Source organism: Micromonospora sp. NPDC023633, assembly GCF_040640035.1.
Taxonomy (GTDB): Bacteria; Actinomycetota; Actinomycetes; order Mycobacteriales; family Micromonosporaceae; genus Micromonospora.
This window is the reverse complement of the sequence record NZ_JBFABB010000006.1, coordinates 1-54,149: the sequence shown is the minus strand read 5'-3', so window position 1 is coordinate 54,149 and position 54,149 is coordinate 1. Positions and strand designations below refer to the sequence as shown.

The following is a 54,149-nucleotide window of genomic DNA, read 5'->3' as shown; positions in this document are numbered from 1 at the left end:
AGGCGCGGGAGGGCTGCCGGCGCACCGGCCTGCCGACGATCGCCGACGACTCCGGGCTCGCCGTCGAGGCGCTCAACGGCATGCCGGGGGTGTTCAGCGCCCGCTGGGCCGGCCGGCACGGCAACGACCAGGCCAACCTGCAGCTGGTGCTGGACCAGATCGCGGACCTCCCCGACGAGCACCGGGGCGCGTCGTTCGTCTGCACGGTGGCCCTGGTGCTGCCCGGCGGCAAGGAACACCTGGTCGACGGCAGGCAGACCGGCCGGCTGCTCCGGGCGCCGCGCGGCGACGGCGGGTTCGGCTACGACCCGATCTTCCTCGGCGACGGGCAGGACCGTACCAACGCCGAGCTGACGCCGCAGGAGAAGGACGCGGTCAGCCACCGGGGCAAGGCGCTGCGGGAGCTGGCCAAGCTCGTCGCCAAGGTGCTGCCGCCCGCGAGCTGACGGCCCCGCCCCGGTGGGAGGGGTGCTGACGGGCTTCGCCGTCATCGTCACCGTCATCGCCGTCGGCTACGCGCTCGGCCGCGGCGGGGTGCTGGGGCCGGAAGCAGCCACGGTCCTCTCCCGCGTCGCGTTCTTCGTGGCGACTCCGGCGCTGCTGTTCGAGACGGTGTCGCGGGCCGACGTGCCCGCGGTCGTCTCGTCCTCCCTCGTCGTCACGGTGGTCAGCACCACCACCGTGGCGTCGGTGTTCGTCGCCGTCGCGAGCCTCTGCTGGCGCCGCTCCGTCGCGGAGGCGACGATCGGCGCCCTGGCCTCGTCGTACGTCAACGCGGCGAACATCGGCATCCCGGTCGCGGTCTACGTCCTCGGGGACGCCTCGTTCGTCGCGCCCGTCCTGATGTTCCAGCTGGTCGTCATGACGCCAATCGCGTTCGCCTTCCTGGAGGCGGCCACGGCGCGGAGGAGACCGTCGCTCGGCACGGTGGTGCTCCAGCCGCTCACCAACCCGGTCACCATCGCGTGCGCGTTGGGCGTCGCGGCCAGCCTGACCGGCTGGCTGCCGCCGGAGCCGGTCCTGCGGCCGATCGAACTGGTCGCGGCGATGGCGGTCCCCGCCACGCTGATCGCGTACGGCGTCTCCCTGCACGGCGCGCCGCGGCCCGGCTCCGGCGACACCGGACGGGACGTCCGGCTCGCGGTCGTCCTCAAGACGGTGGTCCAGCCCGCCGTCGCCTACCTCGTCGCGCGCTTCGCGATGGGGCTGCCGGCCGGCCTCGTGCTGGCCTGCACGGTCACCGCCGCCCTGCCGACGGCGCAGAACGTCTTCGTCTACGCGATCCGCTACGGCCGGGGCACGGTCCTGGCGCGCGACTCGGTCCTCCTGTCGACGGTGGCCGCCGTGCCCGTGCTGGTCGGCGTGGCGCTGCTGGCGGGCTGAGACCCGTCGTGGCCGGCGTCGCGCAGCCGCCCGGAGGCCATCGCGGCGCCCGTCGGCGCGGCCACCCGGGCCACCGCGGCGCGCGGTGGCCCGGGGCGGCCGTCAGTCGAGGGGGCCGATCTCGCGCTCGATGGCGGCGCGCAGGTCGGGCCCGGCCAGCACGGCCCGGGCGGCCTCCATCAGCGGGGCCAGGAAGACGTCCGGCCCGGGTTCCCCGGCGACCCCGCCGAGCGCCGCGACGGCCGCCCGGCCGGCCGGGGACGGGTCGAGCGGGGCGCGCAGCTGGAGCCCGCGTACCCCGGCGAGCAGCTCGACGGCGAGGATGCTGGTCAGGTTGTCCAGCACGGCGCGCAGCTTCTTGGCCGCCGCCCAGCCCATCGAGACGTGGTCCTCCTGCATCCCGCTGGTGGGCAGCGAGTCCACCGACGCGGGCGCGGCGAGCCGGCGGTTCTCCGCGACGATCCCGGCCGCCGTGTACTGCGCGATCATCAGCCCGGAGTTGACCCCGGCGTCGGGGGAGAGGAACGCCGGCAGCTCCCGGGACCGGGTGACGTCGAGCAGCCGGTCGACCCGGCGCTCGGCGATCGCGCCCACCTCGGCGGCGGCGATGGCCAGGAAGTCCGCGGCGAAACCGAGCGGCGCGCCGTGGAAGTTCCCGGTCGACTCGACGCGGCCGTCGGGCAGCACCACCGGGTTGTCCACCACCGAGACCAGCTCCCGGCCGGCCACCGTGCGGACGAAGTCGAGCGTGTCCCGGGCCGCCCCGGCGACCTGCGGCGCGCACCGCATCGAGTACGCGTCCTGCACCGCGTGCGCCAGGTCGTCGCGGTGCGAGTCCATCACCCGGGAGTCCTGGAGCAGCCGGTGGATGTTCGCCGCCGAGGCCGACTGCCCCGGGTGCGGCCGGATGGCGTGCAGCTCCGGCAGGAACGGCCGCTCCGAGCCGAGCATCGCCTCGATGGCGAGGGCGGCGGTGACGTCGGCCATCGTGAACAGGTGCGCGGCGTCGTGGATCGCCAGCAGCAGCATGCCGAGCATGCCGTCGGTGCCGTTGATCAGCGCCAGCCCCTCCTTGGCGGCCAGCTCGACCGGCGTCAGCCCGGCCCGGCGCAGCGCGTCGGCCGCGGGCAGCCGCTCGCCGGCCGGGCCGAGCACCCAGCCCTCGCCGAGCAGCACCAGCGCGCAGTGCGCCAGCGGCGCCAGGTCGCCGGAGGCGCCCAGCGAGCCGTGCTCCGGCACCCACGGCGTCACGTCGTGGTTGAGCAGGTCGACCAGCGCCTCGGCGACCAGGGGCCGGACCCCGGAGCGGCCGAGCGCCAGCGAGCGGACCCGCAGCAGCATCATGGCCCGGACCACCTCGCGCGGCATCGGCGCGCCCACCCCGGCGGCGTGCGAGCGGATCAGCGCGTGCTGGAGCTCGGCCCGCCGCTCGGGCGCGACGAAGGTGTTCGCCAGCGCGCCGAAGCCGGTGGAGACGCCGTAGACCGGCCGGCCGGCGGCTTCGATGCCGTCGACGATGGACCGGCTGACGGTCATGGCGTCCACGGTGGCCGGGTCGAGGACGACCTTGGCGGTGCCGCGCGCCACGGCGAGCACGTCGGCGGGGGAGACCCCGGTGGGCAGGATGGTCACGGTCATTGAGGGACTCCGTTGCGCAGAACCTGGCGGATCAGTGGCACACCCGGCCGGTAGGCCAGGTGCAGGTGGGACGGGGCGTCGAGGACCATCAGGTCGGCCCGGGCCCCCGGCCGGAGCACCCCGACGTCGTCGCGGCGCAACGCCCGGGCGCCGCCGGCGGTCGCGGCCCAGACCGCCTCCGCCGGGGTCATCCGCATCTCGCGTACGGCGAGCGCGACGCAGAACGGCATCGACGAGGTGTACGACGAACCGGGGTTGCAGTCGGTCGCCAGCGCCACGGTGACGCCGGCGTCGAGCAGCCGGCGGGCGTCCGGGTAGGGCGAGCGGGTGGAGAACTCGGCGCCGGGCAGCAGGGTCGCCACGGTGGTGTGCCCGCCGTCGACCCGGGTCGAGGCCAGCGCGTCGACGTCGGCGTCGGTCAGGTGGGTGCAGTGGTCGACGCTCGCCGCGCCCAGCTCGACGCCGAGCTGGACGCCCGGCCCGGGGCCGAGCTGGTTGGCGTGCACCCGCACGCCCAGCCCGACGGCCTGGCCGCAGGCGAGGATGGCGCGGGCGTGGTCGACGTCGAACGCGCCCCGCTCGCAGAAGACGTCGATCCAGCGCGCGTGCGGCGCGGCGGCGGCCAGCATCGGCCCGCAGACCAGCCCCACGTAGTCGTCGGGGCGGTCGGCGTACTCGGCGGGGACCACGTGGGCGCCGAGGAAGGTGGTCTCCTCGCTGACCTCGGCGGCGATCGCCAGCGAGCGGGCCTCGTCGGCGACGGTGAGGCCGTACCCGCTCTTGATCTCCATGGTGGTGGTGCCCTGCCGCATCGCCTCGCCGCGCAGCCGGCGCACGGTGGCCCGCAGCTCGTCGTCGGTGGCCGCCCGGGTCGCGCCGACCGTGGTCCGGATGCCGCCGCCGGTGTACGGCTGTCCGGCCATCCGGGCGGCGAACTCGGTGGCCCGGTCCCCGGCGAAGACCAGGTGGGCGTGGCTGTCCACGAAGCCGGGGAGCACGGCGGCGCCCCCGGCGTCCAGGCGCCGGTCGGCGGCCGGCGCGTCGCGGGCCGGCCCGATCCAGGCCACCCGCCCCTCCTCGACAAGGAGGGCGGCGTCGCGCCGGATGCCCAACGGCCCGCCCTCGCCGCCGACGTCGTTGGTCACCAGCTCGCCGATGTCGTCGACCAGCAGACTGCTCATGAGGTCACCTCCTCGATGGCCGCGGCCAGCTCGGCCGGCACGTCGACGGTCAGGTGCCGGCCGTCGCGCACCACCGTCCGGCCGTCCACCACGACGTGGGTGACGTCCGCGGCGCCCGCCGCGAACCACACCCCCACCGGCGGTACGCCGGCCGTGCGCGGGCTGTCCAGCCGTACGGTCACCAGGTCGGCACGCGCCCCCACGGCGATCCGCCCGGCGTCGCGCCAGCCCAGCGCGGCGTGGCCGCCCACGGTGGCCGCGTCGCGCAGCTCGGCGGGGCTGAAGTGGCCGCGTCGGCGGGTGCGCAGCCGCTCGTCCAGTTCCACCGCGCGGGCCTCCTCGAAGAGGTCGATCACGGCGTGGCTGTCGCTGCCCAGGCTGAGCGGCAGGCCGACGTCGGCCATCCGCCGGGCCGGGCCGATCCCGTCGGCCAGGTCCCGCTCGGTGGTCGGGCAGAGGCAGACGCCCGTGCCGGCGTCCCCGAGCAGGGTGAGGTCGCCGCCGGTCAGGTGGGTGGCGTGCACGGCCGTGGTGGCCGGGCCGAGCGCCCCGCGGTCGGCGAGCAGGCGGGCCGGGGTGCAGCCGTGCGTGGCCCGGCAGGCGTCGTTCTCGGCGGGCTGCTCGGAGAGGTGCACGTGCAGGGGCGCGTCCCGCCGGTCCGCCCAGCCGGCAACGGTGGCGAGCTGCCCGGCCGGCACCGCCCGCACCGAGTGGATCGCCGCACCCACCCGGGCGTGGTCGCCGGCCGGTCGGAACGCGTCGGCCCGTTCCGCCCAGCGCAGCGCGTCGCCGTCGCCGAAGCGCCGCTGCGGTCCGGCCAGCGGCTGCCCGTCGACGGTGGCGGTGAGGTAGCAGGTGTCCAGCAGGGTGATCCGGATCCCGGCGTGCGCGGCGGCCTCGACCAGCGCCGCACCCATCGCGTTCGGGTCGGCGTACGGGGTGCCGTCCGGGTCATGGTGCAGGTAGTGGAACTCGCCGACGCAGGTGATCCCGGCCAGCGCCATCTCGGCGTAGACGGCCCGGGCCAGGGCCAGGTACGAGTCGGGGTCGAGCCGCTGCGCCACCGCGTACATCCGGTCGCGCCAGGTCCAGAAGTCGCCGCGCCCGCCGTGGGTGCGCCCGCGCAGCGCCCGGTGGAACGCGTGCGAGTGCGCGTTGGCGAGCCCGGGCAGGGTCAGCCCGGGCAGCCGGACGGCGTCGGCCACGACCTCGACTCCGGCGGGTGGCGTGCTCCCGGCCGTCAGCGGGGTCACACCGGTGATCCGCCCGTCGGTGGTCTCGATCAGCACGTCGGCGGTCGGTTCGGCGTGGTCCGGCAACCAGGCGTACTCGGCGAGCCAGCGGGTCCCGGTCATCTCGTCCGCCCCCTTTCGAGCTGCCCCGTGCATGGGACCACCGAAGCCGACTGCCCTGGCGAGCGCCGCGCGCCACGGTGGCCCCGCCCCGTCGGCGGCGCTACCGTGCCCAACGAAGCAACCCGTCCCGGTCGCCGCCCCGTTTGTGCGGGCAGTTCGACAGCGCTTGCGGGGTGGAGTCGGTGGGGGCGCTGCCCCGTTTGTGCGGGCAGTTCGACAGCGCTTGCGGGGTGGGCCGGATAGGCCGGCTGCCCCATCGGCGCGGGCAGCTCGACAGGGCCCGCCGGACGGGTCGGGCAGGGGCCGCGTCCGGCGACCGAGGCAGACGTGCGAGCGGACGGCCGGCCGGTCAGCGGCATGTCAGCTCCTCCAGCACCCGGGCCAGGGCGGTGACCCCGGCGGCGCAGTCGGCGTCGCTGGCTGACTCGGCGGGGGAGTGCGAGACCCCGGTCGGGTTGCGCACGAAGAGCATCGCCGTGGGCACGTGCGCGGCGAGCACCCCGGCGTCGTGCCCGGCCCCGGTGGGCAGCACCGGCGCGTCGAGCAGGGTCGCGAGCCGGCCCGCCAGGCCGCCGTCGAAGGCGACCAGCGGGGTGGCCGACTCCTCGGTCAGGGCCACCTCCGTACCGTCGCGGCGGGCCCGCTCGGCGGCCTTCGCGCGCACCGCGTCGACCAGCCCGCCCAGCGTCTCCGGCTCGGCGGCCCGGGCGTCCAGCCAGCCGGTCACCTTCGACGGGATCGCGTTGGTGGCGTTCGGCTCCACCGCCACCCGGCCCACGGTGGCGTGGGCGCCGCGCAGCCGCGCCTCCTTGTTGGCCGCCAGCACCGTGAAGGCGTACGTCAGCATGGGGTCGCGGCGGTCGGCCATCCGGGTCGTACCGGCGTGGTTGCCCTCGCCGGTGAACTCGAAGCGCCAGCGGCCGTGCGGCCAGATGGCGCTGGCCACCCCGACCGGCGCGCCGGCGTCGACCATCGCGCGGCCCTGCTCGACGTGCAGCTCGACGAAGGCCGCGAAGCGGCCGAGCAGCTCGGGCCGGGCGCCCGCCGGCCGGCCGCCCAGCGCCTCGGCGAAGCTCACCCCGGCGGCGTCGCGCAGCCCGGCCGCGCGCTCCACCGCGATCTCCCCGGCGAGCAGCCGCGACCCCAGGCACGGTACGCCGAACCGCGCGCCCTCCTCCTCGACGAACGCGCCGACCACGACGGGGCGGGCCGGCGCGACACCGGCCGCGCGCAGCTCGTCGACGGCGAGGAACGCGCTGACGATGCCGAGGGGCCCGTCGTACGCCCCGCCGTGCGGCACCGAGTCGAAGTGGCTGCCCGTCAGCACCGCGTCGCCGGCCTCCGGGTCGCCCCACCGGGCGAACAGGTTGCCGTTGCCGTCGTCGGTCACCGGCATGCCCCGGCGGCTAGCCTGCTCGCGGAACCACTCCCGTAGCCGCAGTTCCGGCTCGGTCAGCGCGTACCGCAGGTAGCCGCCGCTGCTCTCGTCCCGCCCGATCGGCGCGATCTCGTCCCACAGCGCCCGGAACCGCCCGGCGAGGTCGCTCACGCGGTATCCCCCTCCGCCATCGGCACCCGCACGCCGGTGGCCTCCGCGACCTCGCGGGCGGCGTCGTAGCCGGCGTCGACGTGCCGGATGACGCCCATCGCCGGGTCGTTGGTGAGCACCCGCTCGATCTTCTGCCCGGCCAGGGCGGTGCCGTCGGCCACGCAGACCTGCCCGGCGTGGATGGACCGGCCGATGCCGACCCCGCCGCCGTGGTGGATCGACACCCAGGACGCCCCGCTGGCGGTGTTGACCAGCGCGTTGAGCAGCGGCCAGTCGGCCACGGCGTCGGAGCCGTCGGCCATCGACTCGGTCTCCCGGTAGGGGCTGGCCACGCTGCCGCAGTCCAGGTGGTCCCGGCCGATCACCACGGGCGCGGAGAGCTCGCCGGAGGCGACCATCTCGTTGAACCGCACCCCCGCCCGGTCTCGCTCGCCGTAGCCGAGCCAGCAGATCCGCGCAGGCAGGCCCTGGAAGGCCACCCGCTCGCCGGCCATCCGGATCCACCGGGCCAGCGACTCGTTCTCCGGGAACAGATCCAGGATCGCCCGGTCGGTGGCGGCGATGTCGGCCGGGTCGCCGGAGAGCGCCGCCCACCGGAACGGGCCCTTGCCCTCGCAGAACAACGGCCGGATGTACGCGGGCACGAAGCCGGGGAAGTCGAAGGCCCGCTCGTACCCGCCGAGCTTCGCCTCGCCCCGGATCGAGTTGCCGTAGTCGAAGACCTCCGCGCCGGCGTCGAGGAATCCGACCATCGCCTCGACGTGCTTCGCCATCGACGCCCGCGCCCGGTCGGTGAACTCGACCGGCTTCGCCTTCGCGTAGTCCCGGGCGTCGGCCAGCTCCACCCCCTCCGGCAGGTACGACAGCGGGTCGTGCGCGCTGGTCTGGTCGGTGACGACGTCGATGTCGACGCCCCGGCGCAGCAGCTCCGGGAAGACCGTGGCCGCGTTGCCGACCACGCCGACGCTCAGCGCCCGCCGGTCCCGCTTCGCGGCCAGCACCCGCCGCACGGCGTCGTCGAGGGAGTCGGCGACCTCGTCGAGGTAGCGGTCGTGCACCCGCCGGTCCAGCCGACTCCGGTCCACGTCGACGACCAGGCAGACGCCGCCGTTCATGGTGACCGCGAGGGGCTGCGCCCCGCCCATGCCGCCGCAGCCGGCGGTCAACGTCAGCGTCCCCGCGAGGGTGCCGCCGAACCTCTTGGCGGCGACGGCCGCGAACGTCTCGTAGGTGCCCTGGAGGATGCCCTGGGTGCCGATGTAGATCCACGAGCCGGCGGTCATCTGCCCGTACATGGTCAGGCCGAGCTGTTCGAGGCGGCGGAACTCCGGCCAGGTGGCCCAGTCGCCCACCAGGTTGGAGTTCGCCAGCAGCACCCGGGGCGCCCACTCGTGGGTGCGCATGACGCCCACCGGCCGGCCGGACTGCACGAGCATGGTCTCGTCGTCGCGCAGGTCGGTCAGCGTGCGCACCAGCGCGTGGTACGACGGCCAGTCCCGCGCCGCCTTCCCCGTACCGCCGTAGACCACCAGGTCCTCGGGGCGCTCGGCGACCTCCGGGTCGAGGTTGTTCATCAGCATCCGCAGCGCGGCCTCCTGGGGCCACCCTCGGGCGGTGCGTTCGGTGCCGCGTGCGGCGCGGACGGGCTGGGTCATCTCGGTTCTCCTCCGGGTCATCCGAGGAACAACTGGCGGCGGGCGGCCGAGGCCTCGAAGGCCTCCAGCCGGCGCTGGGTGTCGGTCGGGGCGGCGTCGCAGATGGCCTGGAGCAGGACCATGGCCAGGGTCATCGGCGCGGTGTGCAGGTCGAAGACGAGCTGCGCGCCGACGGCGGCGGGCAGCACCACGTCGGCGTGCTCGGTGGCCGGGCTGACCGGCGAGTCGGTGATGGCCACCACGGTGAGGCCGGCGGCCCGGGCCTCGCGCAGCGCGTCCAGGGTCTCCCGGGGATAGCGGGGGAGGACGAAGGCGAGCAGGGCGCCCGCCCCGGCCTCGGCGGCCTGTTCGAGGCGGTCGGTGAGCAGGCTGCCGCCGTCGTCGAGCACCCGCACGTCGGGGTGCACCTTGGCGGCGAAATAGGCGAAGTAGGCGGCCAGCGGGGCGGCGGCGCGCAGGCCGAGCACCGGCAGGGGGCGGCTGGCGGCCAGCAGCCTGCCGGTCTCGGCGATCCGGTCCCGGTCGGCGAGCTGCCCGGCGAGGCGGTCGAGGTTGCCGATCTCGGCGCGTACCGCCTGCTGGAGCTCGTTGCCGGCGGCGGTGGCGTCGCCGGGGGCGCCGGCGGTCAGCTCGCGGAGCCGGCGGCGCAGCGCGGGGTAGCCGTCGTGGCCGAGCGCGACCGCGAACCGGGTGACGGACGGCTGGCTGACCCCGGCCAGCTCGGCGACCTCGGCCGCCGACAGGTACGCCGCGGCGGGCGCGTGCTGCACGAGGCAGTGCGCGATGCGGCGCTGGGTGGGGGTGAGCCGGACCCCCTGGAACAGGTCCAGCACCCGCTCGGTGGGTGCCACGACAGCTCCCTCATTCATGCCGTGACTGTATGCATGAAAACTTTCACAAAGCAACCGGCCGTCGCGCGGGTTCCCCGCAGCCGCCCGTCCCGCTGAGTGTCGGGCCAGCGACCGGCAGGGGGAGAGCTGGTCCTGCCTCGGTACTATCCCCCACGGCGGTTGAGTCGGAGGAGTGCACATGCAGCCGGAAGGCCCCTACAGGTTCACCCACACGTTGGGCGGATCTTCGGTCGGAAAGGCCTGGGCTGCGATCGACGGACAGGGCCGCCTCGTCACCGTGGCCGTCCTCGACGCCGCCGTCGCCGCGGCCCCCGGGTGGCGGGAGGCGTTCGCGGGGATCGCCAACTCCCTCGCGCAGTCGCAGGAGCCGAACGCGCTGCCCTACACGTACGCGGACTTCTCGGCCACCTCGCCCTGGGTGGCGTACTCCTCCGAGGTGGGCCCGGGGGCCGAGAAGCTCTTCCGGGCGCTCGGCGTCGAGTACGAGCCCGCGCCGGCCGCCACGCCCCCGGTCTCGGCCCCTCCCCAGCAGGTCTCCGGAATCCCGCACCCGGTCTCCGAGGTGCCGCACCCGGTGTCCGGACTGCCGCACGTGCCGTGGGCGATGCACACCAGCCCCGTCTCCGCCCAGCCGGCGTCGGCGACCCCGTACCCCGTCTCGGCCTCGCCCGCCGGGGCCGGGGCCCCGGCGGCGCAGGTGGCCGGCGAGACGGTCCAGATGCCGGTCGTGCAGCCCCGTCCGCCCGCCGAGCCGCCGAACGACCCGTTCGCCGCACCGGTCCGCCGGATCCAGTCCTCCGGCCCGCCACCGCGCCGCACGGGGCGTTGGATCGCCGTCGCCGCGCTGCTGCTGGTGGCGGCCCTGGGTGGCGGGGTCGGCGCCTGGGCGGTCACGGCCGGCGGCCCGGGCGAGCCGGCGGCCACGCCGACGGCCACCTCCACCGCCTTTCCGACCGCCACCCCGGTCAACCCGGGCCTCAAGCCCTGGGCGCAGGCGGCCCTGTACAGCCCCGAGGAGCGGGCGCTGGCGACGGCGGCGCCCGCCATGGTCTTCGTGGAGGTCATCTTCACCGGCTACGTCCGGAACAAGGAGAACGACACCCCGCTGCGGGAGGCGCCCGTCACGTTCAGCCGGCGGTGCAGCGGGTTCGTGGTCAACCACGACGGACACGTCCTCACCAACGGTCAGTGCGTGCAGCCGACCGAGGACATCGTGCTCGCCGGCGCCCTCTCCGCCCTGGCCAACGTCCTCGTCAGCGAGAAGGAGATCACCGCGAAGGACGTCCCCGCCTACATCCGGGCCAGGATGAGGACGACCCGCTTCACCGGCACGGAGGCCGCGACGGCCCCCGAGGTCAAGCTCTTCGGGCAGTTGAACGCCGCCAAGGGGGACGTCACGGACAGCCCGGCGATCCCCGGCACCGTCGTCCGGGCGCTCGCGCTGGAGGAGGGGAACCTCGCGCTGGTCAAGCTCGCCCAGCAGAACCTGCCCGCCGCCGAGCTGAACCCCGCCGCCACCGTCAGCCCGGAGACCCCGCTGCTGATCCTGGGCTACGGCACCACCGACGCCAGCTTCCGGTCCGCCACCTACACGGTGCTGTCCAAGCCCGTTCGGGTGACCGGGGTGGACGCCCAGTCGTCGGTCGGCGCGTACCGCATCAGCGAGGACGTCGGCCTCTACTCCCGGGGCGGGATCGCGATCGACCCGCAGGGCCGCGTCGTCGGGCTGCTCGACAACGACATCCTCCGCCCCGACAAGGCCAACCGGGTCGTCGTGCCGGTGTCCACGATGACCGGCCTGCTCGGCGCGGCGGGGGTGCAGAACAGCCTCGGTGAGCCCGACCAGCTCTACCGCTCCGGCCTGGAGGCGTACTTCGCCGGCGACGAGTCCACCGCGATCTCCCGCTTCGACGGGGTGACGGAGAAGTCCCCGGTCAACCTGCTGGCCCAGGCGTACCGTCAGGCGGCCGTCGACAGCGGTGGCGGCGAGGGCGGCTCGCCGGACCGGCCGGGCTGGGCGGTGCCGCTGCTCGTCGCCTCCGGCGTCGTGCTCGTGATCGGGCTCGTGGCGCTGTTCGCGATGTTGTTCGGCCGGCGGGGAAGCCGGGCGTAGGGCCCGGCGCGCATCCGGGACGCCCGCCGGCCGGCGTTGCTGCCCCCCTGGGGCCGGCGTTGCCCCCTACGGCCGGCGTCCGCCCGTGCCCGTCAGGTAGGGACCAAGGCGCGTCCCCAGCACGAGCAGCGCGAACCCCCAGGGCAGCACGAGGGTGGCCGCCAGGTCGAACCACCCGCCGTCCGGCCCCGTGCGCAGGACCCACAGCACCGCCGCGTGGCTCAGCACGACGGCGATGCCGCACCCGGCGAGCCGGCCGACGACGTGCGCCGCGGGCGCGTTCAGGCGCCCGTCGAGAGCCTCGGCCAGCAGGATGAACCCGCAGCTGAGCAGGGTCGCGGTCAGCACACCGAACACCGGCTTGCCGAAGTCGCCGGCCTTGATGTCCAGCGAGCCGCTCGCGCCGAGGAGCACCAGGCCGGCCCCGGCCGACACCATGCCGCCGCCCATGCCGGCGGACAACCGCGGCCGCAGCTCGCGCAGGTGACGACCGCAGAGCACGAACAGCAGGCAGGCCGGGACGAGGAACAGACCGAGCGGCCCGGCCGTGACCACGTCCGGAGCGAGGTGGGCGGCCAGCAGCCCCACCAGCGCCACCCCCCAGGTGACGGCCGTCCCGAACCGCTCCAGCCAGCGGTACGCGACCGCGATCAGCAACAGCACCGAGACGAACCAGAACGCCGAGAACGGCCGGACGGCGGCGGTGCCGCCGTACAGCGCTCCGGTGAACGTCTCCGACCCCACGCCGCCCCGCACGGCCGCCGCGGCCGCGAGCATCGCGAGCAGGAGCACCAACCAGGCCAGGTACGGCACGCCGAGGGTCTGCCACCGCTTGCGCAGCTCGCCGCCGATCGGTCGGCCGGGCGTCCAGAAGTAGCCGGTGAGGATGAAGAACAACGGGACGTGCCAGGTGTAGATGACCGCCCGGGTGGTGTCGTCGATCCAGACATGGCCGACGACGACGGCCGCGATGCCGATGATCCGGAGGGTGTCGATCCCGACGGACCGGGTGCCCACCGCGGGCGTCGTGGTGGTAGCGGCCATGGCGGGCATCATCGCAGACAACGACGACCCGTCATGTCCCGCCCCGCGCCGACCGCCACGCCTCCCGGCGGGGTCCGAGAGGGGTGCCGCCGGGGGCGTGGCGCAGTCGCAGGTCCCGGGCGCGGACCATCCGTCGCCGCGCATCGCATAGCCTTGCCGCGACGAACCGCCCGACCAGTGGAGGTCCGAGGGTGCCTGATCCTCTCTCCCCCTTCCAGCGCCTCCGGTCCGTGCCCCGGAAGGTCTGGATCGCCGTGGGGACGGTCGGGCTGCTCGCCTCCGCGCTGACGGTGGTCGTCTGGCCCTCGTCACCGGCGGGTACGCCGCAGGCGGCGTGGTCGGCGTCCGGCGGCGACGCGACGCGGCCGACGGCTGCGCCGGTGGACGGCACGACGTGCGCCGCGAACGTCCCCGGCATGGCCGACTTCACCCCCGTCGCGGCGATGGACCTGCCCGAGCGCGTCAACTGGGCGAACCGCGACCCGGCGTACGCGTTCGACCGCACCGCCGAGGTGGCCGGCGGTTTCGACCGGGTCGGCTACTGCCTGGAACTGACCGGCCCGGCCGGCCGGCAGTGGGTGTGGACCGCGATGGCGCCGTTCACCACCGACGCCCGCCGCCTCGGGCTGCCGACCCGGGGCGGCCAGATCGTGCGGCAGCGGGTCAGCGACCTGGAGATCGCGTCCAACGTCGAGGGCCTGACGACCGGCACGGGGCTTCCCGGCTACCTGGAGATGTGGCCCAACTCGTACAACGTCGGGGCGTCCGGCCAGATCCCCGGCGCCTCCGCCGGCCGCTTCGACGCCGACGACGACCTGCGGGGGGCCCTCGCATACGGCTCGTTCCAGGTGCACCTGGTCGCCCCCACCCGCCCCTCCACCGTCGCCCCGCAGACGGTGTTCGCGGTCAACGGGTTCACCTCGAAGAAGAACACGCTGTCGCTCGGGATCGGCACCGCCCCGAACGGCCACCCCGACTGGACGCTGTCCGACAACGCGGCCGCCTTCACCGAGCGCCGGTTGACGGTGTACGCGCGGCCGTCCGTGCTCACCCTCGACCAGCACCCCCGCGACCGGCAGCTGTACCCGAGGGACGCCGAGAACGGCGCGGCGGTCCTCGTCACCGGCAAGGTGCGCGACACCCGGGTCAGGGCCGTACGCCTGAAGGTCACCAGCGGCGCCGAGGGGTGGGAGGACACCCTGCCGGTCACCGGCGCCGCGGACTTCAATTTCCGCCGGCGCATCCTTGCGACGCTGCGGGAGTACCGCTTCGAACTGCACGTGCTGGGCGACGGCCTGAGCCGCCGGGTCGGCCTCTGGGAGGGGGTCGTGGCCGGCGACGTCTACGTCATCCAGGGCCAGTCCAACGCCGTCTCCGCGAAGTACCGGGGATCGTCCGCGGGGGAGGAGTCACCGTTCGTCCGCAGCTACGGATCGTCCACGGCGGACCGTACGCTCTCCGGGTCCGACCGGGGGTGGAACTACGCGGTCAGCGAGGCGATCCGGCAGCCCGGCTCGGTCGGCCAGTGGGGCATCCGGATGGCCCACCGGCTCTCGGACACCTACCAGGTGCCGGTGGCCGTCCTCAACGGCGCCGAGAACGGCAAGCCCATCTCGTTCTTCCAGCGTAACGACGCCGCTCCCGGCGACCTCGCCACCAACTACGGCCGCCTGCGGCAACGTCTGGTGGCCGCCGGCGTGATCGGGCGGGTCAGGGCCGTGCTCTGGTACCAGGGCGAGTCGGACGACGACGCCGCCGCCCGGCACGTGGCCGGCTTCACCGCCCTGCTCGGCGACTGGCGGCGGGAGATCGGCACCGACATCCCCGGCGACAGCCGGTACTACGTCTTCCAGGTGCGCACCTCGCCCTGCGGTGACAGCAGCACCGGCCAGCTGCGGGAGGCCCAACGGCGGATGCGCGACACCCTCGGCGTGACGGTGCTGTCCACCAACGGCCTCTCCGGCCACGAGGGTTGCCACTACGCCTGGGAGCAGGGCTACCGTGAGCTGGGCGACCGGGTCTTCCGCGTGCTGGCCCACGACCTGTACGGCGGCCCGGGGGACGGGGTCGCCTCCCCCGACCCGCGCTCGGCGGCCTTCGCCAACGCCGAGCGCACCGAGGTGGTGGTCCAGCTGCGCGACGACGACCCGCTCACGGTCCAGCCGGGGGCGCATGCGGACTTCCGCGTCAACGGCGGCACCGTCACCGTCACCGGCGTCGCGTACCGGGACGGCGGCCGGCTGGTGCTGACCCTGTCCGGCCCGGCGGACGGTGTCTCGGGGGTGAGCTACCTGGGCCACGCCGGGGCGGGGCCGTGGATCGTCAACGCCACGGGCTCGGGGCTGCTGGCCTTCCACAACCTGACGATCGCCGCCGGCCGCCCGGAGGCCGCCGGCACCTGATTCCCCGCGGCGGCCCGACATCGACCGCCTTGCGGCGGCTACCCGAGGACGGGGGCCAGTGCGTTGTGGAGCAGCGGCGCCAACCGGCGGGCGTACTGCGGGGTGAGGTGGGTGGCGTCACGCCGGACGATCACCCCGGCCACGAAGCTCGGGCATTGCCCGTTGGCGGTGCAGAACCAGTCCGTCGTGGAGATGTACGAGACGTTCTTCCCGCTCCAGACCCGACGCTCGACCTCCTGGTGCGACCGGTACTCCGAGGAGACGGAGGCGAGGCAGTCACGGGGCACGGAGATCCGAGTGATGCAGGCCTTCGGGTCCGGCCCTGCCGGCGGGGGCTGCAGCGCCACGATCCTGTCGACGTTACCGAGCCAGTCCCGGCGAGCGGTGAGCAGGGCGTTCTCCCAGTGCGGCAGGGACGGTTCGCCGCTCGTGGCCACGAAGCGCTGCCGGTAGGCGTTGCTGACGAACACCAGGTCGGGTTTGAGCGTGGTGAGCAGCCTCCGTACGGTCTCCCGGTGGCCGGGGCAGCTGCGGACGATGCTGTCGTCGCCGGCCGTCGTGGCTGCCGCGAGGAACGGGCAACCCACGTAGGTCAACGAGTGCACCGTCCAGCCCCGGGGCTCCAGGGCGCCCCGGATCGTTGGCAGCCACGCGACCGCCATGGAGTCCCCGACCACGACGGCCAACTTCCCGGTGCCGGGCGTGACAGCGGCACAGTCCTTGCCCCGGGGAGTTGCCGGTGAGCAGCCCTGCGAGTCGGCCCGGTCGAAACCGTGCTGACTCAGCCCGTCCAGCGACGGCGTCAGCGTCGGCCACCCACGGGCGTCGAGCGCGGCACCGATCTCGATGGCCAGTTCGGCCGTGGACGCGACCCCGGCGGTCTCCGCGGCGGCCTCCGGCGGTGTGCTCCGGACGGTCACCGTGACGACCACCGTCACCGTTGCGGCGAGCGCCACGAGAGTGACGGCCCGCTGGATCCGTCCTCGCCCCGTCTGCTGGCGCGGAGTCCTCGTCCGCCTGCTCTCCAACCAGGACGACCGTCGGACCGGCTCCTCCACGAGGTGGTACGAGGCGACCGAGAGCAGGACCGTGCCGCCCAGGGCGAGCAGCGCGGCGTGGCTGGCATCGGGCAGTGCGGCGTCGATCAGGATGATCAGCGGGAAGTGCCACAGGTAGAGCGAGTAGGAGATGTCACCGACGTAACGGGAGAGCCTGTTGGTCAGCGGGAACATCAACCGTTGCCCGCCCACGCCGCCGCCAATGACCAGTGCCGTCGACAGCACGGGGAGAAAGGCGCCGGGCACCGGGAAGGGAGTCTGCGAGGTGATGACGGCGAGGGAGACGACCAGACCCGTGAGTCCCAGCCATTGCAGCAGAGGGCGGGCCGCAGCCGGTATCCGGGCCAGCAGTGGCATCGCCACGGCGAGCAACGCTCCGACACCCAGCTCCCATGCCCGGGAGAAGGTGGAGAAGTAGGCGACGGTGGGAGCGTCGGCGACCTCCCGGAACGCGAACGCGATCGAGCCGGCGACCACCACGGTCATGACCATGCCCACGGCCGTCCGGGCCCGGCCGCGACTCCAGGCACGCCGCGCGGCGAGGCCCAGCACCAGCACCAGCAGTACCGGCCACACGAAGTAGAACTGCTCCTCCACCGACAGCGACCAGTAGTGCCGTAGTGGGGAGACCGGCCCATCCGTCTGCCAGTAGTCGGTGCCGACGGCTGCGAAACGCCAGTTGGCGGAGAACAGCGCGGCCCAGAGGGCGTCCCACGCCGTCGATCGGACCCGCTCACCGAGGAACAACAACGACGTCGCCAGGTAGGTGACCACGAGGACCAGCACCGCCAGCGGCATGATCCGTCGGACCCGGCGGCGGTAGAAGTCCGCGAAGGAGATCCGCCCGGTGCGTTCGTGCTCCTTGAGGAGCAGGCCGGTGATCAGGAATCCGGAGATGACGAAGAAGGCGTCGACTCCGACGAAACCGCCCGCCGGGCGGTGGAAGACATGTTCCAGGATGACCACGATGACGGCCAAGGCACGCAGCCCCTGGACGTCCGGACGGAAACTTGCTTTGCCGTCGGCGTGGGGTCGCACCGGCGCGACGTTCCGCTCACCGGTCATCACGGCAGTCATGGGCGTCCCTCAGCGACGTACGAGCCCGATGGATCGGCTGCCCACCGGCCAGGGCGGCCGTGGCGTTCGGATGAGGACGGCACCGCGAGACCGGGTGCGGGCTCGGCCCCCCGCCCGAGGGCGGCGTGGCGCCCGGCGGTCCGGGGCATCAGCCGACGGAGCGCGGCCCATCGTCCGCCCGGCCGGTCGGCGGCGTCCACGGGCCCGCGGGCCGGCACCGGGTCCGCCGTGGCGGAGGCGGAGGCCGTCAGCACGAGCACGACGAAGATCCACGACAGCCCGTCGACGGAGAGCGGGTTCCAGACGACCTCGGTGAACGAGTAGACGACCAGCAGCGCGACGGGCGCCTTCGCGGAGAAGGCCCGACCGTCGGTGACGGCGCCGTGCAGCAGGGTCGCCGCCCACAGGCCCCACAGCGTCAGCCCCACCAGGCCACCGGCGAAGATGACCAGGACGTACCCCGAGTGGAAGAAGTGGGTGGGCGCCTCGCCGACGTCCCGCAGGTAGTACCACTTGGAGACGCCGACGCCGGTCGCCTCCGTGCCGGCGATGTACTCGCGGGCGGCCATCCAGATGTTGCCGCGATTGCTCAGGGTGGTCTTCGACGCGGTCCACGTCAGGTAGGTGGCGAGCCCGAGGGCGGCCACCACCAGGGCGACGCAGAGGGGGAAGCTGATCCGGGGGAACTTCCGCCACCGTTCGAGGACGAGGCTGCCCAGCAGCCAGAGGCCGGCGGCGGCGAGGGCCAGGTAGCTGGTCCGCGAGCCCGTGGCGACGATGATCAGCAGGCAGAAGGACGTCGATGCCACCGCCGCCAGGCGCCGCATCGCGCAGAGGCTGGCGACCAGCGTGAACGACGCGAGCATGGCGACGTAGTTCTCGGACTCGTAGAAGCTCTTGAACAGTGCGCCCGCCATCGAGCACTTCTCCAGCTTTCCGGCGGTGCACGCCCGCCACGACTGCCCGGAGAAGACGGTCGGGATCGTCATCACCGACAGGACGGCCAGCCCCGTCCAGGCCATCGCCCTGCTGGTGAGGGCGGTGCCATGCGAGAGCAGGGCCACGGCGAGCAGCAGCAGCGCGGACGCGCCGTACGCCGCGAGTCTCGAGCCGTAGAGCCCGGCGCCGCTGAGGGCGTCCACGGCGAAACACCAGGCGAGCAGCGCGCCGGCCATCAGCAGGCTGATCCGGCGCCAGACGTCGGTGGGGCCGCGCAGGCTGCGGCGGCCCGACACGACCAGCCAGGCCAGCAGGCACAGCACCAGCAGCCCGATGAGCGCGGAACTGCGGTCGCCGGCGAGCACGGGCGCCGCGTTCGTGAGCACCGCGAACCCGATGAGGGCGACCGCCGTGGCGTCCCCGCCGAACGACGCGGTGACCTGCCGTCGGGCGCGCACCAGCCAGACGGCCACCGCGACCCCGCTCACCGTCAGCAGGACACCGAAGAGGCCGACCAACTCAGGCCCTTTCTCTCGAGGACGTCGGGCCGGCCGCCGGCACGGCGTCACCCGGTGGCTGCCGGCGGAGGGCGGCGACGAGGCAGCCCCACAGCAGCACGCAGAGCAGCGCGTCGCAGACCAGGCTGGAGACGACGGCACCCTGCCAGCCGTAGGCGGGGATGAGCCAGACGTTCAGCCCCGCGTTGACGACCCCCACCGCGATCTGACACACCGTACGGCGGCCCTGCATCCGGCTGCCCGAGAGGGTGTCGGCCGCCAGGTAGTGCAGCGCCTTCAGCACGAGCAGCGCGCTCAGCCCCTGCAACGCCGTCTCGGCCGCCGCGAACTCGGCCCCGAAGACGTACGGCATCGTCCACGCGAACGCGACGAGCGCCAGGCTGGCCGGCGCGCTGAACATCAGGTAGCGCGGCAGCAGCCGCCGGGTGAGGGCGAAGGCGGCGCGGGGCCCGTCCCGGCCGGCCTCGAAGAACTTGGGGTACGCGACCGCCGCCATGGAACGGCCCGGGGTGTACGCGAAGTCGACCACCCGGTACGCCGCCGCGTAGATGGCGGCGCTCTCGGGGGTGCTCAGCCGCGACAGCATGACCTTGTCGAGGTCGTTGTAGACGGTCTGGGCCGACAGGCCGACGGCGAACAGCATCCCGGTGCGGGCCTGCCCGAGCGCGCCGCGGACGTCGAACCCGAATCCGCCCGCGCCGCGCAGCCCGAACCCGATCACCAGCACGCCGACGACGCCGGAGATGGCGGCCGACAGGGTCGCCCAGCCGTACAGCGTCATCGGTTCCGCAGCCGCGAGGCCCAGCGCCAGCGCCCCGGCCAGCCGGCACACGTGCAGCAGGGCGGGGATGACCGAGGCGAGGAAGACCTGGCCCCGGGCCTGGACCGAGGCGGCCACGACCTCGACGAGCCGCCACGCCACCAGGTCGGCGAAGGCGAGGCAGGCGACCGCGACCACGCTCACCTGGGCGCCCCAGATGGCGACCCCCGCGGCGGTCACCAGGACCGTCGCGCCCGCCCCGAAGACGAGGGTGAGCAGCAGGCCCCGGGCGAGGTGCCGGGGCCAGTCGGACGGCGAGTCGGCGTAGCTCTGGAAGATCAGGCTCGGCGCGCCGGCCGAGGCGAACGGCGACACCACGGCGACGAGCGCGGTGATGCCGACGAACAACCCGTAGGTGTCGATCGGCATCTCCCGCGCGAGGAGAACGAAGAGCGCGCCCTGCGCGATGGTGCGCAGCAGGGTCCCGGTGAAGAACTTCCCGGACTTGCGCAGGAAGCCGTCGCCCCGGCCGGACAGGGAGGACCTCCGCCGGTGCGATCGGGGCCGGACGCCGTCGGGGGCCGCCACGGATCCGGCCGTGCCCTGGGCGAGCGTCACCGCTGCAACGCCTCCACCCACCGACGGCTCACCACGGCGGGATCGAGGGCCGCGCAGCGGGCGTGCCAGGCCTTCTCGAAGTCGGCGTGGGTGGGACGCTCGTGCTGCGTCATCCGCCGCACCGCCTCCGCCAGCGCCTCAGGGGTGGGCGCCGCCGCCAGCGTCCCCGGCACCAGCGTCGGGATCAGCTCGTCCAGCGCGGGCACCGGCAGCGTGGCGACGGGCAGGCCGGCCTCGGCCGCCTCGACCAGGCTGAACCCGAACGTCTCGGCTCGCGAGGGGTGCACCAGCAGATCGGCCTCGGCGAGGAGAGCGCCGACGCCGGGAACCCGGCCCAGGAACGTCACGCGGCCCGCCAGGCCCAGGTCACGCGCCTGGTTCTCGAGCAGCTCGCGTTCCTCGCCGTCGCCGGCCAGCGTCAGGTGGTAGGCCGCCGGCAGGAGAGCGAGGGCGGACAGGGCGCAGGAGTGGTTCTTGTACGGGCGGAACGCCGCGGTGGTGAGGAGTTGGATCCTGCGGGGGTCGACGACGGCCCGGGGCGGGACGAACGGGGTGAGCGGCATCGGGTTGGTGATGGTGACGACGGGCTGCCCCGGTGCGAGGTGCCGCACGGTCCGCGCGACGCCCTCCGAGACGGCGACGACGAGCCGGGGCCGCAGTGCGCCGACCCGGGTGACCCGGGCGAGGGTCCGCACCCTCCGGTCGATGCGCAGCCGCTCCGGGAGCAGGGAGTGTTCCCACGCCACGAAGCTCCTACCGGACCCGGCGAGCGCCGCGCCCACCGGCACGGTTCCCCACAGGCCGCTGGCCACGATCTCGACGTCGGCCGGCAGGCCCTGCAACCGTCGACGCAGCGGCGGCACCGCCTCCATCAGGCGGGTGATCCGGGACCCCAGGTTGAGGGTGTCGATCGGCAGGTCACCGAGGCCGGCCGGGATCCCCCGCGACATGACGGTCGCGGAGACCTCCACGTCCTGCGCCCGCAGGCCCTGCATGAGCAGCGCGGCGGCCCGCTCCATGCCGTAGAAGGGCTCCAGCTGGGGCAGCACGAAGTGCAGACGCATCAGCGGGCTCCGTCGCTCGGGCGGGCACCGGCGGCGACGCGGGACTTGCGCATCGCCACGCGCTCCAGGGTGGCCCGCGGCACGAGGCCGAGCGCGGCCAGCACCGCGTTGCGGGCCGACGGCGGCGAGTTGCGGCGGATGGCGCGCACCATCTCCCGTACGCCCTGTCCGTCGCGGGCCTGCAGCGCGTAGCGGAGGGTCTGCGCGGCGATGAAGTCGGAGAAGGTCTCCGGGGACCACACGCCTTCCCACCGCTTGGCCCACTCCCACGACTGGCGCCAGTCCGCGCGGGCGGAAATGGAGCCGGGGCTGCCCACGGTGTAGACGGCGGTGGCCTCCTCCACCTGCACGATCCTCGCGCGGGGCAGGCGTGCCGCCCGCACCAGCCAGTCCCAGTCCTGGTGCCGGGGCAGCGTCTCGTCCCACGGGCACCGGGTGGCCAGTTCGTGGGTCGTCACGAGGGTCGAGGTGGGCAGTGACTGGCGGCCGACGCCGAGGTGCCGGCGGCGGAAGAGGTAGTCCTCGGGCAGCATGCCGTCGGCGATCAGCGTCTCCGGGGCGGCGGTCGGCAGGGGAGCGGCGCCGGCCTTGCGTTGCAGGATCCGGGACGACACGACGGGCAGCCAGCCCTCGGCGGCCAGCCGGTCGACGACCGGCACCTGCGTCGCCAGCTTCGTCGGCAGCCAGGTGTCGTCGTCGTCCAGGAACGCCACGTGGCTGCCGGGGGCGGCGTGCGCGACCCCGAGGTTGCGCGCGTGCGAGCCCCGCCGGCCCCCGCCGGTGCACACGATCTCGTCCACGTGCGCCCGCAGTTCCCGCACGGACGCGGGGACCTCGGCCAGGTCGCAGACGACGACGATGTGTACGGACACCCCCTGCTGCCCGCGCGCGGACAGCACCGCCTCCGCGATGCTGGGCCTGCCCGTGGTCGGGATCACGACCGAAACGTCCGGCAATTGACTCTCCAAGCACTCGGCGCGCGATTGACGGCGAGCGCGCACAGTAAACGGCAGACGGTGAGGTCCGGGGCCACGGTGCCCACGGCATCCCCGGTCGGGCGGGCCGTCGGCGGACGGCCCCACTCAACGGCTCAGCGACCACCACCGCGGAAGACCTCGGACACCGTCCGGATGAGCACCTTAGCGTCGAGCCACAGCGACCAGTTCTCGATGTAGTAGTTGTCGAACCGCGCCCGGTCGGAGATCGGGGTGTCGCCGCGCAGGCCACTGACCTGCGCCAGCCCGGTGAGCCCCACCGCGACCCGGTGGCGCATGGCGTAGTTGGGGTACTCGGCGGAGAACTTCTCGACGAAGTACGGCCGCTCGGGGCGCGGCCCGACCACGCTCATGTCGCCGCGCAGGATGTTCCAGAGCTGCGGCAGCTCGTCCAGCGACGTGCGGCGCATGAAGCGGCCGATCGGGCCGACCCGCTGGTCGTGCGCGATCGACCAGTTCGTCTGCGACTCGTGCTCGTCGACGGGGCGCATCGAGCGGAACTTGATGATGTGGAACGGCTTGCCGTGGCGGCCGATCCGTTCCTGGTAGAAGAAGATGCCCGGGCCGCCGTCGAGGAGCGTCGCGATCGCGCAGAGCAGGAGGACGGGGCTCAGCAGCAGCAACGCCGTGGCGGCGAAGAGGATGTCCGACGCACGCTTGAGCGCCCAACGGGGCCCGGACAGGGTGATGTCGCCGACCTTGACGATCGGGATCGCGCCGATGTGGTCGCCGTGCGAGCGGGAGCCCCAGAGCCGTGGCACGGCCCACAGGTCGCAGCTCGCGCTGCGCGGCTGGCGGAGGACCTCCATCAGGGTCAGCTCCGGGCAGCTCGGGTCCGCGATGATGAGCACGTCGCACTCGACCATCCGGACGAGCGGTTCCAGCTGGTCCAGGGTGCCGATCAGGGGGAGCGCCGCCGGCACCTGCGGGTGCGTGGAGTCGACGCAGCCGACGAAGCGCAGCCCGTACTGGGGGTAGCGGCGCAGCAGCCGGGCGAGTTCCACGGCGATCGGCCCGCTGCCGATGATGATGGCGTTGTGCTCCACCCAGCGACGCTTGCGCGCGATGGTGGCGAACTCCCGCGAGAAGGCGCGACCGACGAGGACCAGCCCGGCCGCGATGATCACCCCTCGTGCGAACCCGCCCACGTACTCCGCCGAGTCGTGCCGCAGTGCCGCGACGATGGTGACCACGGCCGCGGACGCGAGCAGCCGCCCGCAGAGGCTCGGCAGCTCGTCGAGGATGCTCACGTGGCGACGGGCCCGGTAGAGCCCGCCCGCCGCGAAGATGGCGACCGTCAGGCCGGCCATGGCCAGCGTCCCGCGCCAGTACTGGAGGCTGATCAGCAGGGGCGCCAGCAGGGCGGCCACGTCGACGGGCGCCGTCATCATCCAGGCCCGCAGCCCGCGGGTGCGCGTGGACGCACGGGAACTGGCGTACGGCAGCACCGCCGTCACGTCGAGGCCGGGGCGGGGCGCGCCGTCGCCCGCCTGACCGCCCGCCGGCGGCGCGGAGGTGGGCAGCGCTCCGGTGGCACCGCCTCCGGCGTCGGCCCCGCTGCGCATCCCCGCCCTCATGCCTCGTGCCGCCACGTCATCGCGCTGCGTCGTGGTGGCGTCGTGGTCCATCGCCTGTTGCCTGGACATGGTGGGTCCTTCCCCGTTGACTGCCCCGGCGGCGCGCGGCAGCTTCGAGGCGAACGAAGGATACGACCGGTACGCGCGCGTCACCAGAGCCGGGAAGGCAGTCCGACCTCCTACTTTCCGGCGTTCAGGATCTCCGCCACGGCGTCGCGCCGGACGGCGTCGTAGAAGGACTTGGCCTTGTCGGTGTTCGCGAACACGACGCTCTCGCTACCCACCCGACCGGTGCCCTTCGTCGGGCTGGTGATGAAGCGCAGGTTGTTGCCGCGCAGGCCACGCAGGTCGGTCGCCATGCCCAACAGGGACATGTTCTCGTCCACCGACACCGCGTTCGACGTCGCCTTGACGAAGGAGTTCAACTTTCCCGGGTTCGTGACGATGCCCCCGGACACGGCGCGGTCCAGGATCGCCTTGATGACCTGCTGCTGGTGCCGGATGCGGGCGAAGTCCCCGTCCGGGAACTGCTTGCGCTGGCGCGAGTAGTCGAGCGCCGTCTCACCGTCCATCCGCTGCACACCCTGCCGGAAGGTGCGGAACGGAGGGTGGATCGAGGTGAAGGTCTTCTCCGCGTTGATGTCGATGCCGCCCAGGGCGTCGATGATCTCCTTGAAGCCGGCGAAGTCGACCATCATGACGTGGTCGATCCGCACGCTCGTGAACTTCTCGACGGTCTGCACCATCAACGGCACGCCACCCCACGCGTACGCGGCGTTGATCTTCGCGTCCCGGCCGCCCTGGTTGCCGTCCTTCGACCGGGGCACGGGGACCCAGGTGTCCCGGGGGATCGAGATGAGCTGGGCGCTCGACCGGTCCTTCGGCAGGTGGGCCAGGATGATCGTGTCCGTGCGGGAACCCGACGCGCTCTCCGGGTCGCGGGTGTCGCTGCCCAGAATCAGGATGTTCATCGCGCCCTTGGCCACCGTCTGCGGACGGCCCTCCTCGGGAACGTCCGCGAAGGCGTCGACGCGTTCGATGTCCGACTCCACCGAACGCAGGTAGAGCCCGCCGGCGATCATGCCGCCGCCGCCGAGCAGCGCCACCGCCAGCAGGCTGATGAGGGCGACGCGCCGCCACCGGCGACGAGGCTTCGCGTGCTTCCCCGGCTGACGTTCGGTCTGGTCGGCGACCGGATTCGGCTCGACGAACTGTTGTGGAACTGGCATGGCGGCGATGCTACTTATCCGCCGGGGTGTGCGCGTACCCTCATCCGGCTGGTGACGGTCCCCATCCGTGCCGACCCGTCCCATCTCGTCGCACACCGTCCACCTCGTTACGGGCCGACGGAGCTTTCCCCTACACCTGTTCGCTTCCGGCTGGTAGAACCCTTCCGTGGACGCAACGAAGCTTCGACGGGCCATCGCCCGCACCCCCCTCGCCCCCGTCGCGGCCTTCCCCAAGCGCCTGGCCCGCGTCGCCCGCCACGACGCGAAGGTGCTGCGCACCTCGGCCCGCTGGCTGGTCACCTCCCGGGAGCACCACAACTACACGTACGAGCTGACCAAGCTGAGCCGGCACCACCTCGCCTGGTTCGTCAGCGTGGTCTGCGACGTGCCCGTGAAGCAGGTCCGCGCGTACTTCGCCGAGATCGAGTCGGACGACGTGCTGCGCCGGCACATCGAGTCCGCCACCGCCGGCGCCGCCCGCCGGGGTCTGGCCGACCGGCAGGTCCGCTACGCCCGCCGCATCGGCTGGTACGCCATCGTGCGCGCCACGAAGCCGTCGCACGTCGTCGAGACCGGCGTCGACAAGGGGCTCGGCAGCTGCGTGCTCGCCGCCGCGCTGCTGCGCAACACCGCCGACGGGCACCCCGGCCGGGTCACCTCGCTGGACATCAACCCCGAGGCCGGCTACCTCGCCCGGACCGCGCCCTGGTCCGAGGTGGTCGATTTGGTCATCGGCGACTCCATCGCCTCCATCGCCGCGCTGGACCGGCCGGTCGACCTCTTCCTGCACGACAGCGACCACAGCCGGGCCCACGAGAGGCGCGAGTTCGAGGCCGTCGAGGGCAGGCTGGCCCCGGGCGCGATCCTGCTCACCGACAACGTCACCGTCACGAACGTCCTCGCCGAGCACGCCGAGCGCACCGACCGGCGGTTCCTCGCCTACCGGGAGACCCCCGCCAACCACTGGTACCCGGGGGACGGCATCGGCGTGGCCTGGTGAACCCGCTCCCTTGCTGATTCGTCGCCCCGCTCGGGCAGGGGACCCGGCGAGACGACCTCGGCGGCGGGGTCCGGTCGGGCGCGCGGGGCACCGGTCGGGCGCGGGCCGTGGCAGGGTGATCGCATGCGGTTGAGCGCCATCCACACGTACCCCGTCAAGGGTTGTCACCGGCGCGACCACGACGTCGCGGGCGTCGAGCCGTGGGGCCTGGCCGGCGACCGGCGCTGGATGATCGTCGACGCCGACGGCGTCGGCGTCACCCAGCGGGAGACCACGCGCCTGGTCGCCCTGCACGCCACGCCGCACGACGGCGGCCTGCTGCTGCGCGCCGAGGGCCACGACGACCTGGACGTGCCCGAGCCGGCCGGCGGCGATCCGGTCGCGGTGCGGACCTTCCGCAACCGGAAGCTGCCGGTGCCCGCGCTCCCCGCCGGGCCGGCGGCCGACGCCTGGGTCGGCGCGCTCCTGGGCCGTGCCGCCCGGCTGGTCTGGCTGGCGCGACCGGCCCGGCACATCCCGGCGGGGGACCGGGAGCACGACACCGGCGACCGGGTCAGCTTCGCCGACGCCTACCCGCTGCTGCTGGCCTCCGCCGCCTCGCTCGACGCGCTCAACGGGTGGCTCGCCGAGGCCGGCGAGGAGCCCGTGCCGATGGCACGGTTCCGTCCCAACCTGGTGGTGGAGGGCGCGCCGGCCTGGGCCGAGGACGACTGGGTAGGCCGCCGGCTGCGCATCGGCGGCGTCCGCTTCCGGGCCGCCGGGCCGTGCGACCGCTGCGTGGTCACCACCACCGACCAGGAGACGGGGCTACGCGGGAAGGAACCGCTGCGCACCCTCGCCCGGCACCGCAAGGTCGGTCAGAAGCTCCTCTTCGGACTGCACCTGGTTCCCGAGGAGACGGGCAGGATCGCGGTGGGCGATCTGCTCGTGCCCGGCTCCCCCTCGTGAGCCGGTGTCATCCGCCTCGGTCTCCCGCTCCCACGGCAGACGTGCGTGCCCCCGGCCGCCGCCGCGCGCCACGTTCCCGGGCCCGCGGCTGGCTCGCCGCCGGCGGGGTCGCGGCGCTCGCGGCTGCGGCGGCCTGGCTCAGCCCGCGGGTGCCGGCGGGGCGGCGAGGGCCAGCCACATGAGAACCTCGTCGCGGTCGTCGCCGGGGGCGACCCGCAGCGCGCCGGGCAGCCGACCGACCTCCCGGTAGCCGAGTCGCCGGTAGAACCGGTCCAGCCCCAGCCCGTCCCGCACGGTGACGTGCAGCGCCTCCCAGCCCATCCCGCGGCCGAGGCGCTCGGCCTCGCGCATCAGCGCGGCGCCGTACCCGTGGCCCTGGGTGTCCGGGTGGACCATCACCCGCTTCAGCACGCACCAGTGCGCCTTCAGGTCGAACCGGTTGTCGCAGAAGATCAGCGCGGCGACGAGCCGCTCGCCCGCGTACCCCAGGAGGAGGCGGTCCGGGCCCTCGGCGATGCCGGCGAAGGTGGGGTCCGCCGTGTGCCGGACGTCGGCGGCGGTGACCGGCGGTACGAACCCGACCGCGCCGCCGGCGTTGGTGACGTCGACCCAGAGGGCGACGATCCGTTCCCGCAACTCGGGGGTCAGTTCGGGATCGAGGACGAAGCGCAGGCTCACCCGGTAATCCTGACCGCGCGGGCCCCGCGCGGACCCGTGATCGTGACGCGCGTGACAGGGTGCTCGGTGCGGGAGGGGGGATTCGAACCCCCACGTCCTTTCGGACAATAGGACCTAAACCTACCGCGGCTGCCGTTACGCCACTCCCGCCGACCCGCTGAGTCTAGAGTGTTCCGCCGCATCGGTGGTGGGCCCGGCCACGCGGCCGGCCGCCGGGGTGCCCGGCCGGCGCGCGACCGGGCCTCGAAGGGCTCGGCCCCGGTGCGGCGGCGACCTCAGTCCAGCCCGAGGTCCCGGCGCAGCTTGGCGACGTGGCCGGTGGCCTTGACGTTGTAGAGCGCGCGCTCGATCCTGCCCTCGGCGTCGATCACGAAGGTCGAGCGGATCACGCCGGTCACCGTCCTGCCGTACGACTGCTTCTCGCCGTACGCGCCGTACGCGGTCAGCACGGACCTGTCGGTGTCGGCGACCAGCGGGAAGGTGATGGCGTCGCGCTCGCGGAACTTCGCCAGCTTCTCCGGCTTGTCGGGCGAGATGCCGACGACCTCGTAGCCGGCCGCCTGGAGCGAGGCGAGCGAGTCGCGGAAGTCGCAGGCCTGCTTGGTGCAGCCGGGCGTCATGGCCGCCGGGTAGGCGTACAGGACGACCTTGCGGCCGCGCAGGTCGGCCAGCGAGAGCGTCTCGCCGGTGTCGGTGGGGAGGCTGAACTCCGGCGCGGGGTCACCGGGGGAGAGGCGGTCGGGCGCGGTCATGGCACGACCCTACCGCCGCCCCCGCCCGCCCCCGGCCGGCGCGCCGGCCGAGCGGCGGGCGCGCGTGCAGCGGCGTCGATCATGCACTCATGGTGCCCGATCGGGCCTGTTCCGCTCTGGTTCGTCACCCACCACAACTCCATGATCGACGCGCGCGGTGGGGGGAGGGTGCGGGGTGGGGTGTGGGGGGCGGGAGGTGGCGTGCAGGCGGAGGGCGCCGGCCGCGGTGGCGCCCGCGCCGGCGACGAGGATCAGGGCGACCAGGATCCGGGCCGTCGACGCCGGCCAGGGCACGGGGGCGACGGCGCGGGCGAAGACGGCGGCGTTCGCCACCCCGGCGAAGAGCGCCAGGCAGGCCCCGGCCAGCGCCAGCGCGAAGTCGGCGGCCGGCCGGCGGGCCAGCGCGAAGACCCCCGCCGCGACGGCGCCGAGCCCGGTCAGCAGCGCCCAGACCTGCCCGCCCAGCAGGCCGGTCAGCACCCCGCCGACGCCCCGCGCGCCCGCGTCCAGCTCCCGGCCCACGGTGAACACCACCGCGGCCACCCCGCCGAGGACCAGCAGCGCGCCGAGCCCGGCCAGCGCCCGCGCGCCCGGCTGAGACCGGGCCGGTAACAGCCCGAGCGCCCCCACGGCCAGCAGCCCGACCGTGGCGACCACCCACCAGACGTACGCGTCCGGCGGCGGCACCCAGTCGAGGGTGCCGCGGATCTCCCCCGCCTCGGTGCCGGCGCGCAGCGGCACCGTCCAGTCCCGCACCCGGTGCTCCCGGTCGGGGGCGGCACGCACCTGCGGGGGCGGTGCCGACTCCCGCCAGAGCGCCCGCTGGTCGTGCCAGCGGACGGTGGAGGAGCCGTCGACCCGCCGCCAGTCCGGTGCGGCGGCCGGGTTCGCCTCGGCCGGCAGCCGCGTGTCCCCGGCGATGGTCCGGTTCAGGTACGTCGCGGGGGAGCGGACGTTCTCGTACACCCCGTCGGGGCCGACCCGCAGGTAGGGCTCGCCGGAGTAGCCGAGCACCTCGACGGCGCGGTCGCCGGTGTTGGTCAGCTCCAGCCGCGCGCCCGCCTCGACCACCCGTACGGTCAGTCCGGGGCGGGCCGGCGCGACGGCGCTCACCTCGGTGCGGTAGTCGGTGCCGTCGGGGGCGTCGGCGCCGTGCGCGGCGGCGGGCGCGGCGAACGCGGCCGTCGCGGTCAGCGCGCCGGCGAGCACCAGGCCGGCGCGGGTCACCAGGTCGCGGATCACCTGCCGGCCGCCTCCACCGCCGCCTTGATCCCCTCGGGGCTGCGGTCGGCGATCTCCTCGCCGTCGACCAGGATCGTCGGGGTGCCGGTGATGCCGGCCTTGCTGGCCTCCTCCGTCACGTGCTCGGTCCACGGCTTGAAGGTGCCCTCCCGCAGGCAGGAGGCGAAGCCGTCCCGGTCGATGCCGGTGCCCGCCGCGATGTCGGTCAGTTCCTCGTCGCTGAGCCCCGCGCCGCCCTCCGGCGGCTGCCGGTCGAACAGCGCCTTGGCGTACTCCCGGTACCGGCCGCCCTCCGCCGCGCAGCCGGAGGCGGCCGACGACCGGGTCGAGTACTGGGTGCTGGAGAAGCGGTTCAGGTACGCCACCGGGTGGTAGACGACCCGCACCTTGCCCTCGCTGATGAGCTGGTCGAGCGTCGGGCCACTGGCCTGCTCGAACTGCTTGCAGGCCGGGCAGAGGAAGTCCTCGTAGATGTCGACGGTGACCGGACCCGAGCCGGCGACGATCCCGGTGCCGGCCTCGTTCGAGCCGGTCGGCGGGGTGAAGTCGTCGGAGCGCTGGCTGGAGTAGACGCTCCAGCCGATGAGGCCGGCGACGACCAGGACGGCCACGGCGGCCACGGAGACCCAGAGCGTCCGCTTGCGCCGCTGCTCCCGGGCCAACTGCTCGCGGACCACCCGGGCGGCGCCCTTCTGCCCCTTGCGACTACTCATCCTCGTCCTCCACGGATGCGTCCCCCGCCAGCCAGCCGTCAACCGAGACGGGGGTGCGGGGCCAGATCAGCAGGAACCCGGCCAGTGCCAGGAATCCCAGGTCCCGGAGGATCTCCGGGAGGTAGCTCGGGGTCTGGCCCTCGGCGAGCTCCCCGCCGGAGCCGAAGCAGCCGCAGTCGATGGCGAGGCCCCGGCTCCAGGCGGAGACGATGCCGACGACGAAGACCACCAGCAGCGCCGTGGAGACCCCGGCGGAGAGCCGGGTGGCCAGCCCGAGCAGCAGCAGTACGCCCAGCGCCAGCTCGACGAAGGGCAGCGCCGCGCCGATCACCGTGGCGAGGTCGTACGGCATGACCTGGTAGGCGTTCACGGCGCGGCCGGAGGCGGCCAGGTCACCGACCTTGCTGCCGCCGGCGAACAGCCACACGGCGGCCAGGCCCAGCCGGGCGGCGACACCGAGCCAGGGACGGACGGCGGGCCAGCGGGCGACCCGGGTGTGCGGTGCGGTCACGATCATTGGTCGTCCCGTCCCCGGCGGAAGTTCCCGGTCATCCGGCGAGGGCGTCGCCGACCGCCTCGACGAGGTCGTTGCGGGCCCGGGCCACCCGGGAGCGGATGGTGCCCACCGGCACCCCCTCCACGGCGGCGGCCTCGGCGTACGACAGGCCGAGCAGCTGGGTGAGCACGAACGCCGCGCGTCGCTCCGCCGGCAGCCGGCGGACCAGGTCGGCGGCGCCGAACTGACCGGCGGGGTCCGGGTGCGACCGGTCGGTCCAGGCGTCGGCGGCGAGCCGCTCGCCGAGCCGGCGGCGACGGACGACCGTACGCAGGTGGTCGGCGCAGGTCCGGCGGGCGATGCCCAGCAGCCAGGTGCGCGCGCTGGAGCGGCCCTCGAACGCCGGCAGCGCCCGGAAGGCCCGCAGGTAGGTCTCCTGGGTCAGGTCGTCCGCGTTGTCCGGATCGACCAGCGCGGCGGTGAAGCGCCACACCTCGGCCTGGGTCAGCCGGACGAACGCGGCCTGGGCGACGGGGTCCCCGTCGCGGGCGGCCAGCGCCCACTCGGTCGCCGACTCCCGCGCAGCGGCGCCCGCGTCACCGGTCGGGCCGGCGGCGGAGGTCTCGCGCGGGGCGGGGATCACGACAGTCCAGGTTACGCGGCGGGGCCGGGCCCGGGAGGGTCCTTCGGCCCTTCCATGGCCTGCGCCACCTCGGGAACTATTCCGCCGCACCACACGACTACCCCCACATGACATGCGACGACGTACGCGCGGCGCTGTCGGCGCGGCTGGACGGCGAGGACCCGCTGGCGGTGCCGGCGGTGTTGGACGCGCACGCGGAGAGCTGCCCCGGCTGCCGTGCCTGGCGGGCCCGGGCCGAGCAGGTGACCCGGCTGGTCCGGGTGCAGGCGGTGGCGGTGCCCGACCTGACCGCGTCGGTGCTGGCAGCGGTCGCCGCCGATCCGCTGGCGCCCGGGCGCACGCGGGCGGCGGCCCGGGCGGCCCGCCGCCAGGTGCTGCGGGTGGCGGTCGCGGTGGCCGCGGTCGCCCAGCTGTCGATCGCCCTGCCGATGCTGCTCGCCGGGCTGGGCGTGACCGTCGACCCGCACACCAGCCGCGAGATGGCCTCCTTCGACGTGGCGCTGGCCGTCGGCTTCGCGCTGGCCGCGTGGCGGCCCGAGCGGGCCCGCGCGTTCGTGCCGGTCGCGCTGGTGCTGGCGGTCTGCCTGGCCGGCACCAGCGCGGTGGACATCGCCAACTCGACGACCGCCCTGGTGCACGAGGTCGGCCACCTGGCCGCCGTGGTGCAGGCGGGGCTGCTGTGGGCGCTGGGACGGGTCAGCGACGAGCCGGGCCGCCGGCCGTCGTCCGCACTCCTGGCCCGCCATGGCTGACATCACGCCGGCCGGGCCGGGCGCGCGGGTGCCGGCGGTCCCGGGCATGGTCAAAGTCGCGCCGGACCCGTCGGATTCGAGAGCATTGCCGGCATGAGTGTCGCCAACCGCCGCTGGACCGCCCGGCTGATCGCCACCGCCGGGCTGCTGGTCACCGTCGTCGCACTGCTGATCGCCCCCGCCGGGCCCGCCAGTGCCCACGCGGTGCTGGTGAGCAGCAGCCCGATCGCCTCGGCGGTGGTGTCGAACGGGCCGGCGGAGGTCGTGCTGACGTTCAGCGAGTCGGTGCGCAAGGTGCCGGGCAAGATCCGGGTGATCGCGCCGGACGGCTCCCGCGCGGACCGGGGCGAACCCACCTTCGAGGGCACCGTGGTCACCGTCCCGGTCGACCCGGCCGGGGCGCGCGGCACGTACCTGGTCAGTTACCGGGTCATCTCCGCCGACAGCCACCCCGTCTCGGGCGCGTTCACCTACTCCGTCGGCGCGCCCTCGACGCCCCCGGTGGACAGCGGGGACGACAGCCGGGCCGACCCGGTCGTCGGCAACGCGGTCAAGGTCGCCAAGTACGCCGGCTACGCCGGCCTGCTGCTGCTCGTCGGCGCGGCGCTGGTGCTCGCCGCGCTCTGGCCCCGGCGGCTGCCCCGACGGGGCCCGGCCCGGCTGGCCTGGGCGGGGCTCGGCCTGCTGGCGGTCTCCACGGCGGCGAACCTGCTGCTCCAGGTGCCCTACACCGCCGGCGGCGACGTGTTCGACGTGACCGGCGAGGGGCTGAGCGACGTGCTCGGCAGCTCCTTCGGCGCCGCGCACCTGATCCGGCTGGGTCTGCTGGCCGCGGCGGCGTTCCTGCTCCGGCCCCTGATGGCGGGGCCGGTCGAGCGGAGCGACCTGGTAATCCTGGGCGTGCTCGGGGCGGCGGCACTGGTGACCTGGCCGCTGGCCGGGCACCCGGCGGCCTCGCCCGCCCCGGCGGTCTCCGTGGTCGTCGACACGGTCCACCTGGGCGGCATGGCGGTCTGGATGGGCGGGCTGGTGATGCTCGCCGCCTTCCTGCTGCCCCGGGCCGACGAGCGGGAGTTGGGCGCGATCCTGCCGATCTGGTCGCGCTGGGCGGCGCTGGCCGTCTCGGCGCTGCTGCTCGCCGGCACCGTCCAGGCACTGATCGAGGTGGCCACCCCCCGCGCGCTGGTCGACACCACCTACGGGCGGCTGGTGCTGGGCAAGATCGGGCTCTTCGTGCTGGTGATCGCGGTGGCCGCGTACTCGCGGCAGCTGGTGCGCCGGCGCACCGCGGCCGGCCGGCCGACGTCGATGCGGCGGGCGGTCTGGGCGGAGCTGGCGATCACGGCGGTGGTCCTCGGCCTCTCCGCCGTCCTGGTGCAGACCACCCCGGCCCGCACCGCCGGCGCCGACGTGGCCGGCTCGACGGGCGGCTACTTCTCCACGACGCTCTCCAGCCCGAACTTCTCGCTCCAGGTCGAGCTGGACCCGGCCGAGCGGGGCAACAACACCGTGCACTTCTACGCGTACACCAAGGACAACCGGCCGCAGCCGGTGGTGGAGTGGCGGGCCACGGTCGCCCTGCCGACGGCGGGGATCGAACCCATCCAGGTCCCGCTGCTGCCGCTCACCGACAACCACGCCACCGGCGAGATCAACTTCCCGGCGGCGGGGGAGTGGCAGTTGCGCGTCACCGTCCGTACGTCGGACATCGACCAGGCCACGGTGACCGCCACCGTGCCGATCAGGTAACAGGAAGGCTCGCACCATGACCCGTCACCGGCGTACCGCAAGCGCCGCCGCCGCCCTGGCGCTCGGCGCCGTCGCCACCGCCGTCCTCGGCTTCGCGGCGCCCGCCTCCGCCCACGTCACGGTCAACCCGCAGGAGGCCACCCAGGGCGGCTACGGCCGGTTCGCCTTCCGGGTGCCGAACGAGAGCGACACGGCCTCCACCACGAAGCTGGAGGTGGTGCTGCCGGAGAACGCGCCCGTCGGCTCCGTGTCGACGATGCCGGTGCCCGGCTGGACGGTGGCGGTGGAGAAGCGCAAGGTGGACCCGCCGGTGGAGGTGCACGGCAGCCAGCTCAGCGAGGTCGTCTCCAAGCTCACCTGGACGGCCACCGGGAACGCGGCGGTCAAGCCCGGCCAGTTCCAGGAGTTCCCGGTCTCGATGGGGCCGCTGCCGCAGGTCGAGACGATGGTCTTCAAGACGTTGCAGACCTACTCCGACGGCAACGTGCAGCGGTGGATCGAGGAGCCGCTCCCCGGCGGCGAGGAGCCGGAGAGCCCCGCCCCGGTGCTCGCCCTCACGGCGGCCTCGCCGTCGACCGCCCCGACCGCCCCCACCGGTGCAGCCGCGCCGCAGGCCGACGACGATGACGACGAGAGCGACGGCGTGGCCACCGGGCTCGCGGTCGCCGGCCTGGTCGCCGGCGTGGGCGGCCTGCTGCTGGGCGGGCTCGCGTTCTCGCGTACGCGGCGGACGCCGACGTCGCAGGTGTGACCCGTACCGCTCGCCGGCCCGTCGGACCATCCGACGGGCCGGCTGCTTTCCTGACCCGTGCCGTGGATATCCGCTGATCGGTCGCCCCGCGTCGGTAAGGTCGGCCGGGTATCCGGCTACGGAGGGGGACGAGACGAATGCGGTTCGTGCGGGTGCTCGCCGCCATGCTGCTGCTGACGGTCGGGATCACGGCACTGCTCGCCGGCGGGGCGCTCGCGCTGCTCAGCCGGCAGGCCGACCCGGGTGGGGCCTTCAGCGCCCGGTTCGAGACCGTGCAGACCCCCGGTCACGCGGTGGTCGTCCGGGACGTCGACGAGCTGCTGCGGGCCGAGGCGCCGTTCGCCCGCGCCGGGCAGGCCCGGCTCCGGCTGGACGCCCGGACGCCCGACGGCCCGGCGTTCGTCGGGCTGGCCCCCGCCGACGAGGTGCGGCGCTGGCTCGACCCGGTCCCGCACGCCGAGGTGCGCCGGGTGGCGCTGGCCCGGGGACCGCTGCCGGTCCGGTTGCAGCCCGCCGGTCCCGCGCCGTCCGTCGGTCCCGCGCCGTCCGTCGGTCCCGCGCCGTCAGCGGCGCCGATCGGCCAGCCCTTCTGGGTACGCGAGGGGATCGGCGCGCTGGAGTGGACCCCGGCGGAGCTGGCCGACCGGCGGCTGAGCCTGGTCGTGATGCGCCCCGACGGGCGGGCCGACCTGAGCCTGGAGCTGCGCGCGGGACTGCGCGCCGGCTGGACCGCCCCGGCGACCGCCGGGCTGCTGGCCGGCGGGGTGCTGGCGGTGGCGCTGGCCCTGCTCCTGCTGCGCCCGGTGCGCCCCCGCGAGGTGGTCTTCGTGGTCGAGCCGGACCAGGTTCCGGTGCTCGCCGGCCGCCTCGGGGTGACCTCGCTCAGCGGCCTCGGCGCGCAGCCGACCCGGGACAGCGACCGGTCCCGCGTCGCCGGTCGTCAGCTCGCCTCGGTCGGCGCCGCTCCCACGGGGGACCGGCCGGCGATCGGGCCGGTGCCCGCCCGCCGCCCCGCGACGCTCGCCGACCTCGCCGGAGACGACCCGGCGCTCCGGCCGCCGGAGGTGAACCTCACCCTGGCCTGGCCGCCCGCTGCCGCCGAGGAGACGGCCGGCCCGGTCGCCGCGGAGGGCCGCCGCCCCGCCGCCTCCGACGACGTCCCGCAGTCGCCCGACGACCCGCGCTGACCTCGCGTCCGCGCCGCCTCGCGCTGCGGGCAGCGGTCCGGGGTGCGGGACGGCGCCTGCGTCCCGAGGGGGTGGCCGAGACGGCGGACGGCCCTCCGCGCTGCCGACGCGGAGGGCCGTCCTCACCGGGGGATCGGTGCTACCCGAGAGTCGTCTAAGGTAGTTGCGACCAGATTAGCGATGAACGAGGCTACTTGGGAAGAGTGTCCATTTGGCGGGGCTCGCCGCCCTCCCGCCGCACCGGCAGGATCACCAGCAGCAGGAGGCTCAGCAGCACGTACGTGTTGCGCACCAGGAACTCGCCCGGTGAGTCCGTACGCACCGGGGCGATCCCCCAGTCGTGGAAGGTCACCACCCCGTACACGATGAGGGCGGAGGTGCCGACGGCGAGCGCCACCAGCCGACGTCGCCGGCGGGCGCCCTCGCCGCTCGCGGGGTCGGCGCTCAGCGCCGCGTCCGCCAGCACCACCACCGCCGGGATGAACCAGTAGATGTGGTGGGTCCAGGTGATGGGGCTGACCAGCGCGCCGACCAGCCCGGTCAGGGCGAGGCCGGTGAGCGGGTCCCCGGCGCGGGCGGCCCGCGCAGCGCGCCACAGCCCGTACCCGGCGACGACCGCCACCAGCAGCAGCCAGACCAGCTGGTTCGGCTTCTCCGGCGCGGTGATGCGGCTGAGCAGGCCGAACAGCGACTGGTTGCCGGTGTAGTCGGTGCGGCCGACCCGGTCGGTCGCCCACAGCTCGTGGGTCCAGAACCGCCACGAGTCACGCGGCGCGATCGCCGCGGCGAGCAGGGTCGCGGCGGCGGCCGTCACGCTCGCCACCGCCGCCGCCCGCCACCGGCGGGTGACCAGCAGGTAGACGATGAAGATGCCCGGGAAGAGCTTGAGCGCCGTCGCCAGCCCGACGCCCACGCCGGCCCACCGGCTCGCCCGGGGTACGGCGAAGAGCAGGTCCGCCAGGATCAGCACGACCAGCAGCATGTTGATCTGACCGAAGGTGATCGTCTCGCGGGTGCTCTCGACGGCCAGCACCAGCAGGACCGCCACGGTGAGGGTGAACACACCCGGCAGGCGGTGCCGGGCGATCACCGGCGCGAGCAGCCACCGGGTGGTGACCACGACCGCCAGGCCCGTCAGCACCGTGAAGATCGTCACGGTGGCGCCCAGCGGCAGCAGCGCGAACGGGCGCAGCAGCAGCGCGCTGAACGGCGGATAGGTGAAGTAGAGCTCGCCCTGCACCCGGTCGGGCTGCACGTAGTCGTAGAGCGGGTTCCCGGCCGCCCACCAGTCCATCGCCCGCATGTAGATCTTCAGGTCGAAGAAGTCGTGCACCAGGCCGGGCAGGTAGAGCGCCGGCAGCACGGCGGCCAGCGCCAGCAGGGCGACGAGCCGACGGACCGTACGGCCGCCCGGATCGTCGTCGGTGACGGCGGGCGGTGCGGCGGGTTCGGCTGGCACGGGGGAAACCCTAGCGGTCACCTCGCGCGCCGGTGCGCGGGCGCGCGGCCGGGTGGGCTGCGCGTAGGCTGTCCCGGTGGCTGATCTTCTCGTCTGGATCGACTGTGAGATGACCGGGTTGGACCTCGGCAGGGACAAGCTGATCGAGGTCGCCGCGCTCGTCACCGATCCCGACCTCAACGTGCTCGGGGACGGCGTCGACGTGGTGATCCACGCCGACGAGGCGGCGCTGGCCGGGATGCCGGAGATCGTGGCGACGATGCACGCCAAGTCGGGGCTGACCGAGGAGGTCCGGCGCTCGACGGTGACCCTCGCCGAGGCCGAGGAGAGGGTCCTGGACTACGTGGCCAGCCACGTGAAGGACCCCCGCACCGCCCCACTGTGCGGCAACTCGATCGCCACCGACCGGGGCTTCATCACCCGGGACATGCCCCGCCTCGACGCGCACCTGCACTACCGGATGATCGACGTCTCGTCGATCAAGGAGCTGTGCCGCCGCTGGTACCCCCGGGTGTACTTCGGCCAGCCCCAGAAGGGGCTCGCGCACCGGGCCCTGGCCGACATCCGGGAGAGCATCCGGGAGCTGGAGTACTACCGGCGGACCGTCTTCGTGCCCCTGCCCGGACCAGACGTGGAGACCGCCAAGGCGATCGCCGCCGAGCTCTGAGCCGGCCCGGCGGAACCCGCTGGACGTAGCGGGCGGGGATGGGGCTATTATTGGTCCGCACCCCGCCCGGGGCGATCGACCGGGCGCGGATCCATCGGGTGTGAACGGCATGGTGGCTGTAGCTCAGTTGGCAGAGCACCGGGTTGTGGTCCCGGTTGTCGTGGGTTCAATTCCCATCAGTCACCCTCAGTAAAACCCCAGGTCAGGGCCGGTTTTCACCGGCCCTGACTGGCGTTTGGGGGCATGGTGGGGGCAATCACCTGCGGCGCAGCTTGCCCACGGCCACGCCGACACGGAATGCCCCCACCGTGTTCTTGGCCCGGGGGCAGCTCATCAGGTCCCTGGCGAGCAGGTAGAGGGCGGGGAAGCCGAGAACCGCGGCGGTGACGAGGTGCAGCGCCTCGCTGCGGTTGAGGGTGGGGCTCTGGCTGTGCGCGAGCAGCCAGACGACGTAGAGGCACTGGGCGGTAGCGGCGCCGCAGAACAGCTTGGTGATGAGGCCGGGCCGCTGGGTCGTGGCGGCGTCGGACTGCTTTGCAGGCGCCAGGGTGTCGTGCATGTTGCTGATCAACTCCGTTCGGCTGTGCTTTGGACGTGAACGGAGGTCGGGGTCGCGGAGGCCCGCCTCCCGCCGGCGCACGAGGGGTCACGGCTGCCGGCGACGTTGCCCGCTGTCGCGCCGCGGGCGTGGCGCGGTCAGGCAGGTCGTGGGTCGATGCGGGCGGCGCGGCCGGCGGGCAGGTGGTCGCGTGGCCACAGGGCGCGCAGCTGGTCCCCGCTGGGGTGGTCGATCGGCAAGCCCACGGGGCTGGACGCCACGTCGAGGCCGGTGCTGCCGGGCGGCTTGAGGGCGGGCTGGGCCAGCTCGCCCGCCGGGGTGGCCGGGCGGGGGCAGCCGCCACCCATCGGGGTCGCGTCGGTCAGGCCGCTGCTCTTGTCGGTGATGGTGCGGACGACGCCGCGGCCGTGGTCGGCGGGCTCGGTGCGCTGCTTGCCGGCGCAGGGCGTCACCTCGAGGTCGTCGCCCTCGGCGACGGACGGCGGCGCGGCGATGGCGGACGGCGGGTCGGCGGCGGGGATGGGGCCGATGACGACGGGCAGCGGCACGGGCAGATCGACCACGGGGATGGTGGCGGGCGGCGCGGGCTTGGCCGGCGGTGGCGGGGTGGTGGTCGGCGGGCTGGCGCTGGGCGGGCTCGGCGCGGGCACGCTCGGGGGCGTTGTGGGTGTCGGCTCGACCGGGGCGGGCGCCGGGGTGGGCTCGGTGGGTGCGGGCGCTGGCACGGTCGGCGCGGCCACGGGCGGAACGTCCACGACGACGGGCGGGGGGTCGACCACGACGGGCGGGACGTCGACGACGAGTGGCGGCGGGTCGAGCGGCGGCACCTCGACGATGGGGTCGGCGGGTGTGGCTGGCCGCTCGTTGGCGGGCGGCTCGGGCTCGTCCTTCGGTGCCGGCTCGGGCTCGTCCTTCGGCTCGGGCTCGGGCTCCGGCTTGTCGGCGGGCTCCTGCTCGTCGTCCTGGCGCGGGTTGCGGGGCGTCTCGTCGCGTACCGGCTCCGGTTCGGGCTCCTCGCGCGGCTTGTCGGGCCGCGGGTCGATGTGCTTGACGCCGGGGATCCGGTCGGGCAGGTCGTGGCCGCTGACGCGGTCCAGCGCCCCCTGGACCGTCGGGCGGGGCTTGTCGGCGGCGTGGGCGGCCTGCTCGATGGCGAGTGCGCCGAGGATCGCGCCGCCGGTGAGTGCCGCCCCGAGCATGAGTCGTCGGATGGTGCTGGTCATGTGGCCCTCACCCCCCCGAGTGATCGCCGCGGTCCCCCCGATCGGACCTGTGATGCATTCGTATCAGCAATTGTTGTCCATGGGAATCCTATGAGCGCCGCTCAATGTGAGCGTCCATCTTCGTACATGCGTCCGTACTTTTGTGCGAGAAACTCGCGTGCTCACGGCCTGTCTACGTCCGACAGGTGATCGACTGTCCGATGTGTCGTACCTCGCGGAACAGATCTTTTCGGCATGTGAATATTTCTGTCGGGAAGCCGACACAGAGAGTGATCAACTATGGGGTCAGCGACCCCGGACGACGATCTGGTACCGGTCGGCAGGGTACAGATCCTGCAAGCCGTCCGCATGGATCACGACGATCAGCGGCACACCCTCAGGCACGTCGTACGTGTCCCGCTCCGCTGGTGACGGCATCCGCGCCGACACGGCATCGCTCGGGTCGATGGTCACCAGCTCCGGCTCGACCGGCTCCCGCACGACCACACCGTAGCCCCGCACCCACACGGCGAGGCCCTCGTTGCGCAACATCATCAGTGCTGCTCGGGCGGTCTTTGTGGCCACCCCGTACGTCTGCGCGAGCATCGTCTCCGACGGTAGGCGCTGCCCGGGTGGGATGTCACCGGAGACGATCTGGGCGCGCAGCAGGTCGGCCAGCTCCAGATAGCCGGACGGGCCCCGCCCCGGGTAGATCACCCCGGCAGGCTAGGGCCCGGCACAGTGGACGGCGGAGGGCTAGCCAGCTAGCCCAATCCAGGCGGTCAGCTCGCGGCCTTGCGGACCTTTGCGAACCGGTTCCACACCCGGCGGCCGATCCGCAGCTTGCGACCCGGGGATCTGCGGCACACCCAGCAGTCGCGGAACACCTTGCCGTCGTCGCGGTAGTGCTTGGCGCTGCCCTTGCAGCACCAGCAGGGCTTCCACTCCCGCCACCAGCAGTCGACGGCGTAGCCAGCAAGTCCGGCGACGGCGATCAAGGCAAGCATCACCTGCCAGGGCATCTCGCCGATCAGCTCCCTCACGCCGCGCTCCCCGCCCGCGCGCGGCGCTTCTCGTCGAGCAGGGGCCTGTACGTCTTCTTCGTCCACACGTACAGGCTGCGGCCGTACCGCCGGCGCAGCCCGGTGGTCTTGCATCGACGGCACGGCCGCGGGCGCTTGCGGACGACGGTCTTGCGGTGGCCCTTGCCTTTGCAGCGTCGGCACTTCCCGAACGGGCTGACAGCGCACAGCAGGGCGTACGCGGCGATGGTCGCGGCGATCCAAGGGGTCACAGGTGCCTCCAGAGGCGGTTTCAGCAGGTCGCGCAGGGGTGCCGCGACCCGCGACTAACGGCTGTCTGTGCAGGTCAGGCCGGTCGCGGGCCCAGTCGCGGATCCGCGACCGAAATCTGCCCCGCGACCGGCCGAAGCGGTCACTTGTCGGCGATCGGGCGGCGCTGCTCGGCCGCGTCCAGAGCCGTGCGGCGGACACCCTTGAGGTTCTTCCCGTCGACCTTCACGTCCTGGCTCGGGACGTGGTACCGGGCGAGGGACTCGCGGACCATGTCGGCGGTGATGCCGGCGTAGAACTCGGGTGCCAGTTCGGCGAGCCGCTGAGCGAGCACGGACCACGGCATTCCCGACTCGCCGGGCCGCAGGCACGCCCACGCGTCGGCGAGCATGTCCCTGGCCTGCACCTTCTCCTTGGTGGTCTTGAACGTGCGGCCCCGCCGGATCATGCGGATTCGGTCGAGCAGGACCGCCAGCTCGTCGTCCTGCGGGTAGTAGGCGCGGACCGGGCCGACGTAGTCGTCGCTGATGCCCATCGTGGCGCCCCAACCGGCGTCGACCTTCGGCCGGTACGCCGTGCCGGAGATGCCGCGCTTGTACGCGCCGGTGCCCATGATCTGGTCGTTGGCGACCTGGTCGGCGACCGACAGGCACCACCTCGACGAGACGCAGCGGGTGACGTTCGGCGGAACGCTGTCCTTGTCGGCGACCTGGGTGATGAGCACGACGATGACGCCCGCGGACCGGCCCTGCTTGATGAGTCGGATCATGTCCTCCACGGCCTGCTTGGACTCAAGGAACAGCTCGTGGACCTCGTCGAACACCAGCAGCAGCGGGTGCAGGCCGATGCCCTGTTTGGCCAGCTCAGGGTCGGTACGGCCCTCGCTGATCCGCCCCTCCCGCTTCAGCTTGCCGAGCAGCTTCTGCCGGCGGTGCACTTCCCGTAGCCCATCGGCGACCATCTGCTCGGCGGCCTCCATCGTGGCCGGGTCGACACCACACACGTAGCGGGTGCAGAACTCGCCCACGTCGTAGAAGTCCTCCGACGGCTTGAACGCGGCCAGCCACACCTCGCAGGTGGGGTCGAGCAGCGCTCCGAGAGTGATGGCACGGCCGGCGAACGTCTTCCCGGAGCCAGGCTGCCCACCGATGAGGTAGTTCCGCTGGAACAGGGTGGTGCTCACGGGGCGTTGCCGCTGGTCCACACCGAACGGGATGGGGTCGAAGACGCTGGTCTGCGCCGACGGGGAGGCCAGAGCCCACTTCGCGTTGCCCATCTTCGATGACGGCTGGTATCCCACCCACAGGTCGAGCTGCCCGGCGTGGTCTGGGCCGGCGGCGGGCCACACCTGGTCGACGGGCAGCCGTAGCGCCGACGACAGCGCGCCCCGCTTCTCCAGCACCGCGACGGCTTCGACGCCGATGGGCAGGTTAACGCGGGCCAGCCAGCCCGGCCCGTCACGGTGGATGCCGGGGCTTGGGAACGTCAACGCCGCAGGATCCTTGATGCCGGTGACGCTGATCGAGCACAGTGCGGCACGGACCATCTCAGCGGTGAGCTTCGTGAACCGCGGCCCGTTGGTCACCCGGTCAAGGATTGGCTTGTCGGCGGGCCGGCCGTGGTATGCCGCGGCGAGGGTCAGCGCGGCGGGCAGGACGTACCACGCTGCGGCCGGTACGGCGCCGAGGTAGCGCGCCACCGCCAAAGCGATCGCGAGGACCGCGATCGCGGTGAGGATGAACCACCAGCGGGCCTTGGACTCCTTCGCCCGCGTCTTGTTCAGGTCCTTCCACGTGAACGCGTCGTCCTTGTTCGCGGCGGACTGCCGCAGTTTGTAGTTCTCCTTGCCGCCAGCGGCGTACCACACCACCGATGCCCCTGCCTTCCACGCGCCTTGCGGGGCGTACCACACCACCTTGCAGAGGTACTTCGGCGACCAGAAGACGTGGTACCCGACGTGGTACGCCAGGTTGTTGGCGATCGCGCGGAGCGTGGCGCTGCGCTGGTGCTTGGACAGCATCCACGCTGGCACGATCGGCTTGCGCCCGCTGGTGCTGGTGTTGGTGATGGTCGCCCAGGTGGTGGAGACGGCGTCGGGCGGGTCGACCGGTCCGCCCTGCGTGGGCAGGTAGACGGTGACGGTTTCGGCGTCCTCGATCAGGTCGTGGGGGGCCACGTCGGTGCTCATGGTGGACACCTCCTCAGTAGGCGCTGGACAGGACAGCGGCGAGCTGTGCCTTGATGACGTGGACGAGCTGGTGGCGGTTCATGGTCGCCTCGTCGAGTTCGCTGTCGATGAGGACGACGGTGGAGGTGACCCCACCGATGAGCTGGGCGATCTGGGCTTGCAGGGTGCCGCAGTTCGGGCAGTCGTCGGCCATGGGTCATCCCTCCTTGCTGTGGTCGTGGCCGTCGGCCCCGAGCTGCTCACGCAGCTCGGGGCACACGGGGCAGTCGGCGTCAGCCACGGCGCGCCTTCCGGGCGCAAACCGGGCAGGTCACGGTGGTATCGGCGGGCATCTCCGGTTCGCCGGTCAGATCGACCCCGCACAGTGCGATCAGGCCACGCTTGCGGACGTTGAGTACGTGCACGGCGGCGGACGCGGCCGGCGGCTGCTGGCGGAACATTAGCCCTCCTTGCTGTGGTCGTGTCCGTTGACGGCGGGCCGCGTGAGCGGCTCGGGGCACACGGCGCAGTTCGTCTCGGCCATCAAGCCCGGCACCTCCCCGCGTGCGCGCTGGTGGCCACCAGCGCCGGAGCAAGGCCGATCTTCTCCACGCTCCAGCCGCAGCCGGTGCAGATGCCCTGGAACTTGTCGCCGAGCTGGTAGACGTAGGCACGCTTCAGGCCGGCGGTGAGGATGTCCCTCGATACCTGCATTGCTCTGCTCCTTCGGGTGGTGGGTCAGGCGGCGATGATGAGGGCGGTGATGAACAGCCACCCGATGTGCCAGGACTGGTCGAGGGCGTACGCGCCGGTGCCGAGCGATGGGTTGTCGTTGCGGTCCGGGCGGGGAGTGCCGAGGGCCAGGAAGCCGGTGAGGCCGAGCCGGCCGGCGATCCAGCGCAGCGGGGTGCGGCGGTCGGCCAGGTAATGCGTGCCGAGGTTGACCGCCATGCCGGCGACGAGATGGACCGCGGGGACGGTCAGGTTGAGCGTGAGGACCAGGGCGCCGATGGCGGCGAGCTGGGTTGCGCCGTAGGTGGCCACGTGCACGGCACAGGCTCGCCGACCGGCCCAGCCGGGCTGCCCCTTGTGGGCGGCTTGGTGGTCGGTCTGGATCCAGTGGTCGGCGACCTGGTGGGCGGCGTAGAGGGCCGCGAACACGGCGGCGAAGTCGGCGGTGGTCATCAGTGGTCCTCTCCGGTGGAGCAGGTCCAGCAGCGCTGGTCCTGGTCGGCGGGGATGCGGCGCGGGTACGTCTGCCGGCAGGTCGGGCACCTGCCGCCGGTGAGCAGCAGGACCAGGGCCCGCAGCACGCGGCTCACCGGGCGTCCTCTCGCACGAGGTGGGCCAGGGCAGCGCCCATGCCGAGCACGGCGACGGGCAGGCACGCAACGAGGGTGGTGATCCACCACGGGGCCGCGGTCACGCCAGCGGCGACGAGCAGGTGGTAGGCGACCTGGCCGAGCGCGCCGACGATCAGTGAGGCGATGGCCGACCACTTCGCGAACACGCGGGCCCGGGCCGGCACCCGCCCGGACAGCCAGATGTAGAGGGCGTACGCGGCGTACGTCTCCACGCCGATGGGCAGGGTGATGGCGGAGTCGATGGTCGCCCAGCCGCCCTGGGCCACGATGCCGGGCAGCAGGTCCACCATCCCGAACCCGGTCAGCTTGCCCAGCCCGACCCACCCGGACCACACAGCGACGAACGCGGGCGCGGCGAGCAGCATCACCGGCCACACGACCGGCCGCCGTACCACGTCCTGTACCACCGGCTCCGGCTCCGGTATGGGCTGCGGTACGGGCTCCGGCTGTACCGCGACCGGCGGCGGCGGTACGGGCTCGCGTACCACGTCCTGTACCACCGGCTCCGGCTCGTCCCGTACCACGGGCGGTACGGGCGCAGCCGGCTTGGTCTGTACCGCAGCGGTACGGCGCGGCTTAGCGGGTGCGGTACGGGCCGCCGGCTTCTTCGCCGTCGGCTTGGCCGGTACGCCGATGCTGGCGCGGTACGCCTTCACCGCGGCGCCGGCCTGCCCACGCGAGTCCCACGACTTCGGGCTGTCGGAGATGGGCTGGATGGTGGTGATGGCCTTGTCGATGGAGCCGGGGTCCGCGCCGTTGTAGTGGGCGCGCAGCTCGGCAACCATCTTCCGCACCGCCGGGGTGAGTCCGTCGTCGGCCAGCTGCGGCTCGGGCGCCGGGGCCAGCTCGGTGACCGGCTCGGCGTGGACCCACGGGTCGACCGGCGGCGCGTCGTCGAGGGGCACGTCGACGACGTCGAGGTAGGTGGGGTCGAGGGTCGTGGTCATGAGTTGGCCGGCTCCTTCAGCTTCAGGTCGGCGAGGGTCATGGCGGTGGGCTGCTCAGGCAGCGCGGCGGACGGCTGCCGGTCGAGCACGACGGGCCGCATCAGCCAGCGGCGGCGGCCCTCCCGGTAGCCGCGCCGCGCCAGCCGGTACACACGCGGCGTGGCCCACCGGGCGGCCAGGAAGGCGGCGAGGAGCAGGAGCTGCGCGGCCTGGGCGAGGGCCTTCAGCAGCTCCCACAGGGCGCGCCCGGTGAAGGCGAGCAGGAAGCTACCGAGGCCACCGCCGCAGCCGCACTTGCCGGAGATCTGGCACATCAGCGGGCCAGCTCCCGTCGGGCGGGCGCGGCCACCTGGCGGCGCGGCGCCGGCACGGGCACGTCAGCGGGCTGCTCCTCCTCGTCCGGTTTGGCCGCCAACGCCGCCAGCAGCGCCAGAGCGACGGCCTGCGGGAGTGCGCCAGCGACCACCAGGTCGCTCGGCGGCTGCCCGTCGACGGCGGCGTGGATGGCCACCTCCCAGACGGCGCTGAACGGCAGGGAGCCGAACAGGATCGTGCACACCTGGCTGCCCTTCACGCCGCACCCCCGATCACGCCGAGGTTCGACATCAGGGCGCCGAACGCGGGGACTGCAGCCCAGGCCACGGTGCGGTACACGAGACGGTCGATGAAGCGGGCCATCACCGGTCACCGTCCTTCGCCTCGACGAGGACCAGGCGGTAGCCGCTGCCCGGCCGGTACTTGTCCGGGTCGAGGGCCAGGAGGGTGCGGAACACGTTGAGGGCACCGTCACGGTCGGCGACGGTGTGGATGTCGCGGGCGGTGAGGGTGACGTTCGTCAGGCCGTCGCCGTCGGGGGTGGCCTGGGCGTCGATGGTGCGCTCTTCGACGCGGAACCCGGTGGTGGGCTGTGCAGACGTGAGCGCGTGCTCGATGATGTTCATGGGTCAGGACTCACTTCCTGGTCAAGGCACCCGGCCGGCGGTTGCGTCGCTTGGCCGGGTGCCGCTTACGTGGTGGTCAGCGCCGGTACCAGGGGATGTTCTTCTCGGCGTCGATGACGCGGCGGTTCGCGGCGAGGTACTCGTCGTTGACGTCCTTCGTCTTACTGCTGACCTGCGCCAGGTTCCTGCGGGCGTCCTTGTGCTCCCGGATCGCTGCGTCCTTGCTCGGGTCCTTGCTGCTGAACAGGCCCATCGTTGCCTCCTGGTCTTGTTGTTACTGTCCGACAGTGCAACACTAACAGCGTCCTCGGGAAGGGAGCAAGAGGTGACCGACAGTCGGACAGAAAGGGCTAGGATCATGCGCGTGGCGAGACCCAGATGGACCCCTCAGACCGATGAGCAGCGGCGAGCGATCACAGCCGTCGAGCGCGCGGCCAAGCGAGCCGACGAAGCCGACGAGCTGCTCTGGGAGGCGGTCAGGGCCGCCCACAAGGTGGACGTGCCGCCCGCGCACCTCGCCGAGAAGGCGGGGCGGGCCCGATCTACCGTGTACCGCCACCTGCCCGAACAACCCGAGGGCTGACCCCAGACACACGAAAGCGCCCCCGCCGGCCGAAGCCGAGCGGGGGCGCAGTGCGTTGAGGGCTACTCGGCCTGGAGGCCGGCGGCGCGGCAGATGCGGCGTACCTGCTCCCGCGTGTAGCCGGAGATCCGGGCGATGTCGGCCTGCTTGGTGCCGGCGCGGGCAGCTTCGACGATGGCGTCGGCCAGTGCGGGGCGGGCCTGGTCGAGGGCGTCCTTGGCCTGGCGGTAGGTCTGGGCGGCGTCTTCGAGTGTGGTCACCCCGTGATGCTCGCACACCTCACGTTGCCACACAAGGTGGCCTCATCTGTTGACGTACGCCACATCGGTATGCCACACTAGTTGGCATAAGGAAGCGGCGAACGAGGGAGACGGACATGACCTACACGGTGAGCATCGAGATCGAGTCGGCCAAGGGCACCAACCGCCGGACCATCCGCAACGCCACCCCCGACCACGTCGAGCACCTGCGGGGATGGGCCAAGCGGAACACCCCGACCGGCGGCACCGCCACCGTCACCGTCCACTGACCCCCGCTGGGGCCCGGGCAACCGGGCCCCCCACCCGCCCCCGGAAACCGCTTACCTTCCGAGCCCCATCGTCAGCTACCCGACGGTGGGGCTCTCGTGTGGACGCTGCCCGGTACGGTGCCCGGATGAGTCAGGCCCGCTGGAATTTCCGCCTCGGCCCCATCCAGATCACCAGCCCGTTCGGCGCGATCTCGTGGGCCCTGGCCGGCGTGGTGGTGATGATCTGCTGCTGCGGCGGGGTGGTCGGCGCGGTCGGAGACGACGACCCACCGCCCACGCGGCCCGTCGTGGAGTCGTCCGCGCTCTCCCCGACACCATCACCGTCGAACGTCCTCAGCGAGCCGTCCCCGTCGCCGTCGAAGACCACCGCGGTGAAGTCGTCGCCGACGCCGAAGCGGACGACCAGCGCGCCGAGCCGGACGACCAGCGCGCCGAGCCGGACGACCAGCGCGCCGAAGCCGTCCCCCACCAGGAAGCCACCACCGCCGGCACCGAAGAACGACCCACGGTTCGACACGTGCAAGGAGGCCAACGCCAACGGGTACGGGCCGTACGTGGAGGGCGAGGACCCGGAGTACGACTGGTACCGGGATCGGGACGGCGACGGGATCGTGTGCGAGCCCGCCTGACCCTGGACAGCGCGAAAGCGGGCCCTGTCACCAACCCTCGAACCGAGGGAGGCGACAGGGCCCGCAGTCTGTGCAGGTGGTGGTGCTACATGCCGTCGGCGGTGACCGGCCCGGTGGACGGCGTCACCTGCGGTCGGATCCCGAACAGGGCGAACCCGGCCAGCACCGCGGCACTGATCGCGCCGGTCACGCCGTCGGGGACGTTCATGCCGTACTCGGCCACCAGGGCCGCGCCGGCGGCGACAACCCCAGTGAACAGGGCGGGGGCGACGGGCCGGGTTGTGGCCGCGATGATGCACGCGGCGAGGAACGCGGTGATGGCCGCGGCGGCGCCGGCGTCGATGCCGGGCACGTTGAGGCTGGCCAGCACGGTGAGCAGGGAACCGATGGCGCCGATGATGAGCGCGGGTTCCCGTCCGAACAGCTTCACAGGGTCTCCTAGGGTGTGTGGTCATGGCTGGGATGCCGCAGTTGCGTGAGCACGGCTGGCTGTACGGGCCGAACGACCCGCACCTGCCGCTGGCGGTGGTGCGGCTGTTCGAGCACCGCGACGGCCAGTGGGAGATCCGCCTGAACGATCCGGCGTCAGGGCCGACGAGCAGCGCGGTGCACCCCGACGAGGAGTCCGCCCGGGCGGAGCTGGCGCTGCTGTACGCGCAGGGTGAGGCCGACGGGAAGTGGCGGATCCGCCAGCCCGACGGGTATTGAGCTACAGGTGGCGGCCGTTGATGGTGCCGCCCGGGTCCCGCACCATCAGTCGCAGCGAGTCCAGGTCGACGGCCGGGTTGAGGATCGCCGCCCGCCACGTGCGCAGCGTCGCCACTGCCGCGTCGATCTCCTCGTTCAGCTCCCGCATCTGCTCGCGCATGTGCCTACGGGTCTGGGCGAGCTCGTCGCGGGCCGCCTTCGCTTCCCGCTCCGCCTCCGCGGTGCGCTCCTGCAGCTCGTTGACCTGCTGCAGCGCCGAATCCGTGAGCAGCGCGACCGCGTCTGCGCGGGTCTTCGGCCTGTTCAGCATCCCCGAGATGAGCGTCGTCACGACTCCCGCCAGCCCCCCGCCGCCGACGGCCGCCGCAGCGAGCGCCCACATGTTCCCCATCACTCGACCCCCGCCTGCCGCAGCGCTCGCATGCCCGTCCACACCTGCCACCCTCGCCACGCCGACGCGCCCGTCCAGCTCAGGCAGAACGCCACCGCGAACGCCACGGCGGCGCTGCCGGTCGACAGCAGCGCCACCCCGTACAGCAGCGGCGCGGCGGCCTGCCCTTGCATCGCCGCAAGCTCCAGCACCAGCGCCCGGTAGGTGTCCGGCAGGACGATGCTGACCAGCCCGATGACACCGGAGCCGAGCAGCAGCAGGTACCACGTCCACAGGACCCATGGCTCGACGAGCTGCTCCAGGCTGCTGGGTGGCTTCACGCCGGAGACGAACCCAGTCCCGAGGAGCGCGGACACGACCAGGAACATCACCTCGTGGGGGCGATGTCGGCCGGTGACGACAATGGTCGCCACCCGGCTACTCCTGCGGAGGGGCGTCGAGGGAGCCGAGCACCGTACGCAGCGCCGCCTCCAGGTCGGTGCGCGACACCGCGGTGCCGTCGGGCAGCAGCTCGGCGAGGCGCTGCGCAAGGCGCTCCGGGTTCGCCGCCGCCACCGCCGCGGCGTGGGTGGCGAACAGGATGTCCTTGACGGTGCGCACGTCGCGGCCGCCGTCTCCGCGCTCGTCGACGTACTCGTACGCCTTCGCGCCCCACACGGTGTTCGCGTCGGCCTCGGTCAGCGGCATGTCGTCCTCCTGCGGTGCGGTCTGCGGCGCCGACAGGACGCCGATGTGGATGAGGTAGCGGCGGAACAGGGCCGTCTGGTCCCGGCCGGCCTTGATGGCGTCGCGGTGGAACGAGATGTGCGTGTGCCAGCGGTGCGAGCTGTCGCCGCTCGACCGGCGGCCGAGGCGGTCCCAGCGGCGCACGACCTGCCCGTCGGGGCTGTAGATGACCTCGCGGATGTCACGGGTGTCGTCGGCGCCCGCCTTGCACTGCGCGACCAGCCACATCGAGAACGTGGCCAGCGTGTGGCGCTTGCCGCGGACGCTGATCGAGAAGTCGCCGACGTCGAGCGCGGACGCGAACTCGGTCAGGCCGGTCCGGTCCCGCGAGGACTCGACGACGGAGTAGTCGCCGGACACCACCCGGTCGGAGCCGCAGTGGTAGCCGCCCCGGTGGGCGGGGTCGCCGACGATGCCGACCTCCGCCGGCTCCAAGTCCTGCGACCGGACGGTGTCCTCGTCGAGGTTCAGGTGGGCGAGCAGCAGCCGGCGGACGGCCAGCAGGTTCTCGGGTGCCCGGGTCACGGCGTCGGCTCCGTCGGAGCCTCTGGGGCCGGGTCGGGCAGTACGTACCACACCTGCTCCAGCGCGGCCCGGTCCGGATACACCGATCCGTAGCAGCACCAGTCAGCCGGAGTCACTGTTACCAGCCGATGCCACGGATCCCGCAGAATCAGGTTGCCGTCCACCTCCTCGTGCTCGTACGACCCCATCGCTGCGGCGATCTCCGCTGCGTTCGTGCCGTCGTACTGGTATGCCTGGATCCTCTGCGTGACGAACATCGACAATCCCTCCCCGCTACAGCGTTCGCCGCAGCATCAGCGTGGAGCCCGCCTTGCAGATCGCCGACGTGCCAGCGCCGGCAAGGCTCTGAGCGAACTGGAACTGGAGCTTCCCTGCGGTCGCGCCGACGACCAGCGTTCCCTTGACCAGCACAAGCAGTTGCTGGCCGACCCCGCCGCCACCCGCGACGAAGAAGTCACCGGGCACTGGATTGCCGAAGACGAACGGGGCGAGATCGCCGGAGGTGCCGGCCGCCGAGTTGACCAGCATGAGCGCGCCCCACGGGCACAGCGATCCCGAGGGCCAGGTCAGTGCGAACTTGAAATCGTTCGCAGTCGGTGCCTCGTAGAAGATCTTCGCTTCGATGTCGTACTCCGCGCCGGCGACCACGTCGGCGGCGAGCACGGTGTCGTTGACCAACGTCGCCGAGTTCGTCACCGACTGGTCCAGTGTTTTGCGCGCCCACACCGGCACCAGCCGGGCGAGCAGGTCGGGGGTGATCGGCGTGCCGGGCGGAAAGTCGATGGGCACAGGTTCCCTCCTTTAGGTCAGAGAGCGACGATTGCGGGCTGCCACACGTCCACGTCGGTGCCGGCCGGCCACGACGCTTCGACACCGTTGACGCCCCGGGCCGACAGGGTCACTCGCTGCGGGGTGATCACTGCGAAGTCGTCGGTGGCATATACGAACGGCAGCGTGTTGGTGTTGCCGGCGTCGAGCGTGGTGCGCAATCCCACCCGGGTGCCGGTGAGCGGAGTGGGGTCGACGTAGGTCACGTCCCAGCCGGCCGGCTCCGCGCCCCCGGCGGGCCACAGCCGCGCCCGAACCGTCGACCCAGCGACGTCCAGCATGATCGAGTACATGACGTCAACCTGGGCGGTGTACGGCACCACCACCGACGCCACGGTCGACTCGACACCGGCAGCCCGGCGGCGGATCGAGCAGGTCATTTGGTTGCCGACGATCCAGCCGATGCGCGCCGAGTAGTACGTGGTGTCATCCACGAACCGGGCCACGACATAGGCGGTGAGCGCCGTCCCCGTGGCCAGCTGCGGCACCGACCAGGACGCCCGAACCCGATGGTCCGTGACCCCGGTGTCGATGGTGGCGATCCGGCCGCTGCTGACCGCAGTGTGCGTGATCGTGGCGCGAGCCCCGTCGACGTTGAACGCGCCCGCCGTGCCGAGCAGCGCCCATACCTGACCGGTGTCCAACGCTCCCAGCCCGGACGACACGGTGCGGCCGAAGGTGTCCTGGGCGGCCGGGCCGATCGCGCTCGCGGTGACCTGCTCCCCGCCCACCCTGATGTCGAGCGGCATGTGGTCCGCGTTCTGCGTCCACGGGCCGCTCTCCGAGGTGGAGGCGAGCATCAGCGACATGCCCGCCTCGGGTAGCTCGGCGGCGAGTGTCGACCCGCTGGCGGCCACCCGGGCATCCCCGCCGACCTCAGCCACCTGCCACGGCGCGTTCGGCGCCATGTTCAGTGCCACGGTCCACGAGAACTTGTCGATCGTCTCGGCGTAGCCCTCGATCTGCTGGTCGATCAGACCCGCCGCTACCTGCGGCGGTGCGCCCGCGATGGTGAGCCGCGACCCGACGTCGCAGCCCAACCAGGCGTCGGCCTGCGGCTCCACCTTGGGGTTGCGCAGGTTGAGGCTGGCCAGGGGGTGACGCAGCGTGTCCACGGTCCCCAGGTGCACACGCCACGCGGCATGGTCGAGCAGCCTGGCATCGCCGTCCAGGCTGACCGTCGCCGACCCCTCGTACCGGCCGTGCCGGGCGGCGTGCTCCTCGTCGGCGTACCGGGCCGACGAGCCGCCCGACCGCGTGACGGTCATGTCGTTGCGGGTGGCCTGGTCGTCGTCCACCGGGCTGAACGGCGACGAGAGCTGCTCGTACTGCAGCGCCCAGGCGACGGGCCGGTTATACCGGGCCACCCGGGGCAGGTACGCGAGCCGCCCGTCGAGGGCCTCGTACAGCAGGCCCCCGTCGGTAGTCTCCACCTCCCGCAGCAGCGCCATCAGGTCGCCGGCGGCCTGCGGCCCCATCAGCGTGCCGGCCGTCCCCACCGGCACGCACGGCACGGACGCCTCACCGCACAGCCGCTCGAACCTCGCGCCCGCGTCCTCGCCGCTGTAGCCGGCCGCCGCCCACGACGAGTCCGGCGGCTGCGCGAACGCGTTTCGCGCCCACAGGTGCGCCACGGTGGTGCCGTCCACCCCAGCCGCCCACAGGGTCACATCGGTGATCCGCCCCAGACCGCCAGCGCCGCTGAACCCTGCTGACGACGCCGCGGTCAGCGTCCGCGAGCCGGCGCCGTGGATCCTGACCGTGACCACCGCCGACGCGGCCGGCTGCCACACCGCCAGCGACACACCCACCCATCCGGTGGTCGGGGTCGCGTCCGCAGGCCACGACCGGAACACGGTGTCCACCTGCGTCCCCGCCGGGTTGTAGGCGGTCACCCGCAGGCCGCTGCTGGACGCCCGCACCACCAGCCGCGACAAGGCGGCGCCGTCGAACACGACCGTCGCCAGGTCCGCCTCCGCCGACAGCGACGGCGAGGTGACGTAGAACAGGGCGGTCGACACCGGAGAGCCGATGCTGGGGCGGTCGACCAGCGGCACCGTCATCCGGATCCACCCGGCGGACGTCGTCAGCCGAGCCACGGCCGATGCTCCTGGAAGGGCAGCCGCCGACGCCCCGAACTCGACGTCGGCACCCGTCGCCGGCCCCTGCGTCGGGGCGTGTGGCGCTGGCCGGTCCGCGCCCGGCCCATCCTCCAGCGGCAGGTAGCCGTCAGGACCCTGGCCGGTCAGGAACCGGTACAGGGGGCTGCGAATCGACACGCCCTGGTTGAGGCGCCGCAGGATCCCCGACGCCGTCACGTCCACCTCGTAGGTGTCGACCGCGTCCGACGACGCCAGCCGCGGCTTCCGGTCGTCCACGTACCCCGTGTGGCGGGTCACCCAGCCCGCCGAGCCCAGCACCTGCACCCGCAGCGGGCAGCCCTTCCGCCAGCCCGGCCAGCGAGTGCTGGCCCGGTTGTACGGCAGCCACTCCCCGGTCGGATCCTTCAGCGTCAGCTCGGACCGGGACGGCTGGGCGGTGCCCGATTCGCTGCTGCGCCCCCGGTTGGTGATGCTGATGCGCGGCCGGACGTAGTCAGTGATGTCCTCCCACACCCACATCGCCGGATCGGCGGTCAGGTCGGCACCCGGCGCGATCTGCACCCGGATCTTCAGCGGGAACGGCACGGCCGCCTCCTTCCTTTACGACCCGAGC

The 54,149-nt window shown here is 73.4% G+C and carries 60 protein-coding genes, 2 tRNA genes and 1 pseudogene (1 of these 63 running past the window's edge); 16 read left to right on the top strand and 47 right to left on the bottom strand.

The features are described from left to right. Together rdgB and AB0G13_RS03305 are read left to right on the top strand one after the other, a co-directional pair. Positions 1–446, top strand: partial view of an RdgB/HAM1 family non-canonical purine NTP pyrophosphatase gene (rdgB, locus tag AB0G13_RS03310; protein ID WP_357868174.1) — the 3' portion only. The gene continues 172 nt to the left of window position 1, outside the view; only the last 446 of its 618 coding nucleotides appear in the window; its start codon lies off the left edge, out of view; the stop codon is at positions 444–446. A 22-nt stretch (positions 447–468) separates the two neighbouring features. Beyond that, positions 469–1,383, top strand: a complete 915-nt coding sequence (locus AB0G13_RS03305) for an AEC family transporter (RefSeq protein WP_357868172.1) — start codon at positions 469–471, stop codon at positions 1,381–1,383. A 102-nt stretch (positions 1,384–1,485) separates the two neighbouring features. Here AB0G13_RS03305 and hutH read toward each other — a convergent pair whose 3' ends face one another. The 6 genes from hutH to AB0G13_RS03275 form a co-directional block, all read right to left on the bottom strand. Then, positions 1,486–3,021, bottom strand: a complete 1,536-nt coding sequence (gene hutH, locus AB0G13_RS03300; protein WP_357868170.1) for a histidine ammonia-lyase — start codon at positions 3,019–3,021, stop codon at positions 1,486–1,488. Beyond that, on the bottom strand, positions 3,018–4,202 hold the full coding sequence (gene hutI, locus AB0G13_RS03295) for an imidazolonepropionase (RefSeq protein WP_357868167.1): 1,185 nt from the start codon (positions 4,200–4,202) through the stop codon (positions 3,018–3,020). Before hutI ends, hutH begins: the two co-directional genes overlap by 4 nt. Then, positions 4,199–5,557: a formimidoylglutamate deiminase gene (locus AB0G13_RS03290; RefSeq protein WP_357868165.1), complete on the bottom strand. Its 1,359-nt coding sequence runs from the start codon at positions 5,555–5,557 to the stop codon at positions 4,199–4,201. Before AB0G13_RS03290 ends, hutI begins: the two co-directional genes overlap by 4 nt. A 349-nt stretch (positions 5,558–5,906) precedes the next feature. Beyond that, entirely contained in the window at positions 5,907–7,106 is a 1,200-nt protein-coding gene (locus AB0G13_RS03285; protein ID WP_357868163.1) for an allantoate amidohydrolase, read from the bottom strand. Continuing rightward, entirely contained in the window at positions 7,103–8,761 is a 1,659-nt protein-coding gene (gene hutU / locus AB0G13_RS03280) for a urocanate hydratase (RefSeq protein WP_357868160.1), read from the bottom strand. Before hutU ends, AB0G13_RS03285 begins: the two co-directional genes overlap by 4 nt. Positions 8,762–8,778: 17 nt before the next feature. After that, positions 8,779–9,630 (bottom strand): MurR/RpiR family transcriptional regulator, encoded by an 852-nt coding sequence (locus AB0G13_RS03275; RefSeq protein WP_357868157.1) that lies wholly within the window; start codon positions 9,628–9,630, stop codon positions 8,779–8,781. Between the two features lie 160 nt (positions 9,631–9,790). Here AB0G13_RS03275 and AB0G13_RS03270 point away from each other — a divergent pair, with 160 nt between their 5' ends. Then, positions 9,791–11,725, top strand: a complete 1,935-nt coding sequence (locus AB0G13_RS03270; protein WP_357868155.1) for a trypsin-like peptidase domain-containing protein — start codon at positions 9,791–9,793, stop codon at positions 11,723–11,725. A 66-nt stretch (positions 11,726–11,791) separates the two neighbouring features. Here AB0G13_RS03270 and AB0G13_RS03265 read toward each other — a convergent pair whose 3' ends face one another. Beyond that, positions 11,792–12,769, bottom strand: a complete 978-nt coding sequence (locus AB0G13_RS03265) for an acyltransferase (RefSeq protein ID WP_357868152.1) — start codon at positions 12,767–12,769, stop codon at positions 11,792–11,794. Positions 12,770–12,960: 191 nt separating this feature from the next. Between AB0G13_RS03265 and AB0G13_RS03260 the strand changes: the two genes are divergently transcribed. After that, positions 12,961–15,171, top strand: a complete 2,211-nt coding sequence (locus AB0G13_RS03260; RefSeq protein WP_357868149.1) for a sialate O-acetylesterase — start codon at positions 12,961–12,963, stop codon at positions 15,169–15,171. Between the two features lie 38 nt (positions 15,172–15,209). On the opposite strand, the gene AB0G13_RS03255 is transcribed toward AB0G13_RS03260, so the two are convergent. The 7 genes from AB0G13_RS03255 to AB0G13_RS03225 all read right to left on the bottom strand — a co-directional run bounded on the left by AB0G13_RS03255 (position 15,210) and on the right by AB0G13_RS03225 (position 25,006). Next, complete coding sequence (locus AB0G13_RS03255; RefSeq protein ID WP_357868146.1) at positions 15,210–17,306, bottom strand: acyltransferase family protein; 2,097 nt, start codon at positions 17,304–17,306, stop codon at positions 15,210–15,212. Beyond that, positions 17,303–18,763: an O-antigen ligase family protein gene (locus AB0G13_RS03250; RefSeq protein WP_357868144.1), complete on the bottom strand. Its 1,461-nt coding sequence runs from the start codon at positions 18,761–18,763 to the stop codon at positions 17,303–17,305. The genes AB0G13_RS03255 and AB0G13_RS03250 overlap by 4 nt, the downstream gene beginning before the upstream one ends. 1 nt (position 18,764) lies before the next feature. Further along, positions 18,765–20,141 (bottom strand): oligosaccharide flippase family protein, encoded by a 1,377-nt coding sequence (locus AB0G13_RS03245; protein WP_357868140.1) that lies wholly within the window; start codon positions 20,139–20,141, stop codon positions 18,765–18,767. Then, on the bottom strand, positions 20,138–21,205 hold the full coding sequence (locus tag AB0G13_RS03240) for a glycosyltransferase (RefSeq protein ID WP_357868137.1): 1,068 nt from the start codon (positions 21,203–21,205) through the stop codon (positions 20,138–20,140). Before AB0G13_RS03240 ends, AB0G13_RS03245 begins: the two co-directional genes overlap by 4 nt. Then, positions 21,205–22,206 (bottom strand): glycosyltransferase family A protein, encoded by a 1,002-nt coding sequence (locus AB0G13_RS03235; RefSeq protein ID WP_357868134.1) that lies wholly within the window; start codon positions 22,204–22,206, stop codon positions 21,205–21,207. Before AB0G13_RS03235 ends, AB0G13_RS03240 begins: the two co-directional genes overlap by 1 nt. 89 nt (positions 22,207–22,295) lie before the next feature. After that, positions 22,296–23,846 (bottom strand): sugar transferase, encoded by a 1,551-nt coding sequence (locus tag AB0G13_RS03230; protein WP_357868131.1) that lies wholly within the window; start codon positions 23,844–23,846, stop codon positions 22,296–22,298. A 110-nt stretch (positions 23,847–23,956) separates the two neighbouring features. Continuing rightward, positions 23,957–25,006, bottom strand: a complete 1,050-nt coding sequence (locus AB0G13_RS03225) for an LCP family protein (RefSeq protein WP_357868129.1) — start codon at positions 25,004–25,006, stop codon at positions 23,957–23,959. 166 nt (positions 25,007–25,172) lie between these two features. Between AB0G13_RS03225 and AB0G13_RS03220 the strand changes: the two genes are divergently transcribed. Together AB0G13_RS03220 and AB0G13_RS03215 are read left to right on the top strand one after the other, a co-directional pair. Next, entirely contained in the window at positions 25,173–26,006 is an 834-nt protein-coding gene (locus AB0G13_RS03220; protein WP_357868126.1) for a class I SAM-dependent methyltransferase, read from the top strand. Positions 26,007–26,129: 123 nt separating this feature from the next. After that, on the top strand, positions 26,130–26,954 hold the full coding sequence (locus AB0G13_RS03215) for an MOSC N-terminal beta barrel domain-containing protein (protein ID WP_357868123.1): 825 nt from the start codon (positions 26,130–26,132) through the stop codon (positions 26,952–26,954). Positions 26,955–27,092: 138 nt separating this feature from the next. Here the strand turns inward: AB0G13_RS03215 and AB0G13_RS03210 are convergent, their stop codons facing one another. The 7 genes from AB0G13_RS03210 to AB0G13_RS03180 all read right to left on the bottom strand — a co-directional run bounded on the left by AB0G13_RS03210 (position 27,093) and on the right by AB0G13_RS03180 (position 31,478). Further along, on the bottom strand, positions 27,093–27,632 hold the full coding sequence (locus tag AB0G13_RS03210) for a GNAT family N-acetyltransferase (RefSeq protein ID WP_357868120.1): 540 nt from the start codon (positions 27,630–27,632) through the stop codon (positions 27,093–27,095). 67 nt (positions 27,633–27,699) lie between these two features. Continuing rightward, positions 27,700–27,782, bottom strand: a tRNA-Leu gene (locus AB0G13_RS03205). Between the two features lie 125 nt (positions 27,783–27,907). Next, complete coding sequence (gene bcp / locus AB0G13_RS03200; RefSeq protein ID WP_357868117.1) at positions 27,908–28,384, bottom strand: thioredoxin-dependent thiol peroxidase; 477 nt, start codon at positions 28,382–28,384, stop codon at positions 27,908–27,910. A gap of 87 nt (positions 28,385–28,471) precedes the next feature. Then, positions 28,472–29,626, bottom strand: coding sequence for a hypothetical protein (locus AB0G13_RS03195; protein WP_357868114.1), 1,155 nt, complete (start codon positions 29,624–29,626; stop codon positions 28,472–28,474). Then, entirely contained in the window at positions 29,623–30,339 is a 717-nt protein-coding gene (locus AB0G13_RS03190; protein ID WP_357868111.1) for a thioredoxin domain-containing protein, read from the bottom strand. Before AB0G13_RS03190 ends, AB0G13_RS03195 begins: the two co-directional genes overlap by 4 nt. Then, positions 30,332–30,856: a MauE/DoxX family redox-associated membrane protein gene (locus tag AB0G13_RS03185; RefSeq protein WP_357868109.1), complete on the bottom strand. Its 525-nt coding sequence runs from the start codon at positions 30,854–30,856 to the stop codon at positions 30,332–30,334. The genes AB0G13_RS03190 and AB0G13_RS03185 overlap by 8 nt, the downstream gene beginning before the upstream one ends. Positions 30,857–30,887: 31 nt before the next feature. Beyond that, positions 30,888–31,478, bottom strand: a complete 591-nt coding sequence (locus tag AB0G13_RS03180) for a sigma-70 family RNA polymerase sigma factor (RefSeq protein WP_357868106.1) — start codon at positions 31,476–31,478, stop codon at positions 30,888–30,890. Between the two features lie 107 nt (positions 31,479–31,585). On the opposite strand from AB0G13_RS03180, the gene AB0G13_RS03175 reads away from it, so the two are divergent. The 4 genes and pseudogenes from AB0G13_RS03175 to AB0G13_RS03160 form a co-directional block, all read left to right on the top strand. After that, positions 31,586–32,230: a zf-HC2 domain-containing protein gene (locus AB0G13_RS03175; protein WP_357868103.1), complete on the top strand. Its 645-nt coding sequence runs from the start codon at positions 31,586–31,588 to the stop codon at positions 32,228–32,230. A gap of 84 nt (positions 32,231–32,314) precedes the next feature. Then, positions 32,315–33,979, top strand: a complete 1,665-nt coding sequence (locus AB0G13_RS03170; protein WP_357868315.1) for a copper resistance protein CopC — start codon at positions 32,315–32,317, stop codon at positions 33,977–33,979. A gap of 16 nt (positions 33,980–33,995) precedes the next feature. Then, a complete protein-coding gene (locus tag AB0G13_RS03165) occupies positions 33,996–34,730 on the top strand; it encodes a YcnI family protein (protein WP_357868100.1) in 735 nt (244 codons plus the stop codon). A 683-nt stretch (positions 34,731–35,413) separates the two neighbouring features. Beyond that, a pseudogene (locus AB0G13_RS03160) lies at positions 35,414–35,692 on the top strand (hypothetical protein); the annotation flags it as partial. 415 nt (positions 35,693–36,107) lie between these two features. Here AB0G13_RS03160 and AB0G13_RS03155 read toward each other — a convergent pair. Further along, a complete protein-coding gene (locus AB0G13_RS03155; protein WP_357868097.1) occupies positions 36,108–37,376 on the bottom strand; it encodes a glycosyltransferase family 87 protein in 1,269 nt (422 codons plus the stop codon). Between the two features lie 76 nt (positions 37,377–37,452). Here AB0G13_RS03155 and orn point away from each other — a divergent pair, with 76 nt between their 5' ends. Further along, entirely contained in the window at positions 37,453–38,043 is a 591-nt protein-coding gene (gene orn / locus AB0G13_RS03150; RefSeq protein WP_357868095.1) for an oligoribonuclease, read from the top strand. A 112-nt stretch (positions 38,044–38,155) separates the two neighbouring features. After that, a tRNA-His gene (locus AB0G13_RS03145) sits at positions 38,156–38,228 on the top strand. A 71-nt stretch (positions 38,229–38,299) separates the two neighbouring features. Here the strand turns inward: AB0G13_RS03145 and AB0G13_RS03140 are convergent. From AB0G13_RS03140 to AB0G13_RS03065, 16 genes are all read right to left on the bottom strand, one after another. Further along, positions 38,300–38,602 carry a hypothetical protein gene (locus AB0G13_RS03140; protein ID WP_357868092.1) on the bottom strand — a complete coding sequence of 101 codons (303 nt, stop codon included), beginning with the start codon at positions 38,600–38,602 and terminating at the stop codon, positions 38,300–38,302. 137 nt (positions 38,603–38,739) lie between these two features. After that, positions 38,740–39,825: a hypothetical protein gene (locus AB0G13_RS03135; RefSeq protein ID WP_357868089.1), complete on the bottom strand. Its 1,086-nt coding sequence runs from the start codon at positions 39,823–39,825 to the stop codon at positions 38,740–38,742. A gap of 285 nt (positions 39,826–40,110) precedes the next feature. Beyond that, on the bottom strand, positions 40,111–40,521 hold the full coding sequence (locus AB0G13_RS03130) for a winged helix-turn-helix domain-containing protein (protein WP_357868086.1): 411 nt from the start codon (positions 40,519–40,521) through the stop codon (positions 40,111–40,113). A gap of 65 nt (positions 40,522–40,586) precedes the next feature. Further along, positions 40,587–40,847 carry a hypothetical protein gene (locus AB0G13_RS03125; protein WP_357868084.1) on the bottom strand — a complete coding sequence of 87 codons (261 nt, stop codon included), beginning with the start codon at positions 40,845–40,847 and terminating at the stop codon, positions 40,587–40,589. Next, entirely contained in the window at positions 40,844–41,098 is a 255-nt protein-coding gene (locus AB0G13_RS03120) for a hypothetical protein (RefSeq protein WP_357868081.1), read from the bottom strand. Before AB0G13_RS03120 ends, AB0G13_RS03125 begins: the two co-directional genes overlap by 4 nt. A 140-nt stretch (positions 41,099–41,238) precedes the next feature. After that, entirely contained in the window at positions 41,239–43,284 is a 2,046-nt protein-coding gene (locus AB0G13_RS03115) for a cell division protein FtsK (RefSeq protein ID WP_357868079.1), read from the bottom strand. Between the two features lie 13 nt (positions 43,285–43,297). Next, positions 43,298–43,477, bottom strand: coding sequence for a hypothetical protein (locus AB0G13_RS03110; protein WP_357868076.1), 180 nt, complete (start codon positions 43,475–43,477; stop codon positions 43,298–43,300). 79 nt (positions 43,478–43,556) lie between these two features. Beyond that, entirely contained in the window at positions 43,557–43,724 is a 168-nt protein-coding gene (locus AB0G13_RS03105) for a hypothetical protein (protein WP_357868073.1), read from the bottom strand. Positions 43,725–43,806: 82 nt separating this feature from the next. Then, complete coding sequence (locus AB0G13_RS03100) at positions 43,807–43,977, bottom strand: hypothetical protein (RefSeq protein WP_357868071.1); 171 nt, start codon at positions 43,975–43,977, stop codon at positions 43,807–43,809. Positions 43,978–44,001: 24 nt separating this feature from the next. After that, the gene (locus tag AB0G13_RS03095) at positions 44,002–44,448 is read right to left on the bottom strand and encodes a DUF3307 domain-containing protein (RefSeq protein ID WP_357868068.1); all 447 of its coding nucleotides are present in this window, start codon (positions 44,446–44,448) and stop codon (positions 44,002–44,004) included. Continuing rightward, the gene (locus AB0G13_RS03090) at positions 44,448–44,585 is read right to left on the bottom strand and encodes a hypothetical protein (RefSeq protein ID WP_357868067.1); all 138 of its coding nucleotides are present in this window, start codon (positions 44,583–44,585) and stop codon (positions 44,448–44,450) included. Before AB0G13_RS03090 ends, AB0G13_RS03095 begins: the two co-directional genes overlap by 1 nt. After that, positions 44,582–45,574, bottom strand: a complete 993-nt coding sequence (locus AB0G13_RS03085) for an ABC transporter permease (protein ID WP_357868064.1) — start codon at positions 45,572–45,574, stop codon at positions 44,582–44,584. Before AB0G13_RS03085 ends, AB0G13_RS03090 begins: the two co-directional genes overlap by 4 nt. Further along, positions 45,571–45,888 (bottom strand): hypothetical protein, encoded by a 318-nt coding sequence (locus AB0G13_RS03080; protein ID WP_357868061.1) that lies wholly within the window; start codon positions 45,886–45,888, stop codon positions 45,571–45,573. Before AB0G13_RS03080 ends, AB0G13_RS03085 begins: the two co-directional genes overlap by 4 nt. Beyond that, entirely contained in the window at positions 45,888–46,148 is a 261-nt protein-coding gene (locus AB0G13_RS03075; protein WP_357868059.1) for a hypothetical protein, read from the bottom strand. The genes AB0G13_RS03080 and AB0G13_RS03075 overlap by 1 nt, the downstream gene beginning before the upstream one ends. A 103-nt stretch (positions 46,149–46,251) precedes the next feature. Continuing rightward, entirely contained in the window at positions 46,252–46,515 is a 264-nt protein-coding gene (locus tag AB0G13_RS03070; protein ID WP_357868056.1) for a hypothetical protein, read from the bottom strand. Positions 46,516–46,591: 76 nt separating this feature from the next. Further along, complete coding sequence (locus AB0G13_RS03065) at positions 46,592–46,768, bottom strand: hypothetical protein (RefSeq protein ID WP_357868054.1); 177 nt, start codon at positions 46,766–46,768, stop codon at positions 46,592–46,594. Between the two features lie 111 nt (positions 46,769–46,879). Between AB0G13_RS03065 and AB0G13_RS03060 the strand changes: the two genes are divergently transcribed. Further along, positions 46,880–47,098 (top strand): hypothetical protein, encoded by a 219-nt coding sequence (locus tag AB0G13_RS03060; protein ID WP_357868051.1) that lies wholly within the window; start codon positions 46,880–46,882, stop codon positions 47,096–47,098. 62 nt (positions 47,099–47,160) lie between these two features. On the opposite strand, the gene AB0G13_RS03055 is transcribed toward AB0G13_RS03060, so the two are convergent. Next, the gene (locus AB0G13_RS03055) at positions 47,161–47,358 is read right to left on the bottom strand and encodes a hypothetical protein (protein WP_357868048.1); all 198 of its coding nucleotides are present in this window, start codon (positions 47,356–47,358) and stop codon (positions 47,161–47,163) included. 116 nt (positions 47,359–47,474) lie between these two features. Here AB0G13_RS03055 and AB0G13_RS03050 point away from each other — a divergent pair, with 116 nt between their 5' ends. Next, the gene (locus tag AB0G13_RS03050; protein ID WP_357868046.1) at positions 47,475–47,627 is read left to right on the top strand and encodes a hypothetical protein; all 153 of its coding nucleotides are present in this window, start codon (positions 47,475–47,477) and stop codon (positions 47,625–47,627) included. Between the two features lie 130 nt (positions 47,628–47,757). On the opposite strand, the gene AB0G13_RS03045 is transcribed toward AB0G13_RS03050, so the two are convergent. Then, a complete protein-coding gene (locus tag AB0G13_RS03045; protein ID WP_357868323.1) occupies positions 47,758–48,144 on the bottom strand; it encodes a hypothetical protein in 387 nt (128 codons plus the stop codon). 37 nt (positions 48,145–48,181) lie between these two features. On the opposite strand from AB0G13_RS03045, the gene AB0G13_RS03040 reads away from it, so the two are divergent. Further along, positions 48,182–48,256 carry an excalibur calcium-binding domain-containing protein gene (locus tag AB0G13_RS03040; protein ID WP_357868313.1) on the top strand — a complete coding sequence of 25 codons (75 nt, stop codon included), beginning with the start codon at positions 48,182–48,184 and terminating at the stop codon, positions 48,254–48,256. Positions 48,257–48,341: 85 nt separating this feature from the next. On the opposite strand, the gene AB0G13_RS03035 is transcribed toward AB0G13_RS03040, so the two are convergent. Further along, the gene (locus AB0G13_RS03035; protein ID WP_357868043.1) at positions 48,342–48,686 is read right to left on the bottom strand and encodes a hypothetical protein; all 345 of its coding nucleotides are present in this window, start codon (positions 48,684–48,686) and stop codon (positions 48,342–48,344) included. Between the two features lie 23 nt (positions 48,687–48,709). On the opposite strand from AB0G13_RS03035, the gene AB0G13_RS03030 reads away from it, so the two are divergent. Then, positions 48,710–48,964: a hypothetical protein gene (locus AB0G13_RS03030; protein WP_357868041.1), complete on the top strand. Its 255-nt coding sequence runs from the start codon at positions 48,710–48,712 to the stop codon at positions 48,962–48,964. A 1-nt stretch (position 48,965) separates the two neighbouring features. Here AB0G13_RS03030 and AB0G13_RS03025 read toward each other — a convergent pair whose 3' ends face one another. The 6 genes from AB0G13_RS03025 to AB0G13_RS03000 are packed head-to-tail and all read right to left on the bottom strand — an operon-like array spanning position 48,966 to position 54,121. After that, positions 48,966–49,355 carry a hypothetical protein gene (locus tag AB0G13_RS03025; RefSeq protein WP_357868038.1) on the bottom strand — a complete coding sequence of 130 codons (390 nt, stop codon included), beginning with the start codon at positions 49,353–49,355 and terminating at the stop codon, positions 48,966–48,968. After that, entirely contained in the window at positions 49,355–49,768 is a 414-nt protein-coding gene (locus AB0G13_RS03020; protein WP_357868035.1) for a hypothetical protein, read from the bottom strand. The genes AB0G13_RS03025 and AB0G13_RS03020 overlap by 1 nt, the downstream gene beginning before the upstream one ends. Positions 49,769–49,772: 4 nt before the next feature. After that, positions 49,773–50,606: a hypothetical protein gene (locus AB0G13_RS03015; RefSeq protein ID WP_357868033.1), complete on the bottom strand. Its 834-nt coding sequence runs from the start codon at positions 50,604–50,606 to the stop codon at positions 49,773–49,775. After that, positions 50,603–50,863 carry a hypothetical protein gene (locus AB0G13_RS03010; protein ID WP_357868030.1) on the bottom strand — a complete coding sequence of 87 codons (261 nt, stop codon included), beginning with the start codon at positions 50,861–50,863 and terminating at the stop codon, positions 50,603–50,605. The genes AB0G13_RS03015 and AB0G13_RS03010 overlap by 4 nt, the downstream gene beginning before the upstream one ends. 16 nt (positions 50,864–50,879) lie before the next feature. Next, the gene (locus tag AB0G13_RS03005; RefSeq protein ID WP_357868027.1) at positions 50,880–51,395 is read right to left on the bottom strand and encodes a hypothetical protein; all 516 of its coding nucleotides are present in this window, start codon (positions 51,393–51,395) and stop codon (positions 50,880–50,882) included. A gap of 17 nt (positions 51,396–51,412) precedes the next feature. Next, positions 51,413–54,121, bottom strand: coding sequence for a hypothetical protein (locus AB0G13_RS03000; protein WP_357868024.1), 2,709 nt, complete (start codon positions 54,119–54,121; stop codon positions 51,413–51,415). Positions 54,122–54,149 lie beyond the last annotated feature (28 nt).

What these genes read in the sequence shown, in the direction of transcription:
- hutH (WP_357868170.1), bottom strand. Translation starts at nt 3,021, where the DNA reads ATGACCGTGACCATCCTGCCCACCGGGGTCTCCCCCGCCGACGTGCTC.
- hutI (WP_357868167.1), bottom strand. Translation starts at nt 4,202, where the DNA reads ATGAGCAGTCTGCTGGTCGACGACATCGGCGAGCTGGTGACCAACGAC.
- AB0G13_RS03290 (WP_357868165.1), bottom strand. Translation starts at nt 5,557, where the DNA reads ATGACCGGGACCCGCTGGCTCGCCGAGTACGCCTGGTTGCCGGACCAC.
- hutU (WP_357868160.1), bottom strand. Translation starts at nt 8,761, where the DNA reads ATGACCCAGCCCGTCCGCGCCGCACGCGGCACCGAACGCACCGCCCGA.
- AB0G13_RS03275 (WP_357868157.1), bottom strand. Translation starts at nt 9,630, where the DNA reads ATGAATGAGGGAGCTGTCGTGGCACCCACCGAGCGGGTGCTGGACCTG.
- AB0G13_RS03270 (WP_357868155.1), top strand. Translation starts at nt 9,791, where the DNA reads ATGCAGCCGGAAGGCCCCTACAGGTTCACCCACACGTTGGGCGGATCT.
- AB0G13_RS03265 (WP_357868152.1), bottom strand. Translation starts at nt 12,769, where the DNA reads ATGGCCGCTACCACCACGACGCCCGCGGTGGGCACCCGGTCCGTCGGG.
- AB0G13_RS03255 (WP_357868146.1), bottom strand. Translation starts at nt 17,306, where the DNA reads ATGACTGCCGTGATGACCGGTGAGCGGAACGTCGCGCCGGTGCGACCC.
- AB0G13_RS03240 (WP_357868137.1), bottom strand. Translation starts at nt 21,205, where the DNA reads ATGCGTCTGCACTTCGTGCTGCCCCAGCTGGAGCCCTTCTACGGCATG.
- AB0G13_RS03230 (WP_357868131.1), bottom strand. Translation starts at nt 23,846, where the DNA reads ATGTCCAGGCAACAGGCGATGGACCACGACGCCACCACGACGCAGCGC.
- AB0G13_RS03225 (WP_357868129.1), bottom strand. Translation starts at nt 25,006, where the DNA reads ATGCCAGTTCCACAACAGTTCGTCGAGCCGAATCCGGTCGCCGACCAG.
- AB0G13_RS03215 (WP_357868123.1), top strand. Translation starts at nt 26,130, where the DNA reads ATGCGGTTGAGCGCCATCCACACGTACCCCGTCAAGGGTTGTCACCGG.
- bcp (WP_357868117.1), bottom strand. Translation starts at nt 28,384, where the DNA reads ATGACCGCGCCCGACCGCCTCTCCCCCGGTGACCCCGCGCCGGAGTTC.
- AB0G13_RS03190 (WP_357868111.1), bottom strand. Translation starts at nt 30,339, where the DNA reads ATGAGTAGTCGCAAGGGGCAGAAGGGCGCCGCCCGGGTGGTCCGCGAG.
- AB0G13_RS03185 (WP_357868109.1), bottom strand. Translation starts at nt 30,856, where the DNA reads ATGATCGTGACCGCACCGCACACCCGGGTCGCCCGCTGGCCCGCCGTC.
- AB0G13_RS03175 (WP_357868103.1), top strand. Translation starts at nt 31,586, where the DNA reads ATGACATGCGACGACGTACGCGCGGCGCTGTCGGCGCGGCTGGACGGC.
- AB0G13_RS03165 (WP_357868100.1), top strand. Translation starts at nt 33,996, where the DNA reads ATGACCCGTCACCGGCGTACCGCAAGCGCCGCCGCCGCCCTGGCGCTC.
- AB0G13_RS03140 (WP_357868092.1), bottom strand. Translation starts at nt 38,602, where the DNA reads ATGCACGACACCCTGGCGCCTGCAAAGCAGTCCGACGCCGCCACGACC.
- AB0G13_RS03135 (WP_357868089.1), bottom strand. Translation starts at nt 39,825, where the DNA reads ATGACCAGCACCATCCGACGACTCATGCTCGGGGCGGCACTCACCGGC.
- AB0G13_RS03115 (WP_357868079.1), bottom strand. Translation starts at nt 43,284, where the DNA reads ATGAGCACCGACGTGGCCCCCCACGACCTGATCGAGGACGCCGAAACC.
- AB0G13_RS03110 (WP_357868076.1), bottom strand. Translation starts at nt 43,477, where the DNA reads ATGGCCGACGACTGCCCGAACTGCGGCACCCTGCAAGCCCAGATCGCC.
- AB0G13_RS03105 (WP_357868073.1), bottom strand. Translation starts at nt 43,724, where the DNA reads ATGTTCCGCCAGCAGCCGCCGGCCGCGTCCGCCGCCGTGCACGTACTC.
- AB0G13_RS03100 (WP_357868071.1), bottom strand. Translation starts at nt 43,977, where the DNA reads ATGCAGGTATCGAGGGACATCCTCACCGCCGGCCTGAAGCGTGCCTAC.
- AB0G13_RS03095 (WP_357868068.1), bottom strand. Translation starts at nt 44,448, where the DNA reads ATGACCACCGCCGACTTCGCCGCCGTGTTCGCGGCCCTCTACGCCGCC.
- AB0G13_RS03085 (WP_357868064.1), bottom strand. Translation starts at nt 45,574, where the DNA reads ATGACCACGACCCTCGACCCCACCTACCTCGACGTCGTCGACGTGCCC.
- AB0G13_RS03080 (WP_357868061.1), bottom strand. Translation starts at nt 45,888, where the DNA reads ATGTGCCAGATCTCCGGCAAGTGCGGCTGCGGCGGTGGCCTCGGTAGC.
- AB0G13_RS03070 (WP_357868056.1), bottom strand. Translation starts at nt 46,515, where the DNA reads ATGAACATCATCGAGCACGCGCTCACGTCTGCACAGCCCACCACCGGG.
- AB0G13_RS03065 (WP_357868054.1), bottom strand. Translation starts at nt 46,768, where the DNA reads ATGGGCCTGTTCAGCAGCAAGGACCCGAGCAAGGACGCAGCGATCCGG.
- AB0G13_RS03050 (WP_357868046.1), top strand. Translation starts at nt 47,475, where the DNA reads ATGACCTACACGGTGAGCATCGAGATCGAGTCGGCCAAGGGCACCAAC.
- AB0G13_RS03030 (WP_357868041.1), top strand. Translation starts at nt 48,710, where the DNA reads ATGGCTGGGATGCCGCAGTTGCGTGAGCACGGCTGGCTGTACGGGCCG.
- AB0G13_RS03025 (WP_357868038.1), bottom strand. Translation starts at nt 49,355, where the DNA reads ATGGGGAACATGTGGGCGCTCGCTGCGGCGGCCGTCGGCGGCGGGGGG.
- AB0G13_RS03010 (WP_357868030.1), bottom strand. Translation starts at nt 50,863, where the DNA reads ATGTTCGTCACGCAGAGGATCCAGGCATACCAGTACGACGGCACGAAC.